Source organism: Flavobacterium sp. NPDC079362, assembly GCF_050267765.1.
GTDB lineage: Bacteria > Bacteroidota > Bacteroidia > Flavobacteriales > Flavobacteriaceae > Flavobacterium > Flavobacterium azizsancarii.
Map to the genome: position 1 here is coordinate 1 of NZ_JBNNFM010000005.1, position 57,671 is coordinate 57,671.

A 57,671-nucleotide genomic window follows, 5' to 3' on the forward strand; every position below is an offset into this window, starting at 1 on the left:
TGGGAGATGACCACGTTGATAGGCTATAGATGTAAAGGCAGTAATGTCATAGTCGAGTAGTACTAATAATCCGTAAGCTTATGTACACCCTTTTCTCCCACCGTAAGGTGGGAGAAGAAACTTTCTAAATCAATACTTTTTTCTTTATCTCAGTATGTTAAGATATTATTACAATTTTTAATTAATTGTAAAATTGCCCAAAGCAATTATAACTTCTTAAGGTGGTTATTGCGGCGGGGCTCACCTCTTCCCATCCCGAACAGAGTAGTTAAGCCCGCCTGCGCAGATGGTACTGCAGTTATGTGGGAGAGTATGTCGTCGCCTTTCTTTTGAAAACCCTGTTTCTAGCGAAACAGGGTTTTTTGTTTTACAAAATACTGGGGTAATGTTTTATAATGCTTTGTAGTTTAACCGCAAAGTGCGCAAGGAAAGTTTGTAATTGTTAAGTTCGCAAAGCTGGATCCGATGATATTTTGTGACCAAATGCAATTGTGGAAAGTTGTCTTTCTTTTTGTTTTTATTGATTCTTATTTTTTTTTAAAATAGCTTCTAGTTTGCTTTTTAAAAGAGAAGGACTAAAAAATCTTTTAATTGAATGTTGGTGGAAAGTTCACAAAGGCACAAGGCGTGATACTTTGGAATCTGGAATTTTAAAAATGACACTTCTCTTTATCTTAGATTGCGTTAGGGATGGCAGCGATATCCTTTTGCGATACTACAAGCCTCTGGCGAAACAAACTAATATCTCTATCGCAAAAGATTTAGCGTACAGCCCGACCCGAAGGGAAACGCCAAAATCAAGTATTGGATAATTTTCTGTAAAAGTTTCTGTTAAATTATATTCATTTTTAAGTTTTAAATTATGGTGTGTTAGCCTATCTAAATGTGAATCTGTATTTTTGTATTAAATATTATAATTTAAGTATGAAAAAAAGTATTGTATTGTTGACATTGTTTGTTCTCTCAAATTTAAATGCTCAACAACGCCCTAAGTTAGTGGTAGGGATTGTAGTAGATCAGATGAAAATGGAATATTTATATCGGTTTTCAGATGATTTTTCACCAAACGGATTTAAGAGATTGATGAATAATGGATATACTTTTCAGAATATGCATTATAATTACATGCCAACTTATACAGCCCCGGGACATGCATCAATTTATACTGGAACTACGCCAGCTACACATGGAATTGTAGGTAATGAATGGTTTAGCAGAACACTTGGAAAGCAAATGTATTGTACGGATGATGCAGGTGTGAAAACTGTTGGTGATGGTACAGCAGAAGAAGGTGCTATGTCTCCTAAAAATTTGCAAAGTACTACTATTACTGACGAAGTAAGAATGGCGACCAATTTTCAAGGAAAAGTAATTGGAATTAGCCTTAAAGATCGTGGCGCAATTTTGCCGGCAGGTCACTTTGCAAACTGGGCATTTTGGTACAGTAAAACCGGATCTTTTATTTCAAGTACTTTTTATGGAGAAAAATTACCTGAGTGGGTTATTCAATTCAATAATGAGAAACATTATATGCCATATATTAACAAAGGATGGGATTTGTACAAACCAGCTTCAACATATAACGAAAGTTTACCTGATGATAATCCTTATGAAGGTAAATTGTACGGAAGTGCAGCGCCTGTTTTTCCGTATGATTTAAAATCAATGTATGAAAAGAATGATGCTGGAATTCTAAGAGCAACTCCTTTTGGAAATGACTTACTGGCTGAATTTGCTAAGAAAGCTATTGAAAAAGAAGAATTAGGAAAGGATAATATTACAGACTTTTTAACTGTAAGTTTCTCTTCTACTGATTATGTAGGTCACTTACTTGGGCCACGTTCTATGGAACTTCAGGATACCTATTTGAGATTAGATCAAACAATCGCAGATTTCTTAAATTATCTGGATAAAACTGTTGGGAAAGGAAATTATTTACTTTTTCTAACTGCTGATCATGCAGGAGCTGAAAATGTGATTTATTTAAAAGATCATAAATATAATGTAGATAATTATCCTTCAAAAGAAGTTAAAAAAAGTTTACAGGATTTCTCTGTTAAAACATTTGGAGTTGATTTAATCTTAAACTACTCAAACTTTAATGTTTTCTTCAATAAACAAATTATTAAAGATAAAAAGTTAGATTTAGTAAAAGTAAAACAAGCTTTTAAGGATTTTTTAATAGCTCAGCCACAAGTTAAAAAAGTATATACTGAAGAAGAAATTTTAGCTAATGCAGGAAATGATTATTATTTGAATTTTGTCGCGAAAGGTTATGATGTCACCCAAAATGGTGATTTGGTAATTATTGATAAACCCGGAGTTATCGAGTACACAACTACAGGAACGTCACACGGAACGCCTTATTCTTATGATACACATGTGCCAGCTATTTTTTACGGATGGCATATTAAAAAAGGAGAATCTTATGATAAGAAAGCCATTACTGAGATTGCGCCAACAATTGCGCAAAAAATCAAAGTAACTTTCCCAAATGGAACTGAAGCAAAAGTGTTGCAAGAAGTTTTAGATGAGAAAAAATAGTTTCTCTCTAGCATACAAAATAAAACCTGTCATATAATGGCAGGTTTTTTTATGTGATAAAAAAAAGGCTTTTCAATTAAGAAAAGCCTTTTGAATAGTGTTTAGTAAGCACTTATTTAATGTTAGCACTATGCGTTTGCTAACACTAACTCTTCGTTAAAAGGAAGGTTCCAAGCTTCAGCAACTCCTTTGTAAAGAATTTTTCCGTTAGCAATGTTTAATCCTTTTTTCAATTCTTCATTTTCGTTACAAGCTTTTTCCCAGCCTTTATTTGCTAATTGCAGCGCGTAAGGCAAAGTTGCATTAGTCAAAGCCAAAGTAGATGTGTAAGGCACAGCACCTGGCATATTTGCTACACAGTAGTGAACAATATCATCAATGATAAAAGTTGGATTTTCGTGAGTTGTAGGAGTACAAGTTTCGATACATCCACCTTGGTCAACTGCAACATCTACAACAACAGTTCCCGGGCGCATTAATTTAAGCATGTCACGAGTAATTAAGTGAGGCGCTTTTGCTCCTGGAATTAAAACTGCTCCAACAATTAAATCAGCTGTAGCAATTGCTTTTGTAATGTTGTAATGATTTGACATTTCTGTACTCACGTTTGCAGGCATAATGTCATCTAAATAACGTAAACGAGGCAAACTTAAATCCATAATAGTTACCTGAGCTCCTAAACCAGCCGCCATTTTTGCAGCTTGAGTTCCAACGATTCCCCCACCTAAAACTAAAACTTTAGCAGGAGGTACACCTGGAACTCCACCCAAAAGAATTCCTCTTCCTTTTAATGGTTTTTCAAGATATTTTGCTCCTTGCTGAATAGCCATACGACCGGCAACTTCAGACATTGGAACTAATAATGGTAAGCTGCGATCTGCTTTTTCAACCGTTTCATAAGCTAAACATACAGCACCTTTCTCAAGCATAGCATGAGTTAATGGTTCTGATGAAGCAAAGTGAAAGTAAGTAAATAATAATTGATCTTTTTTGATTAATGGATATTCAGATGCAATTGGTTCTTTTACTTTAATGATCATTTCAGCAATAGCATATACTTCCTCAATAGTGGCTAAAACAACCGCTCCGGCATTTGCATATTCCTCATCACTAAAACCACTTCCTAGACCAGCTGTTGCCTGAACATAAACTGCATGTCCGTGTTTTTTCATTTCAGAAACTCCGGCGGGAGTTAAAGCCACACGGTTTTCGTTATTTTTTATTTCTTTTGGAACACCTATTATCATTTTGTTATATTTTTTCGTTTTTATTGAAATTCTTTTACAAAACTACAGATAGAGAATATATTATGGATTAAGCACCTATAAATAAGAAAATATTATTTTATTTAATACTTTTACAGAAAAATATTCTTTTTGAGAGCCTACTATCTTGCTCAAAAAGAAAAAATGACTAAATTTTATTAATTACAGAAAACGTTTTCGTTATGGCTTTAGATGAAATTGACAAAAAAATCCTACGACTTTTGCAAGAAAATGCGCACTATACTTTAAAAGATATTGCAAACAAAATAAATCTGTCTCTTACACCTGTACATGATCGGGTTAAACGGCTTGAAAAAGAAGGTGTTATTGAGAAGTATGTTTCAATTTTAAACAAGAAAAAATTAGGCAATAATCTCACGGTTTATTGTCAGGTAACGCTAACGAAACAAACATATGATACTTCAGAAGGATTTAATCAGTCGATTTTGAATTTGCCTGAAGTGGTGGAATGTAATTACGTATCCGGAAACTTTGATTATATGCTTAAAATTATAATTCCAGATATGGAAAGTTACCATCAATTTCATCAAAAAAAATTATCAATATTACCTGAGGTGTCTTTAATTAATACTGTTTTTGTAATTTCAGAAGTTAAGAGCACAACTGTTCTGCCTATATAATCTAAACTATTCCTATTGTGTTCTTTTTCATTCAAACAAAAACCACCAAGCACTGCCTGATGGTTTTAAAAATAATGGGTGGTTTTGGTTTTATATTAATAGTAAGTAAAACGTCTCACTTTGGCAATGTATTTGGCCAATCGAATAACCTGATGACTGTAGCCGTATTCGTTATCGTACCAAATATAGAGCACAATGTTTTTTCCGTCATTTGATACAATTGTGGCGTTGCTGTCATAAATAGAGGGAGCAGATGTTCCAACGATATCAGATGAAACTAATTCATTATTTAATGAATATTTTATTTGCTCTACTAATTCTCCTTCGAGAGCATATTTTTTCATGATTTTGTTAATTGAAGCAATAGAAGTTGCCTTTTTAACTTCTAAATTCAAAACAACTAGAGATCCATTTGGAACCGGAACTCTAATAGCATTCGAAGTCAATTTTCCTTCTAATGAGGGCAAAGCTTTCGCAACAGCACTTCCGGCACCAGTTTCGGTAATAACCATATTTAAAGCTGCAGCTCTTCCGCGACGGTATTTTTTATGCATATTATCAACCAGATTCTGATCGTTTGTATAGGCATGAATAGTTTCCAGATGGCCTTTTACCACTCCCAAAGTATCTTCAATAGCTTTTAAGACAGGAGTTATGGCATTTGTCGTACAGGAAGCGGCGGAGAAAATATCAATTTCGTCAGGATTATATTCATTATGATTTACACCATGAACAATATTAGGTATTCCTTTTCCGGGAGCTGTCAATAAAACTTTGCTAGTTCCTGGTGAAGTCAAATGCTTTTTTAAAGCTTCTTCAGTTGTAAAAGCTCCCGTATTATCAATTACCAACGCATCATTGATTCCGTATTGAGTATAGTCAATTTCTTCCGGTGCATTTGCAGTGATAATATGTACCGTAGTTCCGTTTATAATCAAAGCATTATTTTTTGGATCAGCAATTACAGATCCCTGAAAATCTCCATGAATAGAATCATAACGTAAAAGAGAAGCTCGTTTCTCTAAAGTTGATGTGTCGTTCTTGTCACGTGTTACAATCGCTCTTAAGCGCAATTGGTTTCCTTTACCAGTTTTAGACATTAATTCCCGGGCTAATAATCTGCCAATTCTACCAAAACCATATAAAACAACATCTTTTGGCTGAATTTCTTCTGATGATTTAGCCTTTTTTAATTTATCGATTACAAAATATCTTGCATCAGGATATTTTTCATCTTCTAAACGATATTCATAAGTTAGTTTTCCAAGATCTAATTTTGCAGGAGGAAGATCTAAGGTTAAGATAACTTTTGCGATTTCAACTGAATCAAAAATGGTGATAGGTTTACCCACAAATTCACCTGCATATTGATGCAAATTGATTATATCGCTGACATTTTTATCCAATAATTGATTCTTGAATAAGACCATTTCAATGGATTTGTCATACCATAAATCGCTTATGATTTTAATTAATTCGACACCAGCTCTTCTTCGGTCGACTTGTAATGATACCTCTTTTTGGTACAAAGATTTGTTGCTCATAATTGATTAAATTGAAAAAATAAATACACAAATATTTTTGAATTTGGCGCAAAAGTATTTATTTCAATCGATTTCGTAAGCTATTTTGTGATTTATTTTTAAAAACCTCTACGAAATAAAAAAGCCATCCTGATTTTTCAGAATGGCTTAGTTTTGGGAAATAAAAAGAATTAGATGATAACTCGGATGATCTCTCCTTTTTTATTAATCATTTCAATTCGTATGCTTTGATTTTCGTCTTTTTGGCCTAAAAGTTTTGAAACCGTTTCGATATCTGTTGCTTTTATATTGTCAATACTCAAAATAATATTGCCTTGTAATTCATTATTATATTGTTTGAGATTTTCGTTTGTCAGCGCTTTTATTTTTACACCATAGTTTAGACCGAATCTCTTTTTATCGGTAGCATCTATATTTTCTAATTCGATTCCTTTAAATTCAGTACTAAAAAATTCATTTTTGCTCAAGGTAACAGGAACTACTTTGTTTTTTCCATCACGAATATAGGTTACCTGAACGACATCATTTGGTCTTTTTGTATTAATATATCCTGAAAAATCAGCATAAGTAGCAATGTCCCGATTATCTAATTTTACGATAATATCTCCTTTTTGAAGACCAGATTTTTCGGCTCCTGATTGTTTATTTACTTTATTGATATAAAAGCCCTGAGTTTGAGAGACACCTAGTTCTTTGGACGCGGCATTATTAAGTTCGCCACCTTCGACACCCAGTATCGCTCTTTGTACATTACCAAACTCCATGATATCTTCGATAATTTTTCTGGCAATATTTGATGGCACTGCAAATGAGTATCCTACATAAGATCCTGTTGTGGAGGATATCATAGTGTTAATGCCAATTAATTCTCCACGAGTATTTACCAATGCACCTCCACTATTGCCCGGGTTTACAGCAGCATCTGTCTGAATAAAAGATTGTATTCCGTTTGTGTCCAAATTTCTGGCTTTCGCCGAAACAATTCCGGCAGTTACAGTCGAAGTTAGGTTGTACGGATTTCCAACAGCCAGAACCCATTCGCCAACTTTTACAGCATCAGAATTTGCAAAAACAGTATAAGGTAATTTTTCATCGGTATTGATTTTTAATAATGCAATATCCATTTTAGAATCAGTTCCAATAAGTTTTGCTGTATATGATTTTTTATTGTTTAAAGTAATTTCAATTTCGGTAGCATTTTTTATCACGTGATTATTGGTTACAATATAACCATCTGCAGAAATAATAACCCCGGATCCTGTTCCTACCTGTTCTTGTGTTTGTTGACCTCCGTAACCATAAAAGTATTCTAACATCGGATTAGTTACGGTTCTGCGAGACACATTTTTTACGTGTACTACAGTATGAATAGTTTTATCTGCTGCTGCAGTAAAATCAACAGTTTCCGCAGCCAATCCTACTTGCTTTGAGAAAGAATTTGGAGCAAGAGTTACTACTGGATTTTTTGTACCAAAAACAGAGTCGTTATTTTCAAATAATAACTTGTATGCACCAAGTGTAGTAGCACCACTTAAAAGTGATACTAAAAATAGGGTAGAAAATCGTTTCATAGTTGATCAATATTTAAGTTATCTAATGTAAAATTATATCAAAAAAAATCTGAAGTAAAGTCGTTTAACTCTGTTTAACAATGATTAACATATCATTAATAGTTCGTACTTTTGTATTTCTCAATTCAAGAAAAATGCAAGTAGAATTTTATAAATATCAAGGAACAGGAAACGATTTCGTAATGATTGATAATCGTTTAGATTTTTTCCCCAAGAAAGATACGAAATTAATTGAACGTTTGTGCGACAGACGATTCGGAATAGGAGCGGATGGACTTATTTTGTTAGAAAATGATACTGAAACTGACTTTAGAATGGTATATTATAATTCAGATGGAAATCAGAGTTCAATGTGCGGAAATGGAGGTCGTTGTTTAGTAGCATTTGCCAATCAATTGGGTGTAATTGAAAACAAAGCTACATTTATTGCAACAGATGGTTTACATCATGCTTCTGTTGGTGATGATGCTATTATTTCGTTACAAATGATTGACGTTGATGAAGTGCAAAAAAAAGGTTCTTATACTTTTTTAGACACAGGTTCCCCACATCATGTTCAGATTGTTGATGATTTAGAACATTATAATGTAAAAGAGAATGGTGCCGCAATTCGTTATGGGGAGTTGTATGGAGAAAAAGGAAGTAACATTAATTTTGTAAAAAAAGTCGATGACAGTACTTTTTCACTTCGTACCTACGAAAGAGGAGTAGAAGATGAAACGCTGGCTTGTGGTACAGGAGCAACTGCAGTAGCTATTGCTATGAACGCTATTGGTGAGACAGATAAAACTTCGATTAACCTAAATGTTGAAGGAGGAAAATTAACCGTTTCTTTTGATAAATTAGGAGATCATTTTACGAATGTTTTCTTAACCGGACCAGCAAAATTTGTTTTTAAGGGAACAATAGAAATTTAATCAATAATTTCAGTCTGAGACAAGTCGAAGACAAATATATAATCAACAATGATTACACTGAAAGGCGAAAATATTTATCTTCGAGCATTAGAACCTAATGATTTAGAGTTTGTATATGCGATGGAGAATGATGAAAATATTTGGGAAGTCAGTAACACACAAACGCCTTATAGTCGATTTTTGGTTAGGCAATATCTCGAAAATGCACAAAAGGATATTTACGAAGCAAAACAACTTCGTCTGGCAATTTGCCAGGATCAGGATTTTCCGGCGATTGGTTTAATTGATTTATTTGAATTTGATCCAAAAAATAACAGAGCAGGAGTTGGAATCGTTATTCAGAGCGGTGAAAATAGAAACAATAAAATTGGATCTGAGGCATTAGAACTTTTAATTAAGTATTCCTTTCATAATTTAAATTTACATCAATTGTATGCAAATATTGCTGTAGGAAATGTACCAAGTATAGCTCTTTTTACTAAATTTGGCTTTGAGAAAATAGGAATTAAAAAAGATTGGATTTTGCTCAATAACCGCTATCACGATGAAGCAATTTTTCAGTTAATTAACAAACAAATTTAAACTTTAGACTTTGAGCTTAAAAAAAATAATCACGATATCTGCTGTAGCTGTAATTTCAGTTTTAATGATTTATGGTTTTATTTTAATTAATAAAATATTCAGCGCCAATACCAAATTCGAAGAAAAAGAACTTTATGTATATGTTCCAACTGGTGCTAATTATACTGATGTAAAGAAAATATTAGAACCCTATATCAAGAATTTTGACAATTTTGAAATGGTTGCCAATAAAAGAAGTTATCCTGAAAATGTAAAATCCGGTCGTTTTTTACTTAAAAAAGACATGAATAATCTTGATTTAGTTCGTGCGATGCGAGCTAATATTCCTGTAAAATTGGCTTTTAATAATCAGGAGCGCTTAGAAAATTTTGCCGGAAGAGTAGGTGCAGAGATTGAAGCAGATAGTTTGTCTTTAATGAAAGCAATTAAAGATCCTGCTTTTTTGAAAGAAAATGGTTTTAATGAAGATAATGTATTTGCTATGTTTATTCCCAATACTTATGAAATTTACTGGAATACGTCTGCAGAGAAATTCCGTGATAAAATGATTAAGGAATACCATAATTTCTGGACTCCTGAAAGAATAGAAAAAGCAAAGAAACAAGGATTAACACCTGTACAAGCAACAATTTTGGCCTCAATCGTTCATAAAGAATCTGTCAAAAAAGATGAAAGACCTCGCATTGCCGGCGTTTATTTGAATCGTTTACGATTAGAAATGCCGTTGCAGGCAGATCCAACTGTTATTTATGCCTTGAAATTAAAAGATAATAATTTTGATCAGGTTATCAAAAGAGTTTTTTATAATGATTTGATAATGAAATCGCCTTATAATACGTATGTAAACATAGGACTTCCGCCAGGGCCAATCGCAATGCCTGATATTACTGCTCTTGAAGCGGTTTTAAACCCGGAAAAAAACGATTATATTTATTTTTGTGCAAGTGTAGATCGATTTGGTTATCACGAATTTGCGGCTACTTATGAAGAACATACTAAAAATGCAAAAAAATATTCAGACTGGATTGCTAGCCAGGGGGTAACAAGATAAATGAGCATTTGCATGTAGTGCAATTGAAATTATATGGAAAACCGAAGCTTTTATGGCTTCGGTTTTTTTTATTATAGTTTGATAGGGAGGTATTTTTTTATTTCCTACATAAAAAAACATGACACCTAAGCATTTCGGAAAACAGTTGCAAATTCATTTAATTGCAATTTTTGTACTTATGGAATGTTATGAAAATACTTTTGACAAAAAAAGCATTTGCTTTAAGGTAAATTTTAATTTTTCGTAAAAAACCAGACTTCGAATTTGAGTAAAAAGTATCTTTTATTTCGATTCGATTTATGTGAATTTTTAAAATCAAATTCATTTTTCGCTGTTAAAAACGAGACTTTAAAGTAGGTTTTTTCTTGTTTTTTGTTTGAATTTGATAAAAAAATGCTAAAAAAGCCCTTTTTTTTTACTCTTTTTTTTAGTTTTTGGAGCTAATTTCAGAAGCTGTTCGATCGCTCGAATACTCGGTCAATAAAGGGATTAAAAGAGATTATTGTATTTTATAAAATATGTAAAACACTGATTATGAGTATTGTTTTGTATTTCTTATCTTTGCAGCGTAGAAATTTCAAGAGGGTGACAGCGTCTTGAAGAAAAACAATTTATGATAAAGAAGTGGTATTTTTATGCGAGTTTGATCGTTATTATTACATTTTTGAGTTTGGGTTTTAAACCCTTTAATATGGAAACCAAACCGTGGTTCCTAATCGAAAAAACAGATGGATCTGAATACGTATTTCCATCGCAAGAAGAGGATGATTATCCTACGGAAAAAAAGGTAAATGTTCTATTTACAGAAAAGCGCCTTATAAGTTTTAAAGAAGCAGTTGCTTTTAAAGAATCTCAAGGAAAATACCGATTGGTAAATTCATTGGGTTACATGGGAAAATACCAATTTGGTTCTAAAGCCTTAAGAGCGGTTGGTGTTCATAATAATAAAGCATTTTTAAAAGATCCTGCCTTACAGGAAAAAGCATTTATTGCTTTGCTATCCAAAAACAAATGGATTTTACGTAATGAAATTCAAAAGTATCAAGGTAAAATTATCAGTGGCATTCAAATTACCGAATCTGGAATTTTGGCAGCTGCACACCTTGGAGGTGCTGGTTCAGTTAAAAACTTTTTCAAAAATAATGGAAACAGACATTTTAAAGATGCCTATGGAACTTCATTGAAAAGTTACATGAAAGCCTTTGGAGGTTATGATTTATCCCATATTGAGGCAGATAATGATGCTACAATACACGATCAAATTTAGAATAAGCATAAAAAAATCCCGAAATTGTTCGGGATTTTTTTATGCTCTTTAGTCAATTAAGATTTCTAAGATTTTAATAGCTGCTTCACTGATTTTAGTTCCTGGCCCAAAAACAGCTACGGCTCCGGCATCAAACAGAAATTGATAATCTTGCGCCGGAATTACACCGCCAACAATTACCATGATATCTTCACGTCCGTGTTTTTTAAGTTCTTCAATAACTTGAGGGACCAATGTTTTATGTCCTGCAGCCAGTGATGAAACGCCTAAAATATGCACATCATTTTCAACAGCTTGTTTGGCTGCTTCGGCTGGAGTTTGAAAAAGAGGACCTATATCTACATCAAAACCTACATCAGCATATCCGGTTGCGACTACTTTTGCGCCGCGATCATGTCCGTCTTGTCCCATTTTGGCAATCATGATTCTGGGACGTCTTCCTTCTTGTTTGGCAAAGGCATTAGCTAATTGTTTTGCCTTCTCAAAATTCTCGTCATTTTTTATTGCTGCACTATACACACCGCTAAAGGATTTAATCTGTGCTTTGTATCTTCCAAAAATACTTTCAAGAGCATCGCTGATTTCGCCTAATGTTGCTCTGTTTCGAGCAGCTTCAATAGCAATTTCTAATAAGTTTCCTTGTCCGGTTTTGGCACAAAGTATTAATTTTTCGAGTGATTGATTTACTTTTTCAGTATCTCTTTTTGCTTTTATCTGTTCTAGTTGCTCTAATTGTTGTTTGCGGACCATTTGGTTGTCTACATCCAAAATATGCAAAGGATCTTCTTTTTCCAGTCGGTATTGATTAACACCAACAATAATATCTTGTCCGCTATCTATTCTGGCTTGTTTTCTGGCAGCTGCTTCTTCTATTCGTAGTTTTGGAATTCCTGCTTCAATAGCTTTTGTCATTCCTCCTAATTCCTCTACTTCTTCAATTAGTTTCCAGGTACTTTTTAGAATTTCATTAGTTAAACTTTCAACATAATAACTTCCTCCCCAAGGATCAACAGTTTTTGTGATTTTAGTTTCTTCCTGTAAAAAAATCTGAGTATTACGAGCAATCCTTGCCGAAAAGTCTGTTGGTAATGCAATCGCTTCATCTAAAGCATTAGTATGTAAGGATTGAGTTCCTCCAAAAGCAGCGGCAGTAGCTTCGATACAAGTTCTTGCCACATTATTAAACGGATCTTGTTCTGTTAGACTCCAGCCACTTGTCTGGCAATGCGTTCTTAGAGCTAATGATTTATCGCTTTTAGGATTAAATTGTTGTACTAATTTTGCCCAAATCATTCTTCCGGCACGCATCTTGGCGATTTCCATAAAATGATTCATACCAATTGCCCAAAAGAAAGAAAGGCGAGGGGCAAACTCGTCAATCGTCATTCCTGTAGAAAGTCCGGTTCTGATATATTCTAAACCATCAGCCAGCGTATAAGCCAATTCAATATCAGCAGTTGCTCCGGCTTCCTGCATATGATATCCTGAAATCGAGATCGAATTAAATTTAGGCATTTTCTTGCTCGTAAATTCAAAGATATCAGCTATAATCTTCATAGAAGGCGTTGGAGGATAGATATAAGTATTACGAACCATAAACTCTTTCAGGATATCATTCTGGATCGTGCCGGATAATTTTTCAATGGCAACACCTTGCTCTTCTGCTGCAACGATATAAAATGCCATAATTGGCAAAACGGCGCCGTTCATAGTCATTGAAACTGACATTTCATCAAGTGGAATCTGATCAAATAGAACTTTCATGTCTTCGACAGAATCGATGGCAACTCCGGCTTTCCCTACATCACCCACAACTCTTTCATGATCTGAGTCATAACCACGATGCGTTGGTAAATCAAATGCGATCGAAAGCCCTTTTTGTCCTGCTGCTAAATTTCTTCGGTAAAAAGCATTACTTTCTTCAGCGGTCGAAAATCCTGCATATTGTCTAATCGTCCATGGTCGTCTTACGTACATAGTAGCATATGGTCCACGTAAATTCGGTGCAAAGCCAGCTCCGAATTCTAAGAACTCTAAATCCTCAATATCTTTTTCAGAATAAGTTTTTTTGAGTTCAATTCCTTCAGCCGTGTAAAAGTTTTCAGTTATAGAATTGGGATTATTGGCCAGTTTGTCTAACTTTTCATTTTTTACATTTAACTTAATATGTTTAAGGTCTTTTCTTATCATGGAAATACTCTTTTGAGCAGGTTTATTAATTACTTAGAAAAAATATTTATTCAAGTTCTAATCTTTCTTGTTCCAGCTTCTCAGCTAATCTTTTTTCTATAATAGGTGTAATTAAAGTTTTTCGAGGTTTTATTTTTACAAAAGGAAACAATTCTAAATCATGCTTCATCTTGTCATCTTTATTAGGATATTTATTTGTTCCTAATAAAACTTCTTTTTTAGAATCGAACAATTCCTGCTCTTTTACAGCGCTTTCCTGAATCTTCTTTTTGATAGTTCCGTCGTTTAGAAGTTTTAAAAATCCACCATTTGCCTCGATATCTTTAAATAAAGTTAAACTTTTCTCGGCCAATTGTGTGGTTAGACTTTCTAAATAATAACTTCCATCAGCCGGATTATTGACTTTGTCGAAGTAACTTTCGTGTTTTAAAACCAATAATTGATTTCTGGCAATTCTATCACCAAATTCATTGTCTTTATGGTATAATGAATCATAAGGTAAATTTGCAACAGCATCTGCACCGCCTAATATGGCTGTCATACATTCGGTTGTGGTACGAAGCATGTTTACGTTATAATCGTAAATCGTTTTATTACGTTTGGTTGGTGTTACCAAAAAATGACATTCTAAATTGGGATTGTATTCTGAAGCGATCAATTTGAAAAGCATTCGTAAAGCACGAAGTTTTGCAATTTCAAAAAAATAATTGGTGCCTACAGATATTTCAAAAACAATTGGTTTTGTAATACTTGGTAAACGATTCAAATATTCATTGGCATGCGCTAAACTATAGGCTATTTGTTGTGTAATATTGGCACCTGCATTTTGATACAAACCTGAATCTATACTTAATAAATTAAGATTTGTTGTTGCTTTTGAAATTTTTTCAATCGTTTCAAAATTATTTTTATCTGATGTAGTAAACCAGTTCCCTTCTCTTGCAAAATGACCAATTGGGTCAATATTACAATAAAAAATAGCTTTTTTCTGAATTGAAATAGTGTCTAATATTTTTACGAAATCGATTGAAATAAACGATAAATTAAAGTAAACTGTTCTGTTTTCTAAAGGAAGAGTTTCTAATAATTTTTTGACATCAATTTTTTCGTTTTGTATGGTAAAACGCAAACTTTCCGCACCTCTTTCGATAGTGTTAATGGCTCTTTGAATCGATTTCTCAATATCATAAACAAAGATGTTTTGGCAAATTTTAAAATTAGATGCTTCTGTTTGTACTGAAGCAGTTTTTGAAAATTCATCGATATGATAAAATGGTTTTACCTGAATATCTTCCGGAGAATTCCAAATAACAGTTTCGTTATAATCAGCTCCGTCTAATTCGAACTGAATTTTTTGTTTCCATTGTTTGGATGAAATCGGATTAAAATCGTCGAATAGGGTAGTAGCCATTGGGATTGTGTGCTTTTTTCTGATTATTCTTTAGTGTCTTGAATAGTATCTCCTTCAAATTGGATGATATAAATATCTTCGCTGTCTTTTTTCATGAAATACTTTTCGCGAGCATATTTTTCTATTTGTTCAGGGTTTTTAAGTTGCTTAATCTGTTCCTGATCTTTTTTTATTTCGACCTGGTAATACTTTTTGTTGTCTTGTAGTTCGTTGATCTGGTTGTCTAAAAAGCGATGATCAAAATAAGAGTAATTGTCTAAGAAGAACATCCAGATTACAAAAAAGAGTAAAACCCAGACATATTTGTTGCCTACTAATTTGAACCAGCGTTTGCCTTTATATGGATTTTTGAATTTCATTTTCTCTTTGACTGATTACTTCTTATAATTTTGATTGGTGTTCTAGCCCCGATGGAGCCGATATCCTTTTTATGGCTTTTTCTGCCATAAAAAGATAAAGGCGAGAGCGGGAAATAGCTCCTTATTTCTATGGAATAAATTTACGATAAAATTTATGAAATTCGTTGATTAATTACAGCACGAACTACATCAATGGCAACAGTATTGTATTTATCATTAGGAATAATAATATCTGCGAAGGCTTTTGAAGGTTCTATAAATTGCTCATGCATAGGTTTTAAAGTGTTCTGATAACGTGTTAAAACCTCGTCGATATCGCGTCCGCGTTCAGAAATATCTCTCTTTAAACGACGAATTAATCTTTCGTCAGAATCAGCGTGAACATATACTTTAACGTCAAAAAGGTCGCGTAGCTCAGGATTCGTTAAAATTAATATCCCTTCAACAATCATTACCTTTCTTGGATGCGTTGATACCGTATCGTCAGTTCTGTTGTGCTGAATGAATGAATATACCGGTTGGTCGATAGTTTCGCCTTCTTTTAAAGCTTTTAAATGTTTTACCAATAATTCAAAATCGATCGCGCGCGGGTGATCAAAATTGATTAATGCTCTTTCGTCGAATGACAAATTATGGGTTTCTTTATAGTACGAATCCTGAGAAATTACGCCCACTTCAGTGTCTGGTAATTCGTTCATGATCTGGTGTACCACCGTTGTTTTTCCACTTCCTGTTCCTCCTGCAATTCCAATAATGAGCATAATTTTATATTATATATTTTGTTCGGCAAAAATAATAATTTAACTGGATTGTCTACACATATTAACTTATTTAACCATATAAGTTATATAAGTAAATTTAAGCAAACAGATCTTTAAACAATTTATTACTTCATTGAACTTATATTACTTATATGGTAAAAAACATAAAAAAATCCCGAAAGTAGAACCTTCGGGATTTGGTGCAATCAGTATAGTTTATAAAAAATATTCTGAATTTAGTAAGCACGTAAAATTATTTATTCTTTTTTGCTTTTATCATCATTTCAAGCTGGTCCCAAAGTTCTTCAGGAATTGCTTCTAGTAAATTAAATTGCCCTGCGCCTTTTAGCCATTCTCCACCATCAATAGTAATCACTTCACCATTTACATAAGCTGAAAAATCAGATACTAAATAAGCTGCCAAATTTGCTAATTCCTGATGATCACCTACACGTTTCAATGGAACTTTTTTGGCCATGTCAAATTTTTCAGCAAGATCGCCCGGCAATAATCTGTCCCATGCACCTTTTGTAGGGAATGGTCCCGGAGCGATTGCATTAGAGCGGATTCCGTATTTTGCCCATTCGACTGCTAAACTGCGCGTCATGGCTAACACTCCTGCTTTTGCAGTAGCACTTGGTACAACATAAGCTGAACCAGTCCAGGCATAAGTAGTAACTATATTTAAAATTGTAGATGATTTTTGTTTGGTATCGATCCAGTGCTTACCAAAAGCAAGCGTACAGTTTTTAGACCCTTTTAATACGATATCTATAACAGTATCAAATGCATTTGCAGATAAACGTTCTGTTGGAGAAATAAAATTTCCGGCAGCATTATTCAAAAGAACATCAACTTTGCCAAAAGCTTTTAAAACTTCCTGAAGCATGTTTTCTACTTCTTCATAATGACGAACATCACATTGAAGTGGTAAACATTTACCTCCTGTTTCAGTTTCAAGTTCAGTTGCAGTAGCTTTTAGCTTGTCTAAATCTCTTGAAGTAATCGCTACCTGAGCGCCTAATTCTAAGAAATATTTTGTCATTGCTTTTCCTAAACCGCTTCCGCCACCTGTAACTACTATGACTTTACCTTTTAAAGCGTCATCTCTTAACATTTTATCTGTATAGCTCATATTTTTTTCTTTTTATTACAATATTAATTAAATAAATAGGATGCGCGCATAATAATGTTATAAATTTTTGATAAACTTTATATATCACACAATTTTTTTGCGGCAGATTCTAAAGTAAAATCATCTTTGGCAAAGCAAAAACGTATTAATTTTTGGTCTTTATGATCAGAATAAAAAGTAGAAATAGGGATAGCAGCAACGCCATGATCGGTTATTAGTTTTTTACAAAAAGTAACATCATCGTCGTTTGAAATACTTGCATAAGAAGCCACCTGAAAATAAGTTCCTTCGCAAGGTTTTAACTCAAAACGACTATTTTGAAGTGATTTCTGGAAATAATCTCGTTTTTCCTGATAGAATTTCCCTAAAAGATTGACATTTACAAGATCTAAATATTCACTAATGGCAGCTTGTGAAATACTGTTGACGCTAAAAACCAAAAACTGGTGTACTTTTTTAATTTCTTTCATCAAATGTTCGGGTGCAACAGTATAGCCTATTTTCCAGCCCGTAATATGAAATGATTTTCCAAAAGAAGAAACCATTATGCAACGGTTTAAAAGAAAATCTTTAGTGTGTGCAGAAATATGTTTTTCTTCGAAAGTGATGTATTCATAAACTTCATCTGATAAAACAATAATGTCAGGATGTTTTGATAGTAGTTTTTCTAGTTGAAGAAAATCTTCTTCTGTCAAAATTTTTCCTGTTGGGTTATGCGGATTATTGATAATAATCATCTTTGTTTTTGGCGAACAGGCTTTTTCTATGGTTTCCCAATTTGGTGTATAATTGTCATTTAAAGCTACCCGAACAGGTTTTGCATTACAAAGAAGAACAGGGGATTCATAAGAGTCATAACTCGGATCCAGAATAATAACTTCGTCACCTGTTTTTACCAAGGCCAAAATTGAAGTGAAAATTCCCTGAGTTGCGCCGGCAGTAACTAAGATTTCTGTTTCAGGAACAATTATTCTGTTGTATGAACTCTGAACCAATTTTGCAATCTGATTCATCAATGGAGGAAAACCTGCCATTGGTGTATACTGGTGCACATTTTCTTTCGATAATTTTGCCAAAATAGCTGTTAATCTTTCGTCTACAGGAAAATTCGGAAATCCCTGCGAAAGATTTATTGCATTATATTCGGTTGCCATTTTAGACATGACCGTAAAAATGCTTGTTGTTACATTTGGAAGTTTGCTCATGAAATTAGATTAAGAAAAAGATTGATAATTGCAGACTTATAGCTGTACAGGCACAACAAGTGAGTATATAGTTCTGACTCCTTTACCGTTTAGTTTTCCAGGTTTCCATGTAGGAGATAATTTTAAAACCCTTACCAGTTCCTCTCCGCTGTAAGATGCAATATCTCGAAGGATTTTTATATCACTTAATGAACCGTTTATTTCAATATTAAAAGTGGCGAATACTTTTCCTTGCAAAGTTGGTCTCTTGTTTGATTTTTTATAGTTTCTCTCTATAAATTGATGAAATTCTACTTTTTCTCCTGGGAACTCTGGTTTTACGTCAATCCCAATAGGGTTGTATATGTCGATTTCGTTAGGAGGAATGATATTTCCATTTATATTTTTCGGAGGTTCAGGAATTCTCCTGATCTCCTTTTGTGAAAATGTTTTTTGCGCAACACAAATTAGAATTAGTATTAAAAACTTTTTCATGATATAGTGTCTTAAAGTTAGTTTACATTTTATGTATAATAAAAATCGTAGGTCGATTATGTAAATCAACTTTTAGTTTTTTCCAATCTGCAACACGCAATGTTTTAATAAATTCTGTTGGTAACGTAATATCAGTCGCAATACATAAATGCGTCGAAGGATTTAATATTTGAAGAATATCTTCAACTAATTTATTGTTTCGATAAGGAGTTTCAATAAAAAGTTGAGATTGATTTTTGTCCTGCGATAATTTTTCAAAATACTTCAATGCCGATTTTTTCTCGTCTTTATCAATTGGCAAATACCCGTTGAAAGTAAAACTTTGTCCGTTCATTCCGGAAGCCATCATTGCTAACAATATAGACGAAGGACCAACTAACGGAACAACCTGAATTCCTTTTTCATGTGCTAATTTTACAATTACAGCACCGGGATCAGCAACACCCGGACAACCAGCTTCACTCATTAATCCTACGTTTTTTCCTTCCAGCAAAGGTTTGATAAAATCTAAATGCTCGCTTGGTTCGGTACGTTTATTAAGGGTGAAAAGTATTAGTTCTGATTGTTTTTTTTCCGGCGAAACCGCTTTTATTGATTTTCTTGCCGTTTTTTCGTTTTCAACAATATAATGATCTATAAAATCGATACTTCTTTTTACGGTTTGTGGCAAAACATCCATTGGATCGCTTTCGCCCATTGTTGTTGGAATTAAATATAATTTTCCTAGAAGTTTCATTTTGTGATATTTTAGAGTTTAAACAAAAATGTATTTTAATTACCAGTTAAGTAATTAAAATACAAATTAAATTATGAATGTTTTTCGATAAGTTTTTTGGCAATAATTTCAGCAGCTTCATCCAGCATTTTATATACATCGTCAAAGCTATTTGTTGCTCCGTAATAAGGATCAGGAACATCTGTATTTTTATTAGGAAAAAGTTCTTTTAGAATAAGCTGAACTTTGTTTTTGTGTTCAGGCGTTTTTGCAAGATGAATTACGTCGCTATAATTGGAACTGTCCATTACATAAATGTAATCAAACTCATCAAAATCGGTGATTTTAAATTGTCGTCCCTTTTGAGCGTCTATGCATAATCCATTTTTCTGGGCTACTGCAATCGAACGTTTGTCCGGAGCATTACCTACGTGCCATGAACCTGTTCCGGCTGAATCAACAATAAATTTATCATGGGGTAATTTTGATGCTAGAATACCTTCGGCTAAAGGTGATCTGCAAATATTTCCCAAACAAACCATTAAAATTTTTACTGGCATGATTCGCGTTTATAGCGTTAGTTTTTTGTTGATGTCTTCGACAAATTTCTTGAATTGTTTGTCTGTAGAAACTAAATTGTCAACAGTTTTACAAGCATGTAATACAGTAGCGTGATCACGATCTCCAATTTGTGAGCCAATGTTTGCTAAAGAAGCTTTTGTGAATTTCTTTGCAAAAAACATAGCCAATTGTCTTGCCTGTACCACGTGTCTTTTTCTGGTTTTTGATTGAAGTGTTTCAATGTCTAACTGGAAATAGTCTGATACAATTTTTTGAATATAATCGATAGAGATTTCTCTCTTTACGTTTTTAACAAATTTCTCAACAACGCTTTTAGCCAACTCAATTGTAACTTCTTTTTTATTGAAAGAAGATTGTGCAATTAACGATATAATAGCACCTTCAAGTTCTCTAACATTGCTTTTGATATTGCGTGCAACATATTCAATAATATCTTCCGGGATTTCAACACCATCGCGATAAAGAATGTTTTTTAAGATCGAAATTCTGGTTTCGTAATCCGGCTGGTGTAATTCAGCAGACAATCCCCATTTAAAACGAGATAATAAACGTTGCTCAATATCCTGCATGTCAACAGGAGCTTTGTCCGAAGTCAAAATTACCTGTTTTCCGTTTTGGTGTAAATAGTTAAAAATATGGAAAAATACGTCCTGAGTTCCTGATTTTCCAGATAAAAACTGAACATCATCAATAATCAAAACGTCGATTAATTGGTAAAAGTGAATGAAATCATTACGATTATTCTTTTTAACCGAATCAATATATTGTTGTGTAAAAATTTCGGCAGAAATATATAAAACCGTCTTTTCAGGATATTTATCTTTTACTTCTACACCTATAGCATGTGCTAAGTGTGTTTTTCCTAAACCAACTCCACCAAAAATCAATAAAGGATTAAATGATGTTCCTCCAGGTTTATTGGCAACAGCCATACCTGCAGAACGGGCTAAACGGTTAGAATCACCTTCAAGGAAATTGTCAAAACTGTAGTTCGCATTTAATTGCGATTCAATTTTAAGATTTCTAATTCCGGGAATTACAAACGGATTTTTAAGTTCAGGGTTTAAGTTTTTAAACGGAGCATCAACCTCTTGCGGTTTCATTGGCACTCTGTTGGCACTTGGCAACTGTTCGGTAAACGGTTGTTTGTTGCCATAAGTGTTCTCCATTTTAATTTTATAGAGTAACTTTGCGTTTTTTCCCAGTTCTTTGGTAAGTGCGACTTTCAATAATTTCACGTAATGTTCTTCTAGCCATTCGTAGAAAAATTTACTTGGTACTTGAATATATAACGCGTTGTCGGTTAGCTCAACTGATTTGATTGGTTCGAACCAAGTTTTATATGCTTGATCTTGAATATTGTCTTTTATAAAGGACAAACAGTTTTCCCATACCGATTGAGCAGTTTTAGTCATAGATTCAGATAAATTTTTTTATTATTGATAAAGATTCTCCTAATAAAAAAGGAGCAATTTTATTCCGTATTTCGGGATAACAAATATGTGAACAAATTTCTGTAAAAAAAAATATTTTGCCCTCTAATTTTATAAAAAAATGTTGTAAGTGAACTTTAAGAATTTAAATTTTTTTAATATATAAATAATGAAAAATCATCAAACGCAAGTGCGTGTTCGTTACTCTGAAACCGATCAAATGGGAGTGGTTTATCACGGAAATTATGTTCCTTATTTTGAGATAGGACGCGTGGAATGGCTTAGAAACAAAGGGATTTCGTATAAAAGTATGGAGGAAAGCGGAATTGGATTGCCGATTGTTTCCATGCAAATAAATTATAAAAAATCAGCACGCTACGATGAGCTTCTTACGATTCATACCGCTTTCAAAAGTCAGTCGTCTGTTAAGATCGAATTCGAGTGTGCGATTTATAACGAAGCGAATGAGTTATTAACAACGGCGGCGTTTATTTTAGTATTTATTTCGTTAAAAACAGGTCGTCCGACGGCGCCTCCAGATTACATTTTAGAATTGTTTGAAACATTGATATAATTGTTAAAATGAGATAGGTTTTTGTATCAATTTATATAATTTTGATATCGATTTCAAACATTAAATCAAAAATGTCGAATACTGATTCGGCATTTTTTTTGCGCGTTTTTGTCTTAATTTTGCCAATTGGTAAGCCTGAAACTTCATCAATTTCCATTTCCTGAGACGTGATTTCCAGTTTTTTTTCCTTAATAACGCGCATTATTTTGTTCATGTTTTTATAATCAAAAGAGATTAAAAAATGAACATCGATAGTTTTTTTGATAATTTCGCAAACATCGAGAGTCATTTGTGCTGTCGTTTTGTAAGCTGCTATTAATCCGCCAACGCCTAATTTTGTTCCGCCAAAAATTCTAACTACGACAACCAAAATATTTGTTAAGCCAAAAGATTGTATTTGTCCGTAAATTGGAGCTCCGGCAGTATTGCTTGGTTCTCCATCGTCATTGGCACGATAAGAAATTTTTGGTGCTGTGCCTAATTGGTAGGCATAACAATAGTGTACAGCATGAGGATGCTGTTTCTTTAAGTTTTCGATAATCGGTTTTACTTCGTCTTCGTGTTCTATAGGAAAGGCGTATCCAAAGAACTTACTTCCTTTTTCCTTAAAAAGTATTTCTTCAGATTCAAAGGCTATGGTTTTGTAAGTGTCGTTATATTCCAAAAGTAAATTTCTAAATTAGTTTATTGTTTTTTAGCCGTAGAGTTAATTTTACCGCAAAGGGCGCTAAGGTTTTTTACTTTGCATGGCTTTATAGACGCAAAGTTCTCAAAGCCGGATTCAATACAATCCCGATAGCTATCGGGATTGCCAACTTTGCATTTTCTGATCATACAGATAGATAAAAAACCTTAGCGCTCTTTGCGGTTAATTACATCAATAATTGTAAATCATTTTGACAAAGTATACGTTAGCTACAATATCTTTTTCTCAAATAAATCTACAACATCTTCCTGTCCAACTTGTAAATTCCAGATATGAAAACCTAATGCGGCGGCAGAGTCCGTGTTTTCTTTTTTATCGTCTACAAACAAAGTTCGTTTTGGAGATAATTCATGTTTGTTGATCAGGTAATGAAAAACTTCAGCATTTGGTTTTCGCATTCCAATTTCAAATGAAAAATAGACTTTTTCGAAACATTGGTAAAAATCGCTATAGAATGAAATTCCAGTTTTGTTTTCGAAAGTAGCAATATGAATCGAATCAGTATTGCTCAATAGAAATAAGCGGTATTTTTGAGAAAGCATTTGTAGAAATTCTAATCGATACAAAGGGAAATCTGCAAGAACAGCATTCCATGCTTTTAATATTTCTTCAGTTGAAGCGTTTGGAAGTTCTTTTTGAAATCCGGCCAAAAAATCATCATACGAAATATCCCCGGTTTCGAATAAAAGATTCAAACGATCTAATTCAGTATTCCACTCCGTCATGCCTAATTGCTGCAATCCTGAAATGGTTGCTTGTTTATCTAAATTGATAAAAATATCTCCAAAGTCAAAAATTATAGTATCAATCATGATTTCTAATGTTTAGTAATTCGTCGCTTTGAACGTAACTTTTAGTTGTGTTTTTCTTTTGAATAACCGGTGCTTTTGTTCCTTTTTCGAAAGTGATTTCTCCGATAAAAATTCGGGCTTCATCCCAGATATTTTGATCAATAAAAGATTGTAAAGTTTGTAACCCGCCCTCGATAATGACAGACTGAATTTGGTTTTGATACAAAACAGTTACTATCTGCGGAATTATATTTTGATTAAAATCAATTACTTCAAAGTTAGTGTTTTCTTCTGAAAAGGTTATTTCAGATTTTGTAAATACAATTGTTTTTACACTATTGTCAAAAATAAAACTGTCTTTTGCGATACGATTGTGCTGATCTAAAACAATTCTAACAGGATTATTTCCTGCCCAATCCCTGGTATTTAATTTCGGATTGTCATCGATAACAGTTTGTGTTCCTACTAAAATTGCCTGTTCTTCACTGCGCCATTTATGAACCAATTGTCTGGAATATTGATTAGTAATCCAGATAGGTTTTCTGTCTTTGTTGATCTCTTTTTCAGGAGATAAAAAACCATCCTGGCTTTCGGCCCATTTTAATATAATATAAGGTCTTTTTTTCTGATGAAAAGTAAAAAAACGTTTGTTGAGCTCATTGCATTCTTTTTCTAAGACACCAACGGTTACGTTTGCTCCGGCGGCAATTAATTTTTTAATACCATTTCCGGCCACTTTTTCATTAGGATCAACAGTTCCAACAACAACATTCGCAATCTGGTGCTCTATAATTAAATCGCAACATGGCGGTGTTTTGCCAAAATGACTGCAAGGTTCAAGACTCACGTAGATAGTTGCCTTCTTTAAGAGCGATTTGTCTTTTACAGATCGAATTGCGTTGACTTCGGCATGTGGTTCTCCGGCTTTTTTGTGCCAGCCTTCGCCAATAATTTTGTTTTCGTAAACAATTACGCTTCCAACCATTGGATTTGGATATGTGGTTCCAAAGCCATTTTCTGCTAACTCGATGCAGCGTTTTATGTATTTTTCATGTATATTCACAATACAAAAGTAGTTATTTTTGTTTAGTTCAATAGTTAACGATATAGTTAAGAAACTATCAAAAAACTATTTTACTTTTGTAATATAGTATAGGAATAAGGAAATATGAAAAATTGCATTATCAGGTCAATTAAAAAAGAAGACAATCAGGAAGTTGCTCAATTAATACGATCAGTTTTTGATGAAATGGAAATTCCAAAAGTGGGTACAGCTTACGAAGATCCATATTTAGATTTAATGTTTGAGGAGTATAATAAACCGCAATCAGTTTATTTTGTAGTTGAAAACGAAGGAAAAATTTTGGGTTGTGCAGGTATTGCGCCGCTGGAAAATGGAGATCCTGGGATTTGTGAATTACAAAAGATGTATTTTTTGCCAGAGACGCGAGGTTTAGGAATTGGTTCTGAAATGATGCAGAAATGTTTAGAACAGGCAAAAGATTTTGGTTTCGAAAAATGTTATATCGAAACCATGCCATTCATGCATGCTGCCCAGAAATTATATAAAAAATCAGGTTTTGAATATTTAGATGTTCCTTTAGGAAATACAGGGCATAGTTCTTGTCCAGTCTGGATGTTGAAAAACTTGTAAAATTGCTATGAAAAATATAATACTTACATTTTTGGTGTTTTCGATTTTGGTTTCCTGTAAAGATGATAAACTAGTAAAATCTCAAAAATCTCAAATTCCTGTTAAGACTCAAATTGTTAAAGATTCTGTCGTAAGGGATGAAGATATTGTGGATGAGGATGTAAAAAACGATTTTGAAATTTTGCTGCCAGATGGTTATAGAGATGATCAGGGTAAGAACCCTGCTAATTCTTTAAATAAAAACTGGATTGATTTATTCGAGGAAGCTGGAACATATTATTTAGGGAAGGCTGATTTTACAATCGAAAAAGGATTTGATGAATGTGTTGGTGATTCTTTAAGATCAATTGTTTCTAAAAATAAATCACTTTTGTTTATGGACTATCCGGAATTGAAATTAGGAAAAATAAAGTCTTTGAAATTGGCTAAAAACAAGATCTGGCCAGGTGAAAAAGTAACTTTAAAATTCGATGATACTGACTATGTTTTCAGGGCTGAAGGAAAAGTACTTTCGACTGAAAAAAGAAGTTTAGATGATAATAAGCAAGAGATCTATAAAAAAGTAGAAAACTATAAGCTTTATTTGAAAGCGAATAACGGTCCTGAAAAATTGCTTTTGCAAGTAGAGACTTTCAATGATACTTTTGTTGAATTACTTTTTGCCGGAGATATTGATAATGACGGAAAACTGGATTTTATTTTTGGTGCTAACAGAGATTATGAGGAAACACGTGTGATGTTATTTCTTTCTTCGAAGTCTGAAAATGATGAGCCGGTAAAAAAAGTTTCTCAAATCGCAATACAATTCGATTGTTAACAGAACCCAGATATAAAAGTGTTAAATTAAAGACTGCTTAAATATAAATTCAAGTATAAATGAGAATTAAACAATACCGCACTCAGTTTATTAAAGAGTTATCGCCCTTTTACGATGCGTATGAAGCAGAAAGTTTTTTCTATTTAATTTTAGAAGACAAACACAAATTACGACAAATTGATTTAGCATTAAATCATGAATTGACTTTTTCAGAAAGTGATTTTGTGGTATGGGATTCATTACTAAGTCAATTAAAAAAAGAGATTCCTATACAGTATTTATTGGGTAAAACTCATTTTTATGGTATGGAGTTCGAGGTAAATGAAAATGTTCTGATTCCGAGACCTGAAACAGAAGAATTGGTAGAATGGGTTATCAATGAAAATTCGAAGATTAATCCAGCTAAAAAAATCAAAATTCTTGACATTGGAACAGGAAGCGGATGCATTGCCATTTCTTTGGCGAAAAACATTCCAAATGCACAAGTGTATGCTATTGATGTCTCGAAGAAAGCTATCGAAACCGCTAAGAAAAATGCAGCTAATAATAAGGTTGAAGTCAATTTTATACTTCAGAATATTTTAGAAACGGAGGCGTTAAAATGTAATTTTGATATTATAGTTTCAAATCCGCCTTATGTTCGTAATTTAGAGAAAGAAGAAATTAAGAAGAATGTTCTGGATCACGAGCCGCATTTGGCGCTTTTTGTAGAAGACAATGATGCTTTGATCTTTTATCGAAAAATTGCTGAACTGGCTCAGAAAAATCTGCTGGAAAACGGACAATTGTATTTTGAAATCAATCAGTATCTTGGATGCGAAATGAAAGATTTGTTAGAAAAAATGAATTTTGAAAACATCGAATTGCGAAAAGATATATACGATAATGACCGCATGATTTCTTGCAAGGTTTCTAAAGCGTTGTAGGTGGATTATATAACAAAAACCTAAGATGGAAGATCAAATTGATACTGAACGAAGTTATATTGAAATGGATGCTTATTTTTCGACCATAGCAATTAAGTCTGTAAAAGAACTTGTTGAAAAACGTTTTGAAAACCATGTAAAAACTAATTCTTATTATGATTTTATAAATTGGCATAAAGCTGAAAATGAAATTCTACTGGCGACATTTCGCGCTCCTGATGCCTTACCATTATTAGAAATTTTTGATTGTGTCTTTAATAAAAATAATCCTGAAGAATATGTTTTTCAAAAATGTAAACTTATTCATTCTTTATGGAACGGATGGGTTCCTGAAGGTAGTATTTCAAGAGGAAATAATCATGTTATAGCATTACAATTTGAAAATGCGATCCCGGAAATAGTGTATAGGCTTCATGAAGAAAATCAGTATAGGCCTACCGCACCATCTGATGGTTTTAGATTAGGATTATGTTTTGAAAGTGATTTTCCAATGATTAGCAAAAATATTAAAGCACATTTTGATAAAAAACGCAATAATGAGAAGACTTTGTAAATCTCATTTATAAAAGATCTTAAAAGAATGAAATTTCTAATCTAGCCCCGATAGCAGTGAAAAATCTTTTATGCCGGTGTTCGGGATAAAAGTTTGAAACGAATAGCGGGACTAATGGTTTTTTGAAACAATTAATTTCTGCTTCAAATACTATCAATTTTATTTGTTACTGTAAGCTGAGACTGAAAACTGAAAACTATTCATAGCGCAAAGCTTCGATAGGATCAAGTTTAGCGGCTTTTATTGCTGGATATAAACCTGAAACGATGGCAACGGTAAAACTGGTTGCAAAAGCAGCAAAAATAGCCACCCAAGGCACTACGAATACAAAACTCATTGCAGTTGCAATTGCAAATCCTAAAAGAATTCCGATTATAATTCCAATCAAACCGCCAATTTGTCCAATCAATAAAGTTTCGATAAAAAACTGAACAGCAATAGTGGTCTTTTTTGCTCCTAAAGCTTTTCTTACCCCTATTTCGCGAGTACGTTCTGTCACCGAAACGATCATGATATTCATCAAAGCGATTGAAGATCCCAGAATGGTAATAACGCTTATAATCCAGGAAGCCCAGCCTAAATATTTTGTGATGCCCAAAATACGATTGATCAAATCATCACTTCTGCCAATTCCGAAATTATTTTCACGAATCGGACTCAGTTTTCTAACTCTTCGCATTGTACTTGTAGCATTATCGATAGCTTCGTCTAAAAGTTCTTTTTTAGCAACCATTACGCTCAATGTATAATTGATGTTTGGAGCAGTAAATAAGGAACGTGCAACCTGAATTGGAATTAAAACACGTAAATCCTGACTGTTTCCAAACGTTGACCCTTTTTCTTTTAAGATTCCAATGACTTTAAAACGAGCACCGCGAATAGAAATTATTTTGTCGATTGGATTTACATCTTTCAATAAACCTTTCTCAAAATCTGATCCTACAACACACGAATAGGTATTGTTGTCAATATCAAACTGATTAAAGCTTCGTCCTAAACTTACCTCTAAACCTGAGTTGGCGATAAAATGCTCGTCGACACCAAGAATGGTAATTTCCGGATCTGTTTTTCGGTCAGAATATTTAACTTCTGCGGTTTTTGTAGCCGTAAAAGACAAGGAAGTTTCTGTAAAGGGATATTTGTATTTGTTTTTGAAGGCAACTGCTTCCGGATAGGATATAATTGGATTTACAATTTCACGCTCATTACTTCCACGATTTTTAAGGTTGTTTTCGTATTGATTAATATTGAAAGTGTTTGCTCCCATAGAAGCAAAATTGGTCGAAATAGTATTTTCGAGTGCCGTTACAACGGTTAGGATTCCAACCAAAGCGGTAATCCCGATTGCGATAATTAAAACGGTAAGAATAGTACGCAGTAATTGTGTTTTGATAGAACCAAAAGCAATTCGGATATTTTCTTTAAATAATTTTAGCATCATGACCAATTTGTCACGAAAATACGTTTTTTGTTACAAGTTTGTTTTCGAACAAGCATTATTTATTTTAAAAAACAAGATATTTGCAGTCGATTAGAATTTATGAGGAATCTAAATTCTGCGAAAATCCAATAATCTAAAAAGATCATTTATATTTAAGACTTCAAGCAAAGGAAATCTAATAATCTAAAGATCTAATAATCTAAAGATCTAAAAAAAATGGCTTCAAAACCAAGTATTCCGCAAGGGACAAGAGATTTTTCACCTGCAGAGGTGTCAAAACGTCAATATATTATTCAGACCATAAAAAATAATTTTGAGAAATTTGGTTTTCAGCCAATCGAAACACCTTCGTTTGAAAATTCAGATACCTTAATGGGGAAATATGGAGAAGAAGGCGATCGTTTGATTTTTAAAATATTGAATTCAGGTAATTTTTTCTTTAATAAAAATAAAATCGAATTACCCGAATCCATAGAAGCATTACAATCTAATTCTGCTGAAACAATAGATTTGAATCAAAGAATTGAGTTAAATAAATTTACCGGAAAAATTTCAGAGAAAGCATTGCGTTACGATTTAACTGTTCCGTTTGCAAGATACGTGGTACAGCACCAAAACGAAATTGAATTTCCTTTTAAGAGATATCAAATTCAACCGGTTTGGAGAGCTGACAGACCTCAAAGAGGACGTTACAGGGAATTTTATCAATGTGATGCTGATGTTGTAGGTTCAAAATCATTATGGCAGGAAGTAGAACTAGTTCAATTGTATGATACCGTTTTTACTTCTTTAGGTCTTGAAGGTGTTACGATAAAAATTAATAACAGAAAAATATTATCCGGAATTGCCGAAGTGATCGGAGCATCAGATAAACTGATCGATTTTACGGTAGCACTTGATAAGCTGGATAAAATTGGTGAAGATGGTGTGAAAAAAGAAATGATCGAGAAAGGTATTGCTGAAGAAGCTTTGGCGAAAGTTCAGCCGCTTTTTAACTTTACAGGATCGTTTGCAGATAAAATCAGTCAGCTTTCAAATTTATTGGCTGAATCTGAGGAAGGAATGAAAGGAGTAGAGGAATTGAAGTTTATTTGTGACAATGTGGCAACTTTAGGTTTGTCAACAGCCACTTTGGATCTTGATGTGACTCTTGCCCGTGGACTGAATTATTATACTGGGGCCATTTTTGAAGTAGCAGCGCCAAAATCGGTAGCAATGGGTTCTATTGGCGGCGGTGGAAGATATGATGATTTAACCGGTATTTTTGGTTTGAAAAACATGAGTGGTGTTGGGATTTCTTTTGGATTAGATCGTATTTATTTAGTTCTGGAAGAATTGCAATTGTTTCCTGAAACTGTTGCGGCAACATCAAAAGCATTGTTTATAAATTACGGAGATGCAGAGGCTTTATATGCTTCACAAGCTATTCAAAAATTAAGAAAAGAAAATATAAAAGTAGAATTGTATCCGGATAATGTAAAGGTTGGAAAACAGTTTCAATATGCAGATAAGCGCTTAATTCCGTTTGTTGTAATTGCAGGAGATCAGGAAATTGCATCAAATTCATATTCTCTTAAAAATTTAGTGACAGGAGAACAGGTTTCTGTTGATTTTGAAGGGTTGAAGGCTGCATTGCTGGCTTAAGAGGTTTAAATACGTTACGAAATTAACCGCAAAGAACGCTAAGATTTAGGCAGAGTTCGCAAAGTTTTTAGTTGATTAAAGAAGACGGAGTCCGCAAAGCTTTATGACGATTATTGATAAAATAATTCGTGATTTAGGCATAGTTCACAAAGTTTTTAGTTGATTAAAAAAGATGGAGTCCGCAAAGCTTTGTCATGATTATTGATAAAATAATTCGTGAAGATTCGTGAAATTCGTGGCGAAAAATTAACACAAAGTAAGCTGGAATTAATTTTACTTCACGCACAGAAAACATAAAGTTCGCAAAGCTGGATTAACACAAAGCTTTGCGAACTTTGTGTTTTTGTAAAACTATATTTTTTAAACCTTAACGTTCTTTGCGGTTAATTTTGCAAAGTTTTTTGTTCTAATAGAAGAAGTTGTGTTTTACAAAGCTTTGGCAGTGATTGTGTTACTGAAACATTAGCATTTATCAGCTTAAAACTTTTGAAAATTTGCTTAAAATTGTTGGTGAGAAAGAAAAAAAAGCATTTAATTTGCCGACCTTAAGTTACGGGCGTAGTTCAAGGGTAGAATAGCGGTCTCCAAAACCGTTGATGGGGGTTCGAATCCCTCCGCCCGTGCAACTATAACAGATCAAATAAAAAAAAGCTTCGTCTGAAATAGTCGAAGCTTTTTTTAATATAAGGTAAACTTGAATTAATAATTATTTATAAAGCCGAGGCCAACCCTTAAATTCAATTTTGGTAATAATTTAGTTTTCAATTTGGAACTCAAATATAGTATAAACTAAAACGTAATAGTCTTAAAATTATAATAAATTTTATCTGACTGGTTTTGCTTTTTAAGTAGTTCAGTTTTAATAAAGTGACAATTTGACATTTTATAAGATTTGGCAGTACTTTTGCAATCCAAAAGAAAGAATAAAAAATGAAGTTTAAGAATATTTTTAAAAATAAAAGTAATATGACTACGGAAAATACAGAGTTCGATCAGGAATTAGATGATGTAACGTTAGAGAACAATGCCAACGGTGAACAATTAATTGTTGAAGAATTAAGTGTTGAAGAGCAATTGGCTCAAGACTTGGCAAAAGAAAAAGATAAGTTTTTGAGACTATTTGCTGAATTTGAAAATTACAAAAAAAGAACTTCAAAAGAGCGTATAGATTTGTTCAAAACTGCAAACCAGGATGTTTTGGTAGCAATGCTGCCTGTTTTGGATGATTTTGACAGAGCGATTGTTGAAATCAACAAATCTGATGATGAAAATCTGAAAAAAGGTGTGGAGTTGATTCATGAAAAATTAAAAAACACTTTGGTTTCTAAAGGTTTAGAGCAAATTGAAGTTAGACCAGGAGATGCTTTTAATGCTGATTTTGCTGAAGCAATTACCCAAATCCCAGCTCCGTCTGAGAAATTAAAAGGGAAAATTGTTGATGTTATCGAAAAAGGATACAAATTAGGAGACAAAATCATTCGTTTCCCTAAAGTTGTTACCGGAAACTAAAAAATGCAAATAAAATGTTTTGGAGTTCAGTAATTAGTTAACTGAAGTTTGAAATTATCCTGTCCCGAATCTTTGGGATTGGATGGAATTTATTCTAATTATGAAAAAAGATTTTTACGAAATACTAAGCATAACAAGAAGTGCTGATGCTGTCGAAATTAAAAAAGCGTACCGAAAAAGTGCGCTTAAATATCACCCGGATAAAAATCCAGGCGACAAAGAGGCAGAAGAAAACTTTAAACTAGCGGCAGAAGCTTATGAAGTGCTAAGCGATCCTAACAAAAAAGCAAAATACGACCAGTACGGACACCAGGCTTTTGATGGTTCAGGTGGTTTTGGTGGTGGTGGCCATGGTGGTATGAATATGGATGACATTTTCAGCCAGTTTGGTGATATTTTTGGAGGTGGATTTGGCGGTTTCGGAGGCGGAGGCGGAGGTCCTCGTCGTGCTAAAGGAAGCAATCTTCGAATTAAAGTAAAATTAACTTTAGAAGAAATTGCGAATGGTGTTGAGAAAAAAGTAAAAGTAAAACGTAAAGTTCAGGCTAAAGGAGTAACATACAAAACGTGTTCGACTTGTAACGGTCAGGGACAGGTAATGCGTGTAACCAATACTATTTTAGGAAGAATGCAATCTGCAACAACTTGTCCTACTTGTGGTGGTTCCGGTCAGATTTTAGATAAAAGACCTTCAGAAGCAGATGCACAAGGAATGGTTGTGGAAGATGAAACTGTTTCAATCAAAATTCCTGCTGGAGTTGTTGATGGTATGCAATTAAAAGTTTCTAACAAAGGAAATGATGCTCCGGGAAATAGTATTCCTGGTGATTTAATTGTTGCTATCGAAGAATTAGAGCACGAATTCCTGAAACGTGAAGGTGAAAACATCCACTATGATTTGTACATCAGTTTTCCTGAAGCAGTCTTAGGAGTTTCTAAAGATATTGAAGCAATCAACGGAAAAGTTCGTATTAAGTTAGAAGAAGGTATCCAATCCGGAAAAATCTTAAGATTAAAAGGAAAAGGTATTCCAAGTATCAACGGTTACGGAAGCGGTGATTTATTGGTTCATGTAAATGTATGGACGCCAAAAACGTTGAATAAAGAGCAAAAACAATTTTTTGAAAATGCTTTAACCGACGAACACTTTATTCCAAGTCCTGAAAAATCAGAAAAATCATTTTTTGAAAAAGTAAAAGATATGTTTTCATAAGCTTCGCTTTTTCTAAAATATTTAAATAAGTTTTAAAAAACCCATTCTAATGTAAATTTAGAATGGGTTTTTTGCTTAATTATACAAAGATTCGTTTCGAATTATTTACTTTTACAAGCTCTTGGTCATAATGATCAAACTGAAGCAGAAAATCTTAAAAACAGCATGAGCAACTTACTCGAAGTACATAAAGTCGTAAAACAATACGGTGATTATGTAGCGCTTAACGAAGTTTCATTAAATGTGCCAAAAGGTAGTATTTACGGACTATTAGGTCCAAATGGAGCCGGAAAAACTTCTCTTATCCGAATCATAAATCAAATTACATTGCCGGACAGTGGCGAAATAATTTTGGACGGAGAAAAATTGCAGCCAAAACATGTGCAGACTATTGGTTATCTTCCGGAAGAAAGAGGTTTGTATACTTCTATGAAAGTAGGTGAGCAATGTTTGTATTTGGCACAAATGAAAGGATTGTCTAAAGCCGAAGCTAAAGTACAATTAGAGTATTGGTTTGACAGGTTAGGAATTCAGGGCTGGTGGAATAAAAAAATTCAGGAACTTTCTAAAGGAATGGCACAAAAAATTCAGTTTGTGGTTTGTGTATTGCACAAGCCGAAATTGCTGATTTTTGATGAGCCTTTCTCAGGATTTGATCCTGTTAATGCCAATATTATAAAAGATGAAATTTTAGCCTTGAAAGAACAAGGGGCAACCATTATCTTTTCGACACATAGAATGGAAAGCGTTGAGGAGCTTTGTGATCATATTGCTTTAATTCATAAATCGAATAAATTAATAGAAGGAAAACTAAGCGATGTCAAACGTCAGTTTAGAACCAATAGTTTTGAAGTTGGAATTTTAACGAGTAATGTAGAAGGTTTGATGTATGACATTACACAAAAATTTACCGTTTCGCCGGCAAACTTCAAATCATTAAATGATGATTTGAAATTAGATATTCAAATAGGGGATTCTACTCCAAACGAGTTATTAAACATTCTGACACAACGCGGACAGGTAACCCATTTTGTAGAAAAAATACCGAGTGTAAATGATATTTTTATTCAAACAGTAACTGAAAATAAAAATTAAAATTCGAAAAATTAAATTTCAAATTCCAATGTCGGAGCGATCAAAATTGGAATTTTGAATTTGAAAAATTAAAATATTTATGAGCATCATTTCGTTGATTATAAAAAGAGAGTTTATTGCAAAAGTTCGTAATAAATCTTTTGTTGTCATGACTTTTTTAAGTCCGTTATTGTTTGTTGCAATTGCAGGATTTATTGGTTATTTAAGTTCGATGAAAGCAGAGACCAAACGAATCGCCATTCGTGACGAAACAGGTTTGTTTGCAAATGATTTTGTAAAGCAGAATAAAAATCAGTCTCAATTTAAATATCTCAATTTATCTCAAATTGATACAAAAGCATTAAAAGACAGTATTACCAATGAAAGTTTTGATGGTTTAATTGTTATTCCAAAAACAAATAACTTAAAAGATTTAGAAAGTAAAATTGAGTTTATTTCCAATAATAGTCCCAGTATTTCTTTTATTGAAAAAACGCAGGACGTAATAGGAGAAAAAATAACCAAAATAAATCTTGAAAATGCAAAACTGGATACTCTGGCGATTCAAAAAGCACAATCTGCAGTTAATATTCATTTGGTAAAAGCTTCCGGAGAAGAAAGTCTAAAAGGATTAAATGAGATAAAAATTGGTATTGGCGGAGCATTTGGATATTTGATTATGATGTTCATTATCATTTATGGAAATATGGTAATGCGAAGTGTAATCGAAGAAAAAACGAACCGAATTATCGAAATCATTATTTCATCGGTAAAACCATTTCAGTTAATGATTGGTAAAATTATCGGGACTTCGCTTGCGGGATTGTTACAATTTATGATTTGGGCGATTATTGGTTTAGGATTAATGTATGCGGCTTCGGCATTTTTTGGAGTAAATGTTGGCCCAACGGCAAGAATTTCACCTGAATTAATGCACTCAGCACAACAGGAAATGACAGGAACGGCTCAAATGTATATCAGTGAATTATGGAATCTGCCAATTGCAAGTATCCTAATTGGTTTTGTGATTTATTTTATTGGCGGTTACTTTTTGTATAGTTCATTTTATGCCGCAATTGGAGCAGCGGTTGACAATCAAACAGATTCTCAACAGTTTCTTCTGCCTATTATTATGCCGCTTATTTTAAGTGTTTACATCGGATTTTTTACAGTTGTCAATGATCCCAACGGAACCATTGCAGTAGTGTTTTCTATGATTCCCTTGACCTCGCCAATTGTAATGTTAATGCGACTTCCGTTTGGAGTGCCGTGGTGGCAAATCGCAATTTCGGTATCATTATTGTTTGCTACGTTTTTCCTTACAGTTTGGTTTGCTGCAAAAATTTACCGCATTGGTATTTTAATGTACGGCAAAAAACCAACCTGGAAAGAATTGTATAGATGGCTTAAATATTAATTTTTTAAAGTCGCTAAGGTTCTGAGTTGCTGAGTCGCTAAGATTAGCTTCTTAAATAAAAACTTAGAACCTTAGCAACTCAAAACCTTAGAACCTTATAAAAGAATGAGCAAAATACTAATTATAGAAGACGAAGCATCGATCAGAAGGGTTTTGGTAAAAATCTTATCAGAAGAGAATGATACCTATCAGGTAGAGGAAGCAGAAGATGGAGTTGCGGGTCTTGAAAAGATAAAAAACAACGATTACGATTTGGTTTTGTGCGATATCAAAATGCCAAAAATGGATGGTGTTGAGGTTTTAGAAGAAGCTAAAAAAATCAAGCCTGAAATCCCGATGGTCATGATCTCTGGTCATGGCGATATGGAAACAGCGATTCATACCATGCGTTTGGGAGCTTTTGATTATATCTCGAAACCACCGGATTTAAATCGGTTATTGAATACGGTTCGTAATGCTTTAGATAAAAAACAACTTGTTGTTGAGAATAAAATCCTGAAGAAAAAAGTAAGCAAAAACTACGAAATGGTAGGAGAGAGCGAAGCAATTAATCATATTAAAGTAATGATTGATAAAGTTGCTCAAACCGAAGCGAGAGTTTTGATCACGGGACCAAACGGAACTGGAAAAGAATTGGTAGCACATCAATTGCATGAAAAAAGCGAACGCGCCAATTTTCCTATGATTGAAGTAAACTGTGCTGCAATACCAAGTGAATTGATCGAAAGCGAATTGTTTGGTCACGTAAAAGGAGCATTTACATCTGCAGTAAAAGATCGTGCAGGAAAGTTTGAAGCAGCAGATAAAGGAACTATTTTCTTAGATGAAATTGGTGATATGAGTCTTTCGGCGCAAGCCAAAGTTTTACGTGCTTTGCAAGAAAGCATGATTACCAGAGTGGGTGCAGAAAAGGATATAAAAGTAGATGTGCGTGTTGTGGCTGCAACTAATAAAGATCTAAAAGTTGAAATTGCCGAAGGTCGTTTCAGGGAAGATTTATACCATCGTCTGGCTGTAATTTTGATAAAAGTTCCGCCATTGAACGAAAGGCGTGATGATATCCCGGCTTTGATAAGACATTTTTCGGCCAAAATAGCTTTAGAGCAAGGAAATGTCGTTAAAGTATTTTCGGCGCAAGCCATACAATTATTGCAAGAGTATGATTGGACAGGAAATATCCGTGAACTTAGAAATGTTGTAGAAAGATTAATCATTTTGGGAGGAACTGAAATTTCTGAAAATGACGTAAAAATGTTTGCAAGCAAATAAATGCTTCGCGCAATAGGCTTTAAGCTATATGCTTTAGGCTAATAAAAATTAAAAATAATTTTTGCTTATGGCTTATTGCCTAAAGCTTAAAGCATGAAAAAAGATGAAACTAAAAAAAATAAACGAAAAGTTACAAGACGCTTTAATTGAAAATGGTTTAACGGAAGCAAATGTTTTGCAGCAGGAAACTTTTTCGACTATAAAAAGTGGTGCTGATTGTATTATTCTTTCTCCGGCAGGAAGCGGAAAATCGACTACGATTGTAATAAATGTAATTCAGCAATTAACCGGGCATACAGAAGAATCGCCCCGTGCCTTAATTTTTGTAGAAGATAAGGCCAAAGTGTTAGAAATGGAAGCGCTTTTTGAGAAATACGGAAAATATTCTAATCTTGAAGTTTATGGCGTACACGACAAAGGAGATACTGATTATGATAAAAACTATATTTCGACCGGAGTAGATGTTTTAATTGGTACGCCAAATAAATTGAGTGATATGTTTACAACGGCAGGTTATAATGTAAACCGTTTGAAAATGTTTATTATAGATGATGCTGATCCTATGTTGAAGTTGCGTCACGAAACTAAAATAATGCGTATTTCAAACAGTATCACAAAAACACAACGTATTATTTTTGCTGAAAATTTGACAGAACGTATCGAAATTTTAGCTGATAAAATGATGTTAGAGCCTTATTTATTTGATATGGATGAAGAAGGTGAAGAAGAACTTGATGAGGAAGAAGAGGATATTCAGGAAGAAGAATAAAGTCGCAGTTTTCAGTTTCACTTTACAGTTTTGAATTGAAAAGAAGTGATTTTCAAAATCAGCTGAAAAGAATATTACAGTAGAAATAAAAAATAATAATAAAAATTAAGATGTCATGGGATTAATGAAAGTGTATTCAGGAAGCGAAGTTTTAGCACTTGCTCTACAAGAAAGATTAGAAGAAGCCGGAGTTGAAACAACAAAAAAAGATAATATTCAATCTGCCCGCTTGGGAGGTTTTGGACAATCTGGTTTGGCAGTTGAGGTATTTATTCAGGAAACAGATTTTGCTAAGGCAAATCCGGTTATCGAAGAATTCAGAATGAGTATCTAAAGGAAGTTTTCAGTCTCAGTTTACAGTTTTTAGTCTCAATGAGCACTGAAAACCTAGATTGTATACTGCGGCTAAAAACTGTAAATTAAAAAGAAATGCAATATAAAATGCTAGTGCTTGACATGGATGATACCTTGTTGACAGACGATCATAAAATTTCTGAATTAAATAAAAAAGTACTTCTTGAGGCTCAGGCAAAAGGTGTTCATGTGGTTTTGGCTTCCGGCAGACCAACATCAGCAATGACAGCTTATGCAAAAGAGTTAAAATTAGATGTGTACGATTCGCATATAATTTCGTTTAATGGTGCTGTAATTAGCACAGTAAAAGATGATCTTATATTATTTGAACAATCATTAACTCCGGAACAAATTCATGATTTATACGATTATAGTGTAAAGATGAAAACGCATATCATTACTTATATTGATGGAGAAATTGTTAGTGAAACTGATTCTGAATATATCGACATCGAAAAAGAAATTACGGGATTACGACATAATAAAGTGCCTGATTTTAAAGCAGCAGTTACAAAGCCTGCCGTAAAATGTATTTTATTAGCAGAACCTTCTTATCTAAAAGAGGTAGAGAAAGATTTAAAAATAGCAATGCCTCATTTGAGTGTTGCAATGTCTAAACCTTTTTTCTTAGAGGCAGCTCAAAATGGGATTGATAAGGCGGCGAGCCTGAAACTTTTGGCTGAAAAGTTAAACATTCACCAAAGTGAAATTATTGCAGTAGGAAATGCAGGAAATGATCTTACTATGATAGAATATGCAGGACTTGGAGTTTGGGTTGATAATGTTACGCCGGAACTGCGTGACAGAGCAGATGTAATTGTGGCTTCGAATAATAATGACGGTGTTGCGGAGGTAGTGCAGCGTTATATTTTAAATTAAATTAAATTTATTTGAGATGAGAGAACCAATAGAAACCGAACGTTTGATTTTACGAGAATTGACAGCGTCAGATGATAAAGGAATGTTTGAATTAGACTCTAACCCTAACGTACATGTTTTTGTTGGTAAAAAACCGGTAAAAGATATTGACGAAAGTCGCTCTCATATCAAAAATATTCAACAGCAATACAAAGATTTTGACGCAGGCCGTTGGGCGGTTATTCTAAAAGAAACCGGAGATTTTATAGGTTGGTCAGGAATAAAATTCATTACAAATGAAATCAACAATCATAAAGATTTTTATGAAATAGGATATCGTTTTATCGAAAAACATTGGGGAAAAGGATATGCTACTGAAGCTGGAAAAGCTTTTATAGATTATGCTTTTAATGTAATGAAAGTAGAAACACTTTATGCGTATGCAGATGAAGGGAATGAAAACTCCAGAAGAATATTAGAAAAGTTGGGTTTGCAGTATGTAAACTCTTTTGAATATGAAGGAGAGTTGGAAGTTTGGTATGAATTAAAAAGTCCAAACTTATAAAATTATTCTAGGAAATGCGTTCTAAATCTTTGTACTCTTATCTCGTTAAGATTTACAAAGATTTAGAAAACAGCTCGTAGTTTCTAATACTTAAGTTAGATATTATTTTTTAGCTACAGAAACAAAATATTTATTTCCGTCACCCATTGTCAGTTTAACACGTTCATCGCAAAGATCGATTGCAAAATTGGCACTTTCGTAACAAGTACAAGTAGTATTTTTGTCTTTAGACATTTCAGTTTTGCAATTGTTATTTTTAAAAGTTGACAATTGTGGTGTGTATAAGCTCACTAAATCAGTAGAAGCTGTTACTAAAGAAATAATACTTGCTGAATTATTATTAGTAATTCTGTAAACAATTCTATCAGTATAATTTACTTCATTTACAGTTACTTTACGAATATAAGTGTAAGCAGTCGAGCCTTCACTCGGTTCTTTTACTTCAAATTTAAATCCAACCGCACGAATTGCAATATCAAATTGAGATTGAGAGTTTAAACTCGCCCAAGTTGTCAATGTACTAATAGAAGGAAATGGATTAGCAGCTGGAGCAGTATTTTGCGCTTGCGAGCTAAAAAGGGTTAAGAACATCAAGCAGATTGTGGGTAAAAATGCTTTCATATGGATTTTTAATTTATAATTTTGCCTACTCTTTCTGGTTTTCGGCCTTCCCATTTTTTATAACAACAAAACAACAACATAACGAGGGAAAATCAAAATTGTTATGAGCAATTTATTGTTTAAATAATAAAAATTTATAGAAACATTTTTAAGGAAGTGAAATTACCTTTAAAAATGATTTAAACAAAGTTAAATGTAAGAAAATTTGAATTTAATCTTGTGAAAAACGTATTTAATCGATGTTATTTGCATTTAATCGATGATTTTGTCAATTTATTCTTATTGAAAAAAAAGTATCAGTTTTTTGCAGATAAAATTTATTAACTGCTCTTAAGGTTTATTTGTGTTTTTTTATGAAGTCCTGAAATACATGTTTCGTTCAAAATATTGATATATAGTGTATTATTGATTTTATTTTAAAGAATATTGTACGTAAATTTGCAAACTCTTTAAAAGAGATGTAAATATAATATCTTACTACTTAAAACGTAGTTTATTCCCATGGAAAATAGAAAAAAAGTTGCCTTTTATACGCTTGGTTGCAAACTGAATTTTTCAGAAACTTCTACAATTGCCAGAAACTTTAATGATGAAGGTTTTGATCGTGTTGATTTTGAAGAAATAGCAGACATTTATGTCATCAATACCTGTTCTGTTACAGAGAATGCAGATAAGCAATTTAAGCAGGTTGTAAAAAAAGCAATGAAACTGAATGATAAGGCTTTTGTTGCAGCAGTAGGTTGTTATGCACAACTAAAACCTGAAGAATTAGCAGCAGTTGATGGTGTTGATTTAGTTTTGGGTGCTACCGAAAAGTTTAAAATTACCGATTATATTAATGATTTGAGTAAAAACGACATGGGTGAAGTTCACTCATGCGAAATTTCTGAAGCTGATTTTTATGTTGGGAGTTATTCTATTGGAGATCGTACCCGTGCTTTCCTAAAGGTTCAGGACGGCTGCGATTATAAATGTACTTATTGTACGATTCCGTTAGCAAGAGGGATTTCCAGAAGCGATGCTTTAGAAAATGTCCTTCAAAATGCCAAAGAAATTTCGGCTCAAAATATAAAAGAGATTGTTTTAACCGGAGTAAATATTGGTGATTACGGAAAAGGAGAATTCGGTAACAAAAAACACGAGCATACATTTCTTGATTTAGTTCAGGCTTTAGATAAGGTGGATGGAATTGAGCGTTTGCGAATTTCATCAATTGAACCTAATTTGCTGAAAAATGAAACAATAGAGTTCGTTTCTAAAAGCCGCACTTTCGTACCTCATTTTCATATTCCGCTACAATCAGGAAGTAATGATATTTTAAAACTAATGAAACGTCGTTACCTGCGTGAAATCTATACAGAACGAGTAAATAAAATTCGTGAAGTAATGCCGCATGCTTGTATTGGTGTTGATGTAATTGTTGGTTTTCCAGGTGAAACTGATGAGCACTTTTTAGAAACCTACCATTTTCTTAATGAAATGGATATTTCTTATTTACACGTATTTACCTATTCAGAAAGAGACAATACAGAAGCTGCCAATATGCCAGGAATTGTTCCTGCAAATGTGAGAGCAAAACGAAGTAAAATGTTACGCGGATTATCAGTTAAAAAACGTCGTGCTTTTTACGAAGGTCAATTGGGATCTAGCAGAACTGTTTTGTTCGAAAGCGAAAATAAAGAAGGATACATTCACGGTTTTACAGAAAATTACGTAAAAGTAAAAACACCCTGGAATCCTGAATTAGTAAACACATTACATGAAATCAATCTGACAAAAATCGACGAAGACGGAAGTGTTCGTTTAGAGTTTTTGAATAAATTGGCAGAGGCATAGTGTATATTTAAGATAGTTGTCATTTCTGACAAAAAACAGAAAAGCCCTTTTTTTTAGAAAGGGCTTTTCTGTTTTCGAAAACTTTGTCAAAGTTGACTGTTAATTGTATTTTAGAATAAATTATTTCAAATTATTTTTTTTCCGAATCAATTTTAAACTTTCATCATTAGGATCTGTTTCTAATTTATAGACCGTTTTGTTTTCGATAAAAATTCTGTTTTGCAAGTCCTCATTTGTAAATCCATCACAGCCTGTTTGAACTGAAAAAGTTTCTATAATTTGTTTCCACTCTGAATTTTGTAAAGAGTAAGTCGTCATAGAATAATTGCATCCGTTCATAGGAGCCTGAAAAACTGAAAAATCATCTTTTCCATCATTGTTTAAGTCGCCTTCATTAATAAGAGTCGCTTCGCAACAATTAATAGGTATCGGTTTTAAGGATGCATTGCTAAAAGTAATCGTATACTCGTCCGGAGTTCCGTCTTCTATAGGATTTCCTTCTCCTTGTTTTGTTTTTGTAACAGTCGCAAACTCATTTTTCCCGTCACCATCAAAATCACCTTCGATTTTTGTACCCACCAAAAGTTTACTTGTTTTTTCTTCTTGCGAAGTTGTACTTTCCGTTTTTACGGAAACAGAATCTTTGTTTGAGATTTCAGGATTTACATCCTCAGTTTTGCTTTTCTGAAAGCAGGAAACCAAGAGAAATAATGCGGGTAAGATAATAAGTTTATTCATATTCTATTTCTGACCTTCCGGAATCACCAATTTCAAAGAATTAATATAATCCGTATCAAACTCAATAACTCTGATTTTCTCCGGATTAAAACTCAGTTCGCCACCAAACTGACCTTTTATGTCCAGAAAGTCGATGGTCAGTTCTTCGTCATTCAATTCTATAAGTTTCCCTAAATAGGCTGATTTTGCAGATTTTTTAGAAATCTGAAAAATACCATATTTAGTATTTACATAATTTAGGATAGTGCTTAAATCCCTAATCGGAATAATATCTTCGGCATTTGTTTTTAGACCTTTAAGGCGAATAACTTTTTCTGTAAATTCAAGATCTTGATCTCTGTGAACGGCTTCGATATTTTTGTTTTTCAGAATTACAAAACCATCTAATATAAAATCTTCAGGATTGTTTCTTAGTAAAATCCAATCGTCAGAGTAGTCAATAAGAAAACCGGTAAAAAGTTCTTTTTTATCTGTAAATTCTATTGCAATTAATTGTCTTAAATATTGTTCCATTTGGTTTTTATTAAGGCTGTTATGAACTTTGTCAAAGTTTTAAACTTTGACAAAGTTTGTTAGAGATTGAAATTTGTTTATTTTTTTAAGGATTTGTAGACCAGATACTGCTGTTTTTTATAAAAACTCTACGGCTTAATTTCAATTGAGCAATGATTAATTCCGCAACATCTTCAGACTGCATTACTTTATCTGGATTACCATCTGTCAGGTTTAAATCTTTTGCCATATCAGTTGCTACTGTACTTGGTGTTAATGCTGTAACACGAATATTGTGTTTTCTCATTTCCTGCATTAAAGAATCAGTCAGGCCTAAAACAGCAAATTTTGAAGCACTGTAAGCACTTGTTAATGCATTTCCGTTTAATCCGGCTGTAGAAGAAATATTGATAATATCGCCAGTTTGTCTTTCGATCATATTAGGGATAACGGCGCGAGTTGTATAATAAGTTCCCATTAAGTTAACCTTAATGATGTTTTCCCAAGCGTCCGGCTCTAATTCCAGAAACTTTCCGAAAGAAGCAATTCCTGCACTATTAATTAAAATGTCTATAGTTTTAAATTCTGCCAAAGCCTTTTCTACCGCATTATTGATAGAGTTAATGTCAGAAACATCAGCAGATAAAGCTAAAGATTTTACGCCTAAAGCAGCAGTTTCATCAGCCAATTGATCAACATCAGCCTGGGTTCTTGAAACTAAAATTACGTTCACGCCTTCTTTTGCAAGTGCAATCGCAATTGCTTTTCCAATTCCTTTTCCTGCGCCGGTAATTAGGGCATTTTTATTTTTTAAGTCTGTCATGATTTATTTTTTAGAAATGCAAAAAGCATCATTTTAGTTACACAAAAATACAGTTTTTGCTTCCTAAAACGATGCTTTCAGTTATTTTCTTAATCTAAGTTTAACAACTTTTTTATTCTTTGAGTACCATGTCAATACACATAACAGCTGCAAGGATTAATTGTCTCAGCGGACTATCCGTGGCAACGGTTTCTTCGACTTTTAATACATAATTATCAGCACTGGTAAAAAACTCTTTACCCATTCCTGCCCATTTTTTACTGACCTGAGCCAATTGTTTATTTTCATGATTGAATTTAAAATCCCAACCAGTCCATTTTCCCTGAAGAGTTGCGGCAGTTCTTTCGTTTTGGTCCAGAATTTCGAACTTTCCTCCAATAGACAATAGTTTTTGTTTAAATGTTCCCACCAAACGATCTTTCTCGTCAAAAACTTCAACAGTCGAGCGAAACCATGCAATACCGCGTTTTACTGAAATTAATTTTTCTCCCGAAGCAGTGGTGATTTCGATATCAAAAGGCGTCATTCTTTTGTAGTCAGTAAAACGAAATACTTTTGTAAAGAAACCCAAGTTGTTTTCTCTGCAATTCATTATAATCTGATTGGTTGCAGGATCATAAATGTCATAATTATTAGCCGCTTTAAACATTCCGATATGTTCTTTTACAAGAAATAGATTCTGATTTAATATAGGGTTCATTATTTTTTTTGAAATTGATTTGTAAATATTTTTACCTGAGTAAATTTTGAAGGATTTTCAAAAGGAGTTCAAATGTAGAAAAATATTGGCAGGTAATAGGATATTAAATTTGGAATAAAGCTTTACAAATTAAAACCTATCACCTTATTAGTTTTTCTTTTTTGTTGTAATAACTATCGCTCCATTTATCGCCTTATTTCCATAAATAGAAGTTGCATCAATTCCTTTGAGAACTTTAATGTTTTCAATATCATTTGGGTTCAGTCCAGAAAATTGTTTAGAATCAATTACAACTCCATCCAGAATAGTTAATGGTTCATTTATAAGAAGTCTGGATGGTGCACAGATTACTACTTTATTAGTTAAAATTGAGTGTAAGGTATCTTTTGTCGTTGTCTTTTCCTGTGCTTTTACTACGAAACATATAAGCATAGAAAGTGCTAGCAAAATAAATTTTACGTTTTTCATGATGATAATTTTAGATAAATGATTGGCGTTATCTTTATCAAAGTTTTAAAATTTTGGTTTTTCTTTATTTTTCAGGAGTTGGTTTACCTGTTTTTGTGGTAATAATTACAACTCCTTTTTTACCTTTTTCTCCATATTTTGATGTCGCTTCGAGATCCTGAAGAACTGTTATGGTTTTTATTTCCTGTTTGTTTAAGGGTGCATAAGGACTTGTTGGATTCTTGCCGAATAAATCATCCTCAGAATAATAAACGCCATCAATAATATAAAGTGGAGCATCTAGAATTACCAGGGAATCTACATTTTCAGGTTGTAAATTAGGAAGCTCATTTTGCATCATTTTATCTCTTTTAGTATCGTCGCTATGAGATATTGCATTTCCGTTCAGTACAATTAAGGGAGCACTCTTTTTAGTCATTTGCGATTGTTTCTCAGGATAAGCCATTTTAGCTGATTCTCTTTCTATGGTTTTAGAATAACCAAAACTTGCTTTGTCCTTTGCTGCACTGTTATCTTCATCGACAGAATAATCATCTTGTATGGAAGTCGCGCTCACAACTTCGGCTCCAATTTTAGATGGTGCCGGTGCTGCAGTTATTACAGGGGAATTAGCAACAGAAACTTGCGCTTCGTGTACGGCTACTCCTTGTTGCTGTTTGATTTGTTTGTCCAGAATTTTAATGGCTTCGGCTTTTGGAACTATTGGTGAATCTGAAGAAACGATTGCATTGTCTTTTTCCGTTATGGTTTCTTTAATAGCTTCTTTGTCATTGACTACAACTTTTGGATTTTGAATTATCGTTGTTTTATCTGATTTTATAAACTGGAATCCAATGGAAATAAGTAATAAAAACGAAGCGGCAATAGCAATTTTCTTCCATAATGAAATGGCTTTTTTATCTTCTTTTTTATTGAGTTTATCTTCAACACGAGCCCAGACTTTCTCCATTCCCGGAAACTCCTTATGCTCCGAATTTGCTGCGGCTTCTTTAAATTTATCGAATGTTTTATCTTGATTGTCCATGACTATTTTACTTTTTGGTAATACAATTTATTTACTAATTCCTTTAGCTTGGTTTTTGCGGCATTCAATTGTGATTTTGATGTGCCTTCAGAGATATTAAGCATTGCTGCTATTTCTTTGTGCGCGAAACCTTCAATAACAAAAAGGTTAAAGACAGTTTTACAGCCATCCGGAATATGATTGAGTAAATTGAGTAAATCTTCTTCTTCTAATGTATTGATCTCATCTGTAAAAGGTTGCGAAAGCAATTTGACATCATCAAGATACATGTTGAAATTGGTGTTTTTCTTGATGGTAGCCAAACAATGGTTGACGGTTATTTTTCGCGCCCATGCCTCAAACGCCAGAACTTCTTTAAGTTGTTCCAGTTTTGTAAATATGGTATAGAAAGCATCAGCCATAGCTTCTTCTATTTCTTCTTCCTTTTTGAGGTATCGTTTGCAAAGGCGATACAATTTTGGAGCCATGTGCTCATAAACCTGACGCTGAGCATCTCGGTTCATTTTTTTGCAGTTAGAAATTAGCGTTTCGTTTATCACAATTGTTGTCTTTATACTAAAGAGGGTTAAAAAGATAAAAAGGTTGGGACGAGTTAAAAAAAAAGTTTTTTTTAAGGTTTAAAGGTACAGAGGAACAAAGGTTTATTGTAGAGGCGCACAGCAGTGCGTCTTCGTTCAGTATATCTTCGGTTTATTATTTATTGGCAAATAATCTTTGCGGGAGACGCACAGCTGTGCGTCTCTACGGAATTTTAATATGAATTATTTCGTAATCTTATTTTTTTACAATCTTTGTCCTTTCGACCAAAGGGAGAAATCGCACTAGCTTTTTCGCAATCTTGGCATTCCGACGGAGGAGGAATCTCCAAAGAAACTAACACAAAGTACTTCCATAAATGGCTAGCTACTTATGAGGATTTCTCCTTTGTCGAAATGAAATGCGATTATTTTTGTTTTTGATACCATTTTTCTATCTTCTCAATAGATTCTTTATCTGTTTTAGGATTACAATTCAATCCCATTTTAATTTTCGTGTTAGAAATATAAGAGTTCAGAAAAATTACTGCAAAACCGCCCACTTCTCCATTGTCAGTTACAAGAGTTGACGAGAACATATTCATATATCCGCAACATTTTTCTTTAGATCTCATAATTGACATTAAATATTGAATATCATTTGGTTTTACCCATTTATCTGGAAACTCTCCGATCATTGATACAAAATGGAATGCCGAGTCTTTGTTATAGTTCTCTCTAAAAACTTTAATAAATGATTTTGGATTCAAATCTTTTGGGCTTAAAGTTTTAAAATATTGATTTTTTGTATCGAAATCTTTAATATTAAAAGTACCAAAGTTTTCTTTTTTTGTTTGCCTCGTTTTAAAATCATAAAATAAATAACTGCTACCAAAAGAATGGTAACTAGTAGTAATGAAAGAATTATTTTTCTCATCAAAGTTGTTTTACTTAACAGGCAAACTCAATTTAAAAATCTTCGTTTCTAACAACTCCGTATCATTATCCTCACAAAGCAAAAACTCAATTTTATCATTTGATTTTTTATATAAAGTCAATCCTTCGAATTTATTGGTTGAGGTGATTTTTTGCGTGAAATCAATTTTCATTGTTTTAAGATCGATTCGGCCAATGAAACTTCCCAAGATTTCTCCGTCGTCGTAGGTTGATTTTGTGTCTTCGGCAGTCGAAAGGAAATAAATTTTGTCTTCGAGCAAAATGGCATCGGTAAAACTGGAACGAACGCCTTTTATTTTTGGAAGTTTATAATTGGTTGCTACCAATGCAAATTCTTCTCCCAGGTTTTTGGCGTGAATGGTAAAAATGGTGTTTTTGTTTGTGATTCCATTTCCGCGATTGAATAAATACCAGTTTTCGCCATCGAAGATTGCGCCTTCTAAGTTGAAATCTTCAGGTTTTATTTCGCCAAAACTTTGCATTAAGCCATATAAATCAACGAGATTGTTTTTCTGTAAAACAGTTTTGCTTTTTAAATCAAACTCAATCATTTTGTTTCGGTTTTCGGTAGAGCCGGAACCAAAAACATAAAGTGTATCGTTATGATGCGTTAAGGATTCAAAATCAGGTTTTAAATTTTTTGGGGTATTTTGCGTTGGATTGTCAATTAAAGCATGTTGGTTTAATTGCTGATTTTGCATATTGTATTCGTATAAAAATCCGCTGTTATCACCAATAATATATAGTGAATCGTTATTTAAAAATAATCCTGATGCCGAACCGATTCCGATGATTTGAAATAATATTTCTAATGTAAATTTTTCCATGAAATGTTTTGTTTTGAATACTTAAAGCCCAGCCCTGATAGCAATGAAAATACTTTGAGAAGAAATTGTATTTTTTCCTGACAGAACAAAGCGACCGGAGGAAGCTCTTGTTATGGCTTGGTAAAAAATAATTTATAGAAAAAGTATTACAATGAATAGCAGGAATATGCTTCGTAAAATTAGTATATTTACTATTATAAAAACTCATAAATTATGAAATCTATAGACCCGAATGATTTTAAAGTTACAGATAAAATAAAATTATCTAAGATTCCAACTTTGTTGAAAGTAAAAGGAGATGATGATGAAAAGATTGAAAAACTGGATAAAGTACAATCTAAATTAAGCAAACAGCAAGATAAAATGTATGCGCATAACAGGTATGGCGTTTTGATATGTTTGCAAGGCATGGATACTTCGGGAAAGGATAGTTTGATTCGTGAGGTTTTCAAAGAGTTTAATCCACGTGGTGTTGTGGTGCATAGTTTCAAAACGCCAACTTCGACTGAGTTAGAACATGATTATTTGTGGCGACATTATATGGCTTTGCCGGAAAAAGGGAAATATGCGATTTTTAACCGTACGCATTACGAGAATATCCTGGTGACACGCGTGCATCCTGAATTTATTCTGGCAGAAAATTTACCGGGAATTGAAAGTGTTGAGGACATTCCGAAGGATTTCTGGAAGAACAGGATCGAACAAATTAATAATTTTGAAAAGCATATCACGCAAAACGGAATTATTGTTCTTAAGTTTTATTTGCACCTGAGTAAAGAAGAACAGCGCCAAAGATTATTACGACGATTAGAAAAAGAAAAACATAACTGGAAATTTTCTTTGGCAGATTTAAAAGAACGCGGACATTGGGATGAATATCAGGAATATTATGAAGAGGCGATAAATAAAACTTCGACCAAAGATGCTCCTTGGTATGTTGTTCCTGCAGATGATAAAGAGATGGCGCGCTATATTGTAGCCCAAATCATTTGGGATACTATGCAGAAACATACAGATATTAAGGAACCGGAACTGCCTGAGAATATAAAAGAAAATATTGGAGTTTATAAACAACAACTAGAAAACGAGTCTTAGAAATAAGGCTCTTTTTTTTGTTTGTATGTTATTGCAGTTTTATGAATGTTTTGTAGTACTAAATTAATGTTAATTTTTTTAAGGCTTTAGTTGGCTTTTTAATTGTAGTCTTGTTTTTTTGATAATATGAAAGTCATTTTAAGTTAAAGAGCAGGGCTTTACTTTGTAAAAAAAATAAAACCAATTTTTAGCTAATGAAAAGAATTATTTTACCCCTAATTATTTTGGGTTCGTTGATTACATCTTGTAATAACGATTCTAAAGACGAAACGGAAGCAACTAGTGTTGTATTGAAGGACCAATCTGTAACGCCAAGTTTATTGAAGGCAAAACCAGGTTTTGAGAACCTGAAGATTTATTCTCTTTTTAGTTCAGATGATGTTTTTCCGGATAGTCCAAAATTTGTTTTTGGAGGTTCTGCAGATGGTTCAGGTTTATTGAAAAACACTGATGGAACATTTACTTTTTTAGTAAACAACGAAGACAACTTTGCAGTTTCCAGAATTACACTTGACAAAACATTCAAACCTACCAAAGGGGAGTATTTGTTGAACTCGAGCGGAGGAACCTGGAGATTGTGTGGTGCAACGATGGCAACAAAAGAAGAGCATGGTTTTGGTCCTGTTTATTTGACTTGTGGAGAATCCGGAGAAGAATCCCGTACACATGCTTTAGATCCTTACGGAAGTGCGGGTTCAGCATCTGTGTCTAAAGAATTGGCAGGATTTGGCCGTTTAAGTGCTGAGAATGCTTTGCCATTACGTGCTACAGCTTATAAGGGAAAAACTGTAGTGGTAATTGGTGATGATGATTCCGGAACTTACGGAGGTCAGGTTTTTATGTATGTGTCGAATGCTGTTGGTGATTTGACCAATGGTTCTTTATACATGCTAAAAAGAAATGATAACAATCAAAGAGAAAAAGACATGGAAGTGAGTAAAACATATCCAGTTTCTTTCGTAAAAATTGATAATCATACTACTTTAACCGGTGCTCAGATCAATACAGCTGTAAATGTTTTGAAAGCAGTTAAATTTGGTCGTGTAGAAGATTTAGATTATCGCAAAGGTGGCGCTGCTGCAGATCGTGAATTATATTTTAATGTAACAGGACAAAATACAACCGGAACAAATGCAGATGGTTCAAGAACGAAATACGGCAGAGTTTACAAATTAAATCTTGATGCTGCTGACCCATTAAAAGGAACTCTTGAGGTAATTCTTGATGGAGATAACCGCTCTGGAATTGCAGGTAAATTTCAAAACCCGGATAATATTTGTGTGACTAAAAATTATGTATACGTTCAGGAAGATGCAAACGGATATGGCGATGAAACTCATGATGCTTATATTTATCAGTACAATATTGCTACAAAAGATCTAAAAGTTGTAGTAGAACTAGACCACCGTCGCACTCAGGCCGATGCTGCAAAATATAACGTAGGCGGAATTTCGAAATTTGGAGATTGGGAATATGGTGCTTTAATCGATGTCTCTGATCAGGTTGGTATTCCGGATACTTTCATGTTAAGTGTTCAGCCACATACCTGGACGGGTACAAAATATTTAAGTCCTGACGGAGGAACTAATCGTCCGAAAGAAGATCAGGCAAGTCAAATTTTAGTACTTAAAGGTTTAGCAAGATAAATTTTAAGTCATTATAAAACAGTCATCCACTATTTCTATTTGAGATAGTGGTTTCTGTTTTTATCAATATTCCTCTTTTAATCGTTATTACATGAAAAAAATATACTGTTTGTTGTTATTGGTACTATTTATTGGTTGCCATAAAAAAAGCAAACATCAGGAAGTCAATGAATTATTTCAGTCTGATATTACTTTATTGATAGAAAAAGTAGCCAAACTTAAATATTCCGTACAATCAGATTCTACTGAAACACAAATTCAGAGACAATTTCTCGAAGCACATCAAAGTTATAAAAAGGTCGAAATGATCAGTGAATATTATTCACCGGCGGTTTCTAAATCTATCAACGGCCCGGCAATCCCTGAGTTCGAAGAAAATGATAAAGTGACTGTTCCGCCTGAAGGTTTTCAGGTTATTGAAGAACTGGTTTTTCCAAAATACAATAAAGAGAGTAAGCAAGAACTGTTACAGGAATTGGGTGTTTTATCGGCTAATTTAATTCGGTTAGAAAAAGTTTCAAATTCTAATGAATTGACAGATGCCCATGTTTTTGATGCAATGCGACTAGAAGTATACCGAATTATCTCATTAGGAATTACCGGTTTTGATTCGCCTGTGGTACTAAATTCACTTCCCGAAGCGTTGGTATCTCTGGAAGCAATCGAAAAATATTATCAGCTTTATCTGGAAAATAAATCAATTTCGAATAGTAAACAAGTACTCGGGATTCTTGAAAAAGGGAAAAAGTATTTAAAAGAAAATACCAATTTTAATGCTTTCGATCGCGCATATTTTATCAAAGAAATTTTAAATCCGTTAAGTAAAGGTCTTTATAAAACTCAATCCGAATTAGGAATTCCGTTAATGAAAGAGCAAAGAGGTCTGAAAGTAACTGCACAAATATTGTTTGATAAAGATGCTTTTGATCCGGAAGCATTCTCTGGTTTTGCGGATTATCAGACTACGCCCGAAAAAATTGCTTTAGGAAAAAAGTTATTCAATGATCCAATTTTGTCCGGCAACAACACGCGTTCCTGCGCTTCGTGCCATCATGCCGAAAAAGCTTTTACAGACGGATTGGAAAGAGCAGTTGCATTAGACGGAAAATCGATGATTCAGCGCAATACGCCAACATTAACCAATATTGCATTTCAGCGTGTATTTTTTGCAGATTCAAGAGTAAGTTATCTGGAAGATCAGGCTGTAGCTGTTATCAAAAACGAAAACGAAATGCACGGTTCCCTGGAGAAATCGGCTTTGGCAATTCAAAAAAAGCAAGATTATGTAAATGACTTCAAAAAAGCTTTTCCAAAAGGCGGCATCAACGAATTTGCGATCAAAAATGTTTTGGCATCCTATATTCGTTCGTTGAGTCATTATGATTCAAAATTTGATGCTTATATGCAAAACGGGGCAACTTTTACAGAAAATGAAAAAGCAGGTTTTAATTTATTTGCCGGAAAAGCCAAATGTGCGACTTGTCATTTTATTCCGCTTACCAACGGAACTGTTCCTCCAAATTTTGACCGGTCTGAAAGTGAAATTTTGGGTACTCCTAATAAAGCTAAAAAACTCGATGGAGATTTGGGGAAGTTTGTCATCACACAAGCAGCAATTCATAAATATTCATTTAAAACGCCAACGATTAGAAACATAGAACTTACAGCTCCGTACATGCACAATGGTGTTTATACAACTCTGGAAGAAGTGATTGACTTTTATGATCAGGGAGGTGGACGAGGTTTAGGATTTGACGTGCCGAACCAAACTTTACCAGAAGACAAATTGAATTTATCAGATCAGGAGAAGAAGCAACTTATTGCTTTTATGAAAACGTTGACGGATAGTAGATATTTAGAGAATAGAGTAAAGAGAATAGAGGATAGAAGCAAGAGTAAAGAAGTAAGAGTAAAGAAGTAAGAGTAAAGAAGCAAGACTAAAGAGTAAGGAGAATAGAAGCAAGAGGATAAAAGTAAGACTGTTTGCCCCGAGTTTTACGAATTAGCACTAATTTTTAAGATGGTAAATCTTCATGTTTTGTTTTTTGAACTTTGCATTCTTTTATCAGCAAATAACTTTACGAGATTTGTGTACATCTTTGTGCTCTTTGCGGTAAAATTTTTCAGCTACCGATCATACAAAGGTATATAAACAACTAAACCCGAGAGACTATGCGATCTCTCGGGTTTATACCAAAAACAAAAAAATAAAATAAACCTAAATTTTATAATTTAAAACCATAGGCTAAACGTAAAGCCACCTGATTGGTATTAAATTTATTATAGTCCTCGTAACGGACACTAATGTCAATATATTTGTTGGCGTACCCAATTCCTGGTGCCCATAAAAAAGTAGTTTGGTTATAATCGTTTGTCACGGCAAAACCAGCACCCACTTCTCCTAAAACATAAAATTGATCTTCCCAGATAAAGGCTTTAAAACCTGCTTTTGCCGGAATAAATCCAAGATCTTTTGCTTCAACTCCATCTTTATCTTTCATAAATAAATTGGTGAAACCTGTAGTCAATGTCAACGATGTACTTTTAGATAAATCATATTGTAAACGAACATCTCCACCAAGCGACCATCTGTAATCATTGTCAGTTGGTATTCCGCCATTCACACCAAAGCCTAATCTAAAACCCTGATCATAATTTTTAATAGCAGTGTCCTGAGCGAAAGTAGTATTGGCAGATAATAAAGCGAAAGCAAACAGGCATATAATTTGTAATTTTCTCATGACAATTTTTTTATGATTTTTAATACTGTAAAAATACTTTCAAGGCCTGAGGGCTTTGTTATATAATTTTTTGAAATTGTTATATAATCTCAGGGTGAATGTAAACAGACTTAATGTTTGCTTATGTTTTTAATAATATCAAAGAATCCAAAGCTTCTGATTATCTTTGCCGACTAAAAAGAATAGAAGTGAATTTAAAACAGTATACCAAAGAGTTTTCATATAATTTAAGATTAGCATATCCTATTATATTAGGAATGGTGGGGCACACCTTAATAGGTATTGTAGATAATATAATGGTAGGGAAATTAGGAAGTACAGAACTTGCAGCCGTTTCATTAGGGAACAGTATGATTTTTATCGCAATGTCGTTAGGAATTGGTTTTTCTACTGCCATTACGCCAATTGTTGCCGAAGGTGATGCTGAAAAAAATGACAGCAAAATTCGTTCTGCCTTTCACCATGGATTATTCTTGTGCACTGTTTTAGGCTTGTTTCTTTTTGGGGTAATTGTTTTGGCAAAGCCAATAATGGAATTGCTGCAACAGCCTGCTGATGTTATTGCGCTTGCAAAACCTTATCTTGACTGGGTTGCTTTCTCGTTGATTCCTCTTATTATGTATCAGGGGTACAAACAATTTGCTGACGGATTATCGTTGACAAAATACTCGATGTATGCTATGATTATGGCCAATGTCCTGCATGTTGGGATCAATTATATGTTGATTTACGGAATTTGGATTTTTCCAAAAATGGGAATTATCGGGGCGGCTCTTGGAACTGTAATCTCAAGAATATTTCTTGTCATGTTTATGCATATTATGTTATCGAGAAGAAATGATTTGAAACGTTTTTTTGCAAATTTCAGTTTTGACGAGATTAAAAAAGAAATGTTGAAAAAAATAATAAGCATAGGATTTCCTTCAGCAATGCAAATGCTTTTTGAAGTGGTGTTGTTTACAGCATCAATCTGGTTGTGTGGTAATATTGGTAAAACCAGTCAGGCAGCCAATCAAATTGCGTTAAGTCTTGCTTCATTGACATTTATGTTTGCAATGGGATTAAGTGTTACTTCGATGATACGGGTTAGTAACCAACGAGGTTTACAGGATTTCAAGAAATTAATCGTTGTTGCTCGTTCTATTTTCTTACTCGCCATTATTATAGAAACTATTTTTGCAATTCTGTTTGTGGCTTTTCATAATTTCCTGCCTCATATCTTTTTGAATATGGAAAATACCGGACAAGTTCTGGATAATGCCGAAGTAATAAGTATTGCGTCAAAACTACTTTTAATAGCAGCAGTTTTTCAAATCTCTGACGGAATTCAGGTAGTTGTTTTAGGAGCTTTACGCGGATTGCAAGATGTAAAAGTGCCTATGTACATTACATTTGTGGCATATTGGATTATTGGTTTCCCAATTTCGTATTACCTGGCTGAATATACTGATCTAAAAGCACAAGGAGTTTGGATTGGACTTTTGGCTGGATTAACGGCGGCGGCGATATTTCTTTATATTCGATTTCATTACCTAACAAAAAAATTAATCCAAAATTCACTTTCAAATAGTTAAATTTGAAACTTCTAAATAAAAGTATGCCACAGATTTTACAGATTAAAATGATTCTTTAAAAAATCTGCGAGAATCTGTGCAATCTGTGGGAAAAAATAATAAAAACAAAAAATAAATAAAAATGGAATTACCTAAATTTTTACTCGGAGATAATACTGATTTTGTAGATGATATTTTCATCATTCACCTTGATTATCCAAGATTTATAATCAACTTAAAAGATGATGAGGTTGAGTTTATGGAAGAAGCGGAAGATCTTGACGAAGCAGAATTAAATGCTGAAATGGAAGGCTTAATTGTTCAGGCAAATGAGTTTTATGACAGAGAAATAAAACGTTACGAAGAGTAGAAATTCACAGTAAACAGAAATTAATTAAATCATCAAATGAAAAAATTAAGTTTTTTAAAACCTATTTTTAATTTCATAGCAATAGGATTGCTAATTACTACTTTAAGTCGAATCTTTTTGTTTTTTCTTTTTAAAGAGAGAGTAGTAGAAACACCAAATTTCTGGTATATTTTTCCAATCGGACTTCGAATGGATTTGATTTTATTGTGTTATTTGTCATTTCTACCAGCAGTTTTAATTACTTTCCTGCCTAATAAATGGTTGAAGTTTACCAATAATTTCTTGGTGATTTATAGCTTTTTATTCCTGTTTCTGATTCTTTTTGTAGAATTGGCAACACCGGATTTCGTTAAACAATATGATACACGACCGAATAAGATTTTCTTAGACTATCTGATTTATCCTAAAGAAGTAGTGGGAATGCTTCTAAAAAGTTATTTGACTTCGATCATTGTAACTTTTTTAATTTTAGGAGTTGTCTTGTATTTTGCTTTCAAAAAAGGGAAAAAATATTTTCATACGACTAGTGCCGAATATAAATTCAAGTTGATATTATTTCCATTAGTAGCTTTTTTATTGTTTTTTGGAGCACGTTCAAGCCTTACTTCAAAACGTCCGATTAATGCCAGTAATGCTGTTTTTTCGACAGATCAATTGACAAATACTCTTGGATTAAACTCTTTTTACACCGTAGCTTTTGCAGCATATTCGATTAAAAACGAAGGAAACACTAAGATGTATGGTAAAATGGATGAAGCTGAAGCAATCGCTCGTGTAAAAAAATACATGATTGCCGGACCAAATGATTTTACTGATGCTGAAATTCCGTTTCTACATGTGCAGCAACCGGATACAATCCTGAAGAAACCTTATAATTTAGTAATTTTTCTACAAGAAAGTTTAGGAGCAGAGTATGTTGGAATTTTAGGAGGAAAACCATTAACACCAGAATTTGACAAATTATCAAAAGAGGGTTTATTGTTTACCAATTTATATTGTACAGGAACAAGAAGCGTTCGCGGAATTGAAGCTGTTGTAACTGGATTTTTGCCTTCACCGTCAGAGAGTGTAGTGAAATTAGGAAATTCGCAACAAGGATTTTTTACTTTGGCTGCAGCCTTAAAACAAAAAGGATATGACACCAGTTTTATTTATGGCGGAATGGCGAATTTTGATAATATGGCTTCGTTTTTTAACGGAAATGGTTTTGAAGATATTGTAGATCAGGAAGATTTTGAATCAGATGGAAATAAATATGCTTTCAAAGGAACCTGGGGATACTCTGATGAAGATTTGGTAACCAAAGCGAACAATTATTTTAAAGCAAAAGGAGATAAATCATTTTTCTCTTTGATGTTCTCAACTTCAAATCACGAACCATTTGAATATCCGGCAGGAAGAATAAAACCTTATGATGCGAAACCGGCAACGGTAAACAATGCCATGAAATATGCTGATTTTTCTATTGGAAAATTCTTCGAAAT

Annotated in this window: 56 protein-coding genes, 1 tRNA gene and 1 rRNA gene (1 of these 58 running past the window's edge); 30 read left to right on the plus strand and 28 right to left on the minus strand. The window is 33.5% G+C overall.

All coding sequences use genetic code 11. From position 1 onward, the window contains the following. The first annotated feature begins 217 nt into the window (after positions 1-217). Positions 218-327 (plus strand): 5S ribosomal RNA (rrf, locus tag ACQKCJ_RS06490). Between the two features lie 597 nt (positions 328-924). Then, the gene (gene pafA / locus ACQKCJ_RS06495; RefSeq protein WP_427401660.1) at positions 925-2,544 is read left to right on the plus strand and encodes an alkaline phosphatase PafA; all 1,620 of its coding nucleotides are present in this window, start codon (positions 925-927) and stop codon (positions 2,542-2,544) included. A gap of 128 nt (positions 2,545-2,672) precedes the next feature. On the opposite strand, the gene ald is transcribed toward pafA, so the two are convergent. After that, positions 2,673-3,791 carry an alanine dehydrogenase gene (gene ald / locus ACQKCJ_RS06500; protein ID WP_427401661.1) on the minus strand — a complete coding sequence of 373 codons (1,119 nt, stop codon included), beginning with the start codon at positions 3,789-3,791 and terminating at the stop codon, positions 2,673-2,675. A 200-nt stretch (positions 3,792-3,991) separates the two neighbouring features. Between ald and ACQKCJ_RS06505 the strand changes: the two genes are divergently transcribed. Next, positions 3,992-4,450, plus strand: a complete 459-nt coding sequence (locus ACQKCJ_RS06505; protein WP_072961962.1) for an Lrp/AsnC family transcriptional regulator — start codon at positions 3,992-3,994, stop codon at positions 4,448-4,450. Between the two features lie 95 nt (positions 4,451-4,545). Here the strand turns inward: ACQKCJ_RS06505 and ACQKCJ_RS06510 are convergent, their stop codons facing one another. Then, the gene (locus ACQKCJ_RS06510; RefSeq protein ID WP_271334490.1) at positions 4,546-5,994 is read right to left on the minus strand and encodes a glyceraldehyde-3-phosphate dehydrogenase; all 1,449 of its coding nucleotides are present in this window, start codon (positions 5,992-5,994) and stop codon (positions 4,546-4,548) included. 170 nt (positions 5,995-6,164) lie between these two features. Next, complete coding sequence (locus tag ACQKCJ_RS06515) at positions 6,165-7,565, minus strand: S1C family serine protease (RefSeq protein ID WP_427401662.1); 1,401 nt, start codon at positions 7,563-7,565, stop codon at positions 6,165-6,167. 134 nt (positions 7,566-7,699) lie between these two features. On the opposite strand from ACQKCJ_RS06515, the gene dapF reads away from it, so the two are divergent. The 4 genes from dapF (at position 7,700) to ACQKCJ_RS06535 (ending at position 11,382) form a co-directional block, all read left to right on the plus strand. After that, positions 7,700-8,482, plus strand: coding sequence for a diaminopimelate epimerase (gene dapF, locus ACQKCJ_RS06520; RefSeq protein ID WP_271334495.1), 783 nt, complete (start codon positions 7,700-7,702; stop codon positions 8,480-8,482). Between the two features lie 48 nt (positions 8,483-8,530). Continuing rightward, positions 8,531-9,064 (plus strand): GNAT family N-acetyltransferase, encoded by a 534-nt coding sequence (locus ACQKCJ_RS06525; protein WP_271334488.1) that lies wholly within the window; start codon positions 8,531-8,533, stop codon positions 9,062-9,064. A 10-nt stretch (positions 9,065-9,074) separates the two neighbouring features. After that, positions 9,075-10,115, plus strand: coding sequence for an endolytic transglycosylase MltG (gene mltG, locus ACQKCJ_RS06530; protein WP_427401663.1), 1,041 nt, complete (start codon positions 9,075-9,077; stop codon positions 10,113-10,115). Positions 10,116-10,728: 613 nt separating this feature from the next. Continuing rightward, the gene (locus ACQKCJ_RS06535) at positions 10,729-11,382 is read left to right on the plus strand and encodes a peptidoglycan-binding protein LysM (protein ID WP_271334486.1); all 654 of its coding nucleotides are present in this window, start codon (positions 10,729-10,731) and stop codon (positions 11,380-11,382) included. Positions 11,383-11,430: 48 nt separating this feature from the next. Here the strand turns inward: ACQKCJ_RS06535 and scpA are convergent, their stop codons facing one another. The 10 genes from scpA to dnaA form a co-directional block, all read right to left on the minus strand. Further along, a complete protein-coding gene (scpA, locus tag ACQKCJ_RS06540; protein ID WP_271334485.1) occupies positions 11,431-13,572 on the minus strand; it encodes a methylmalonyl-CoA mutase in 2,142 nt (713 codons plus the stop codon). 46 nt (positions 13,573-13,618) lie between these two features. Continuing rightward, on the minus strand, positions 13,619-14,983 hold the full coding sequence (locus ACQKCJ_RS06545; protein ID WP_427401664.1) for a methylmalonyl-CoA mutase subunit beta: 1,365 nt from the start codon (positions 14,981-14,983) through the stop codon (positions 13,619-13,621). A gap of 23 nt (positions 14,984-15,006) precedes the next feature. After that, complete coding sequence (locus ACQKCJ_RS06550; protein WP_271334483.1) at positions 15,007-15,342, minus strand: FtsB family cell division protein; 336 nt, start codon at positions 15,340-15,342, stop codon at positions 15,007-15,009. A 152-nt stretch (positions 15,343-15,494) separates the two neighbouring features. Next, on the minus strand, positions 15,495-16,103 hold the full coding sequence (udk, locus tag ACQKCJ_RS06555; RefSeq protein WP_055095441.1) for a uridine kinase: 609 nt from the start codon (positions 16,101-16,103) through the stop codon (positions 15,495-15,497). A gap of 253 nt (positions 16,104-16,356) precedes the next feature. Continuing rightward, positions 16,357-17,238, minus strand: coding sequence for an SDR family oxidoreductase (locus tag ACQKCJ_RS06560; RefSeq protein WP_271334482.1), 882 nt, complete (start codon positions 17,236-17,238; stop codon positions 16,357-16,359). Positions 17,239-17,315: 77 nt separating this feature from the next. Beyond that, a complete protein-coding gene (locus ACQKCJ_RS06565) occupies positions 17,316-18,443 on the minus strand; it encodes a methionine aminotransferase (RefSeq protein WP_271334481.1) in 1,128 nt (375 codons plus the stop codon). Between the two features lie 36 nt (positions 18,444-18,479). After that, positions 18,480-18,917 carry an energy transducer TonB gene (locus tag ACQKCJ_RS06570; RefSeq protein ID WP_271334480.1) on the minus strand — a complete coding sequence of 146 codons (438 nt, stop codon included), beginning with the start codon at positions 18,915-18,917 and terminating at the stop codon, positions 18,480-18,482. Between the two features lie 22 nt (positions 18,918-18,939). Continuing rightward, the gene (locus tag ACQKCJ_RS06575) at positions 18,940-19,653 is read right to left on the minus strand and encodes an SAM-dependent methyltransferase (protein WP_427401665.1); all 714 of its coding nucleotides are present in this window, start codon (positions 19,651-19,653) and stop codon (positions 18,940-18,942) included. A gap of 71 nt (positions 19,654-19,724) precedes the next feature. Next, positions 19,725-20,192 carry a low molecular weight protein-tyrosine-phosphatase gene (locus tag ACQKCJ_RS06580; protein WP_271334478.1) on the minus strand — a complete coding sequence of 156 codons (468 nt, stop codon included), beginning with the start codon at positions 20,190-20,192 and terminating at the stop codon, positions 19,725-19,727. Positions 20,193-20,201: 9 nt separating this feature from the next. After that, complete coding sequence (gene dnaA, locus ACQKCJ_RS06585) at positions 20,202-21,629, minus strand: chromosomal replication initiator protein DnaA (protein WP_271334477.1); 1,428 nt, start codon at positions 21,627-21,629, stop codon at positions 20,202-20,204. A gap of 187 nt (positions 21,630-21,816) precedes the next feature. On the opposite strand from dnaA, the gene ACQKCJ_RS06590 reads away from it, so the two are divergent. Further along, positions 21,817-22,221 carry an acyl-CoA thioesterase gene (locus ACQKCJ_RS06590; protein ID WP_271334476.1) on the plus strand — a complete coding sequence of 135 codons (405 nt, stop codon included), beginning with the start codon at positions 21,817-21,819 and terminating at the stop codon, positions 22,219-22,221. A 31-nt stretch (positions 22,222-22,252) separates the two neighbouring features. Here ACQKCJ_RS06590 and ACQKCJ_RS06595 read toward each other — a convergent pair whose 3' ends face one another. The 3 genes from ACQKCJ_RS06595 to ribD form a co-directional block, all read right to left on the minus strand. Next, the gene (locus ACQKCJ_RS06595; protein WP_271334475.1) at positions 22,253-22,885 is read right to left on the minus strand and encodes an IMPACT family protein; all 633 of its coding nucleotides are present in this window, start codon (positions 22,883-22,885) and stop codon (positions 22,253-22,255) included. Between the two features lie 251 nt (positions 22,886-23,136). Continuing rightward, a complete protein-coding gene (locus tag ACQKCJ_RS06600; protein WP_271334474.1) occupies positions 23,137-23,739 on the minus strand; it encodes an HAD family hydrolase in 603 nt (200 codons plus the stop codon). Further along, a complete protein-coding gene (gene ribD / locus ACQKCJ_RS06605) occupies positions 23,732-24,781 on the minus strand; it encodes a bifunctional diaminohydroxyphosphoribosylaminopyrimidine deaminase/5-amino-6-(5-phosphoribosylamino)uracil reductase RibD (RefSeq protein ID WP_271334473.1) in 1,050 nt (349 codons plus the stop codon). The genes ACQKCJ_RS06600 and ribD overlap by 8 nt, the downstream gene beginning before the upstream one ends. A gap of 105 nt (positions 24,782-24,886) precedes the next feature. Here ribD and ACQKCJ_RS06610 point away from each other — a divergent pair, with 105 nt between their 5' ends. Genes ACQKCJ_RS06610 through ACQKCJ_RS06625 form a run of 4 tightly spaced genes read left to right on the plus strand, consistent with a single transcriptional unit; the run spans position 24,887 to position 27,668 of the window. Then, the gene (locus ACQKCJ_RS06610) at positions 24,887-25,372 is read left to right on the plus strand and encodes a GNAT family N-acetyltransferase (protein WP_427401666.1); all 486 of its coding nucleotides are present in this window, start codon (positions 24,887-24,889) and stop codon (positions 25,370-25,372) included. A 7-nt stretch (positions 25,373-25,379) separates the two neighbouring features. After that, entirely contained in the window at positions 25,380-26,189 is an 810-nt protein-coding gene (locus ACQKCJ_RS06615) for a hypothetical protein (protein ID WP_271334471.1), read from the plus strand. Positions 26,190-26,248: 59 nt separating this feature from the next. Beyond that, positions 26,249-27,115: a peptide chain release factor N(5)-glutamine methyltransferase gene (gene prmC / locus ACQKCJ_RS06620; RefSeq protein ID WP_271334470.1), complete on the plus strand. Its 867-nt coding sequence runs from the start codon at positions 26,249-26,251 to the stop codon at positions 27,113-27,115. 25 nt (positions 27,116-27,140) lie between these two features. Next, positions 27,141-27,668 (plus strand): hypothetical protein, encoded by a 528-nt coding sequence (locus tag ACQKCJ_RS06625; protein ID WP_271334469.1) that lies wholly within the window; start codon positions 27,141-27,143, stop codon positions 27,666-27,668. Between the two features lie 196 nt (positions 27,669-27,864). On the opposite strand, the gene ACQKCJ_RS06630 is transcribed toward ACQKCJ_RS06625, so the two are convergent. Continuing rightward, positions 27,865-29,109 (minus strand): ABC transporter permease, encoded by a 1,245-nt coding sequence (locus ACQKCJ_RS06630; protein WP_427401667.1) that lies wholly within the window; start codon positions 29,107-29,109, stop codon positions 27,865-27,867. Between the two features lie 216 nt (positions 29,110-29,325). On the opposite strand from ACQKCJ_RS06630, the gene hisS reads away from it, so the two are divergent. The 11 genes from hisS to ACQKCJ_RS06685 all read left to right on the plus strand — a co-directional run bounded on the left by hisS (position 29,326) and on the right by ACQKCJ_RS06685 (position 39,781). Then, positions 29,326-30,753: a histidine--tRNA ligase gene (gene hisS, locus ACQKCJ_RS06635; protein ID WP_271334467.1), complete on the plus strand. Its 1,428-nt coding sequence runs from the start codon at positions 29,326-29,328 to the stop codon at positions 30,751-30,753. 552 nt (positions 30,754-31,305) lie between these two features. Further along, a tRNA-Trp gene (locus tag ACQKCJ_RS06640) sits at positions 31,306-31,376 on the plus strand. A 307-nt stretch (positions 31,377-31,683) separates the two neighbouring features. Further along, positions 31,684-32,262, plus strand: coding sequence for a nucleotide exchange factor GrpE (locus tag ACQKCJ_RS06645; protein ID WP_271334466.1), 579 nt, complete (start codon positions 31,684-31,686; stop codon positions 32,260-32,262). 100 nt (positions 32,263-32,362) lie between these two features. Then, the gene (dnaJ, locus tag ACQKCJ_RS06650; protein ID WP_271334465.1) at positions 32,363-33,475 is read left to right on the plus strand and encodes a molecular chaperone DnaJ; all 1,113 of its coding nucleotides are present in this window, start codon (positions 32,363-32,365) and stop codon (positions 33,473-33,475) included. A gap of 165 nt (positions 33,476-33,640) precedes the next feature. Continuing rightward, a complete protein-coding gene (locus ACQKCJ_RS06655; RefSeq protein ID WP_271334464.1) occupies positions 33,641-34,570 on the plus strand; it encodes an ABC transporter ATP-binding protein in 930 nt (309 codons plus the stop codon). 79 nt (positions 34,571-34,649) lie between these two features. After that, complete coding sequence (locus ACQKCJ_RS06660; RefSeq protein WP_271334463.1) at positions 34,650-35,966, plus strand: ABC transporter permease; 1,317 nt, start codon at positions 34,650-34,652, stop codon at positions 35,964-35,966. A 105-nt stretch (positions 35,967-36,071) separates the two neighbouring features. After that, positions 36,072-37,235: a sigma-54-dependent transcriptional regulator gene (locus ACQKCJ_RS06665; protein ID WP_271334462.1), complete on the plus strand. Its 1,164-nt coding sequence runs from the start codon at positions 36,072-36,074 to the stop codon at positions 37,233-37,235. A gap of 103 nt (positions 37,236-37,338) precedes the next feature. Then, on the plus strand, positions 37,339-38,004 hold the full coding sequence (locus tag ACQKCJ_RS06670; RefSeq protein ID WP_271334461.1) for a DEAD/DEAH box helicase: 666 nt from the start codon (positions 37,339-37,341) through the stop codon (positions 38,002-38,004). A gap of 115 nt (positions 38,005-38,119) precedes the next feature. Further along, positions 38,120-38,338 (plus strand): putative signal transducing protein, encoded by a 219-nt coding sequence (locus tag ACQKCJ_RS06675; RefSeq protein WP_271334460.1) that lies wholly within the window; start codon positions 38,120-38,122, stop codon positions 38,336-38,338. Positions 38,339-38,433: 95 nt separating this feature from the next. Continuing rightward, complete coding sequence (locus ACQKCJ_RS06680) at positions 38,434-39,237, plus strand: Cof-type HAD-IIB family hydrolase (RefSeq protein WP_271334459.1); 804 nt, start codon at positions 38,434-38,436, stop codon at positions 39,235-39,237. A gap of 16 nt (positions 39,238-39,253) precedes the next feature. Then, complete coding sequence (locus tag ACQKCJ_RS06685) at positions 39,254-39,781, plus strand: GNAT family N-acetyltransferase (protein ID WP_271334458.1); 528 nt, start codon at positions 39,254-39,256, stop codon at positions 39,779-39,781. A gap of 102 nt (positions 39,782-39,883) precedes the next feature. Here ACQKCJ_RS06685 and ACQKCJ_RS06690 read toward each other — a convergent pair whose 3' ends face one another. Next, positions 39,884-40,402: a hypothetical protein gene (locus ACQKCJ_RS06690; protein ID WP_072961981.1), complete on the minus strand. Its 519-nt coding sequence runs from the start codon at positions 40,400-40,402 to the stop codon at positions 39,884-39,886. A gap of 501 nt (positions 40,403-40,903) precedes the next feature. Between ACQKCJ_RS06690 and mtaB the strand changes: the two genes are divergently transcribed. Then, entirely contained in the window at positions 40,904-42,238 is a 1,335-nt protein-coding gene (gene mtaB / locus ACQKCJ_RS06695; RefSeq protein WP_271334457.1) for a tRNA (N(6)-L-threonylcarbamoyladenosine(37)-C(2))-methylthiotransferase MtaB, read from the plus strand. 120 nt (positions 42,239-42,358) lie between these two features. Here the strand turns inward: mtaB and ACQKCJ_RS06700 are convergent, their stop codons facing one another. From ACQKCJ_RS06700 to ACQKCJ_RS06740, 9 genes are all read right to left on the minus strand, one after another. Then, on the minus strand, positions 42,359-42,976 hold the full coding sequence (locus ACQKCJ_RS06700) for a hypothetical protein (protein WP_271334456.1): 618 nt from the start codon (positions 42,974-42,976) through the stop codon (positions 42,359-42,361). A gap of 3 nt (positions 42,977-42,979) precedes the next feature. Continuing rightward, positions 42,980-43,489 carry a hypothetical protein gene (locus ACQKCJ_RS06705; RefSeq protein ID WP_271334455.1) on the minus strand — a complete coding sequence of 170 codons (510 nt, stop codon included), beginning with the start codon at positions 43,487-43,489 and terminating at the stop codon, positions 42,980-42,982. 85 nt (positions 43,490-43,574) lie between these two features. Beyond that, the gene (locus ACQKCJ_RS06710; protein ID WP_271334454.1) at positions 43,575-44,291 is read right to left on the minus strand and encodes a 3-ketoacyl-ACP reductase; all 717 of its coding nucleotides are present in this window, start codon (positions 44,289-44,291) and stop codon (positions 43,575-43,577) included. Positions 44,292-44,403: 112 nt separating this feature from the next. Continuing rightward, on the minus strand, positions 44,404-44,991 hold the full coding sequence (locus ACQKCJ_RS06715; protein ID WP_271334453.1) for an LURP-one-related/scramblase family protein: 588 nt from the start codon (positions 44,989-44,991) through the stop codon (positions 44,404-44,406). Positions 44,992-45,138: 147 nt separating this feature from the next. Continuing rightward, positions 45,139-45,459, minus strand: a complete 321-nt coding sequence (locus ACQKCJ_RS06720) for a TonB-dependent receptor plug domain-containing protein (protein WP_271334452.1) — start codon at positions 45,457-45,459, stop codon at positions 45,139-45,141. Positions 45,460-45,523: 64 nt separating this feature from the next. Continuing rightward, entirely contained in the window at positions 45,524-46,483 is a 960-nt protein-coding gene (locus ACQKCJ_RS06725) for a hypothetical protein (RefSeq protein WP_271334451.1), read from the minus strand. Positions 46,484-46,485: 2 nt separating this feature from the next. Beyond that, complete coding sequence (locus tag ACQKCJ_RS06730; protein WP_271334450.1) at positions 46,486-46,986, minus strand: RNA polymerase sigma factor; 501 nt, start codon at positions 46,984-46,986, stop codon at positions 46,486-46,488. Between the two features lie 440 nt (positions 46,987-47,426). Further along, the gene (locus tag ACQKCJ_RS06735; RefSeq protein ID WP_271334449.1) at positions 47,427-47,768 is read right to left on the minus strand and encodes a hypothetical protein; all 342 of its coding nucleotides are present in this window, start codon (positions 47,766-47,768) and stop codon (positions 47,427-47,429) included. Positions 47,769-47,945: 177 nt separating this feature from the next. Next, on the minus strand, positions 47,946-48,782 hold the full coding sequence (locus ACQKCJ_RS06740; protein WP_271334448.1) for a DUF6929 family protein: 837 nt from the start codon (positions 48,780-48,782) through the stop codon (positions 47,946-47,948). 213 nt (positions 48,783-48,995) lie between these two features. On the opposite strand from ACQKCJ_RS06740, the gene ACQKCJ_RS06745 reads away from it, so the two are divergent. From ACQKCJ_RS06745 to ACQKCJ_RS06755, 3 genes are all read left to right on the plus strand, one after another. Further along, positions 48,996-49,877, plus strand: a complete 882-nt coding sequence (locus tag ACQKCJ_RS06745) for a PPK2 family polyphosphate kinase (RefSeq protein WP_271334447.1) — start codon at positions 48,996-48,998, stop codon at positions 49,875-49,877. Positions 49,878-50,071: 194 nt separating this feature from the next. After that, complete coding sequence (locus ACQKCJ_RS06750) at positions 50,072-51,523, plus strand: hypothetical protein (RefSeq protein WP_427401668.1); 1,452 nt, start codon at positions 50,072-50,074, stop codon at positions 51,521-51,523. 91 nt (positions 51,524-51,614) lie between these two features. Next, the gene (locus ACQKCJ_RS06755; protein ID WP_427401669.1) at positions 51,615-53,444 is read left to right on the plus strand and encodes a cytochrome-c peroxidase; all 1,830 of its coding nucleotides are present in this window, start codon (positions 51,615-51,617) and stop codon (positions 53,442-53,444) included. Positions 53,445-53,748: 304 nt separating this feature from the next. On the opposite strand, the gene ACQKCJ_RS06760 is transcribed toward ACQKCJ_RS06755, so the two are convergent. Further along, positions 53,749-54,264, minus strand: a complete 516-nt coding sequence (locus ACQKCJ_RS06760; RefSeq protein ID WP_271334444.1) for a hypothetical protein — start codon at positions 54,262-54,264, stop codon at positions 53,749-53,751. Positions 54,265-54,452: 188 nt separating this feature from the next. Here ACQKCJ_RS06760 and ACQKCJ_RS06765 point away from each other — a divergent pair, with 188 nt between their 5' ends. The 3 genes from ACQKCJ_RS06765 to ACQKCJ_RS06775 form a co-directional block, all read left to right on the plus strand. Continuing rightward, positions 54,453-55,838 carry an MATE family efflux transporter gene (locus tag ACQKCJ_RS06765; RefSeq protein ID WP_427401670.1) on the plus strand — a complete coding sequence of 462 codons (1,386 nt, stop codon included), beginning with the start codon at positions 54,453-54,455 and terminating at the stop codon, positions 55,836-55,838. Between the two features lie 121 nt (positions 55,839-55,959). Beyond that, on the plus strand, positions 55,960-56,187 hold the full coding sequence (locus ACQKCJ_RS06770) for a hypothetical protein (protein WP_271334442.1): 228 nt from the start codon (positions 55,960-55,962) through the stop codon (positions 56,185-56,187). Between the two features lie 36 nt (positions 56,188-56,223). Then, positions 56,224-57,671 carry the 5' portion of an LTA synthase family protein gene (locus tag ACQKCJ_RS06775; protein ID WP_271334441.1) on the plus strand. It continues 493 nt past the right edge of the window, so the window shows 1,448 of its 1,941 coding nt (coding positions 1-1,448); the start codon lies at positions 56,224-56,226; its stop codon lies beyond the right edge, outside the window.

Bases quoted from the DNA above. Each gene is read 5' to 3' on its own strand.
- pafA (WP_427401660.1), top strand. From the start codon at position 925: ATGAAAAAAAGTATTGTATTGTTGACATTGTTTGTTCTCTCAAATTTA.
- ald (WP_427401661.1), bottom strand. From the start codon at position 3,791: ATGATAATAGGTGTTCCAAAAGAAATAAAAAATAACGAAAACCGTGTG.
- ACQKCJ_RS06505 (WP_072961962.1), top strand. From the start codon at position 3,992: ATGGCTTTAGATGAAATTGACAAAAAAATCCTACGACTTTTGCAAGAA.
- ACQKCJ_RS06510 (WP_271334490.1), bottom strand. From the start codon at position 5,994: ATGAGCAACAAATCTTTGTACCAAAAAGAGGTATCATTACAAGTCGAC.
- ACQKCJ_RS06515 (WP_427401662.1), bottom strand. From the start codon at position 7,565: ATGAAACGATTTTCTACCCTATTTTTAGTATCACTTTTAAGTGGTGCT.
- dapF (WP_271334495.1), top strand. From the start codon at position 7,700: ATGCAAGTAGAATTTTATAAATATCAAGGAACAGGAAACGATTTCGTA.
- ACQKCJ_RS06525 (WP_271334488.1), top strand. From the start codon at position 8,531: ATGATTACACTGAAAGGCGAAAATATTTATCTTCGAGCATTAGAACCT.
- ACQKCJ_RS06535 (WP_271334486.1), top strand. From the start codon at position 10,729: ATGATAAAGAAGTGGTATTTTTATGCGAGTTTGATCGTTATTATTACA.
- scpA (WP_271334485.1), bottom strand. From the start codon at position 13,572: ATGATAAGAAAAGACCTTAAACATATTAAGTTAAATGTAAAAAATGAA.
- ACQKCJ_RS06545 (WP_427401664.1), bottom strand. From the start codon at position 14,983: ATGGCTACTACCCTATTCGACGATTTTAATCCGATTTCATCCAAACAA.
- ACQKCJ_RS06550 (WP_271334483.1), bottom strand. From the start codon at position 15,342: ATGAAATTCAAAAATCCATATAAAGGCAAACGCTGGTTCAAATTAGTA.
- udk (WP_055095441.1), bottom strand. From the start codon at position 16,103: ATGCTCATTATTGGAATTGCAGGAGGAACAGGAAGTGGAAAAACAACG.
- ACQKCJ_RS06560 (WP_271334482.1), bottom strand. From the start codon at position 17,238: ATGAGCTATACAGATAAAATGTTAAGAGATGACGCTTTAAAAGGTAAA.
- ACQKCJ_RS06565 (WP_271334481.1), bottom strand. From the start codon at position 18,443: ATGAGCAAACTTCCAAATGTAACAACAAGCATTTTTACGGTCATGTCT.
- ACQKCJ_RS06570 (WP_271334480.1), bottom strand. From the start codon at position 18,917: ATGAAAAAGTTTTTAATACTAATTCTAATTTGTGTTGCGCAAAAAACA.
- ACQKCJ_RS06575 (WP_427401665.1), bottom strand. From the start codon at position 19,653: ATGAAACTTCTAGGAAAATTATATTTAATTCCAACAACAATGGGCGAA.
- ACQKCJ_RS06580 (WP_271334478.1), bottom strand. From the start codon at position 20,192: ATGCCAGTAAAAATTTTAATGGTTTGTTTGGGAAATATTTGCAGATCA.
- dnaA (WP_271334477.1), bottom strand. From the start codon at position 21,629: ATGACTAAAACTGCTCAATCGGTATGGGAAAACTGTTTGTCCTTTATA.
- ACQKCJ_RS06590 (WP_271334476.1), top strand. From the start codon at position 21,817: ATGAAAAATCATCAAACGCAAGTGCGTGTTCGTTACTCTGAAACCGAT.
- ACQKCJ_RS06600 (WP_271334474.1), bottom strand. From the start codon at position 23,739: ATGATTGATACTATAATTTTTGACTTTGGAGATATTTTTATCAATTTA.
- ACQKCJ_RS06610 (WP_427401666.1), top strand. From the start codon at position 24,887: ATGAAAAATTGCATTATCAGGTCAATTAAAAAAGAAGACAATCAGGAA.
- ACQKCJ_RS06615 (WP_271334471.1), top strand. From the start codon at position 25,380: ATGAAAAATATAATACTTACATTTTTGGTGTTTTCGATTTTGGTTTCC.
- prmC (WP_271334470.1), top strand. From the start codon at position 26,249: ATGAGAATTAAACAATACCGCACTCAGTTTATTAAAGAGTTATCGCCC.
- ACQKCJ_RS06625 (WP_271334469.1), top strand. From the start codon at position 27,141: ATGGAAGATCAAATTGATACTGAACGAAGTTATATTGAAATGGATGCT.
- ACQKCJ_RS06630 (WP_427401667.1), bottom strand. From the start codon at position 29,109: ATGATGCTAAAATTATTTAAAGAAAATATCCGAATTGCTTTTGGTTCT.
- hisS (WP_271334467.1), top strand. From the start codon at position 29,326: ATGGCTTCAAAACCAAGTATTCCGCAAGGGACAAGAGATTTTTCACCT.
- ACQKCJ_RS06645 (WP_271334466.1), top strand. From the start codon at position 31,684: ATGAAGTTTAAGAATATTTTTAAAAATAAAAGTAATATGACTACGGAA.
- dnaJ (WP_271334465.1), top strand. From the start codon at position 32,363: ATGAAAAAAGATTTTTACGAAATACTAAGCATAACAAGAAGTGCTGAT.
- ACQKCJ_RS06655 (WP_271334464.1), top strand. From the start codon at position 33,641: ATGAGCAACTTACTCGAAGTACATAAAGTCGTAAAACAATACGGTGAT.
- ACQKCJ_RS06660 (WP_271334463.1), top strand. From the start codon at position 34,650: ATGAGCATCATTTCGTTGATTATAAAAAGAGAGTTTATTGCAAAAGTT.
- ACQKCJ_RS06665 (WP_271334462.1), top strand. From the start codon at position 36,072: ATGAGCAAAATACTAATTATAGAAGACGAAGCATCGATCAGAAGGGTT.
- ACQKCJ_RS06670 (WP_271334461.1), top strand. From the start codon at position 37,339: ATGAAACTAAAAAAAATAAACGAAAAGTTACAAGACGCTTTAATTGAA.
- ACQKCJ_RS06675 (WP_271334460.1), top strand. From the start codon at position 38,120: ATGGGATTAATGAAAGTGTATTCAGGAAGCGAAGTTTTAGCACTTGCT.
- ACQKCJ_RS06680 (WP_271334459.1), top strand. From the start codon at position 38,434: ATGCAATATAAAATGCTAGTGCTTGACATGGATGATACCTTGTTGACA.
- ACQKCJ_RS06685 (WP_271334458.1), top strand. From the start codon at position 39,254: ATGAGAGAACCAATAGAAACCGAACGTTTGATTTTACGAGAATTGACA.
- ACQKCJ_RS06690 (WP_072961981.1), bottom strand. From the start codon at position 40,402: ATGAAAGCATTTTTACCCACAATCTGCTTGATGTTCTTAACCCTTTTT.
- mtaB (WP_271334457.1), top strand. From the start codon at position 40,904: ATGGAAAATAGAAAAAAAGTTGCCTTTTATACGCTTGGTTGCAAACTG.
- ACQKCJ_RS06700 (WP_271334456.1), bottom strand. From the start codon at position 42,976: ATGAATAAACTTATTATCTTACCCGCATTATTTCTCTTGGTTTCCTGC.
- ACQKCJ_RS06705 (WP_271334455.1), bottom strand. From the start codon at position 43,489: ATGGAACAATATTTAAGACAATTAATTGCAATAGAATTTACAGATAAA.
- ACQKCJ_RS06710 (WP_271334454.1), bottom strand. From the start codon at position 44,291: ATGACAGACTTAAAAAATAAAAATGCCCTAATTACCGGCGCAGGAAAA.
- ACQKCJ_RS06715 (WP_271334453.1), bottom strand. From the start codon at position 44,991: ATGAACCCTATATTAAATCAGAATCTATTTCTTGTAAAAGAACATATC.
- ACQKCJ_RS06720 (WP_271334452.1), bottom strand. From the start codon at position 45,459: ATGAAAAACGTAAAATTTATTTTGCTAGCACTTTCTATGCTTATATGT.
- ACQKCJ_RS06725 (WP_271334451.1), bottom strand. From the start codon at position 46,483: ATGGACAATCAAGATAAAACATTCGATAAATTTAAAGAAGCCGCAGCA.
- ACQKCJ_RS06730 (WP_271334450.1), bottom strand. From the start codon at position 46,986: ATGAACCGAGATGCTCAGCGTCAGGTTTATGAGCACATGGCTCCAAAA.
- ACQKCJ_RS06740 (WP_271334448.1), bottom strand. From the start codon at position 48,782: ATGGAAAAATTTACATTAGAAATATTATTTCAAATCATCGGAATCGGT.
- ACQKCJ_RS06745 (WP_271334447.1), top strand. From the start codon at position 48,996: ATGAAATCTATAGACCCGAATGATTTTAAAGTTACAGATAAAATAAAA.
- ACQKCJ_RS06750 (WP_427401668.1), top strand. From the start codon at position 50,072: ATGAAAAGAATTATTTTACCCCTAATTATTTTGGGTTCGTTGATTACA.
- ACQKCJ_RS06755 (WP_427401669.1), top strand. From the start codon at position 51,615: ATGAAAAAAATATACTGTTTGTTGTTATTGGTACTATTTATTGGTTGC.
- ACQKCJ_RS06760 (WP_271334444.1), bottom strand. From the start codon at position 54,264: ATGAGAAAATTACAAATTATATGCCTGTTTGCTTTCGCTTTATTATCT.
- ACQKCJ_RS06770 (WP_271334442.1), top strand. From the start codon at position 55,960: ATGGAATTACCTAAATTTTTACTCGGAGATAATACTGATTTTGTAGAT.